The sequence below is a fragment of the Azospirillum tabaci genome, from assembly GCF_014596085.1.
In the GTDB taxonomy this organism is placed as follows: domain Bacteria; phylum Pseudomonadota; class Alphaproteobacteria; order Azospirillales; family Azospirillaceae; genus Azospirillum; species Azospirillum tabaci.
Window position 1 is genome coordinate 1 of sequence record NZ_JACCJY010000033.1, and the last position, 54,876, is coordinate 54,876.

Below are 54,876 nucleotides of genomic sequence, written 5' to 3' on the forward strand. Positions count from 1 at the left end.
TCGGCCTCCAGCCGCTCGCGCTCGGCCTCGTCCATCGCCTTCTTCTGGATGGCGTTGTCCTTGAACACCTGAACCGCCTGCGCCATCTGCCCGATCTCGTCGCCGCGGTCGAGGCCGGGAACGGCGACGTCCAGCTTGTCGGCGGCGAGATCGTGCATGGTCGCGCTCATCGCCCGCACCGCGCCCATCTGGCGGCGGACCAGGAAGAAGCTGACCAGACCGAAGGCCAGCGTGACCAGCGGCGCCACCACCAGGATGGTGCGCTCCACCTCGTCCACCACCCTCATCACGTCGGCCCGCTTCAGCCCGACGAACAGCACGCCGACCACCGAGCCGGAGGCGTCGAGCAGCGGGTCGTAGGAGGTGAAGTAGCGTTCGCCCAGGATGTCGGCTTCGCCGCGGTAGGGCTTGCGCTGCGTGATGACGCTGTCGAAGACCGGCCCGGCGCCCAGCTTCGTGCCGTTGGCCCGGCTGCCGTCGGGGTTCTGCACGGTGGTGGCGACGCGGGTGTCGCCGCGGAACACCGTGGCCGCACCGCCGGTCAGCTCGCGGATCTGGTCGACCATGCGGGTGTCGCCGTCGATCCGCACCGATCCGACATGGAGCGCGCCGTCGCGCAGGCTGTAGTCGGCGCCGTTCTGCTTCAACAGCATGTGGGCCAGCGCCATGCTGCGCTCCCGCTGCTCCTGCGCGGAGGCGGCGCTGCGGTCGCTCAGCACCTGGCTGGAGGCCAGCGTCAGCACGATGGCCAGGATGAACAGCCCCAGCACGTTCAGCAGGGACAGTTTGGCGGTCAGGGAGAGGTTTTTCAGCACGTTCGGCCCTATGCGGCAATCGCTCCGCAGCCCTCGCCGACGGAGATAGACAATAAGTCTAATACGGTTTTATCCGTTCGTCCGCGTGCAATTTTTCAGAGACCGATTCCCGTAAACCGTGTGGAAACCCTCCGGCGGACCGTCATGCAGCCGGCGCACGGCCCGTCTTCCTTGGTTGGCGCCGCAAGTGGCCCTAGTTTAGGGCAGCCGCTTTTCCCAACCGACCCTTCACCGGACCCCCTTCCATGCGCCGCCGCACCAGCAACCCCAGCCCGGCCCCCTCCTATGCAGAGGCCGCGTCCAGCACCGGCGACATGGCGGCGCTGCGCTCCCTCGTCCCCTATCTGTGGCCGCGGGATTCCTTCGAGACGAAGCTGCGCGTGGTGGTGGCGCTGGTCCTGCTGGTCGGCGCCAAGGTGGCGAACGTCTGGGTGCCGATCTTCTACAAGCGGGCGGTCGACGCTCTGTCGCCGGGCGACGCGGGGGCGCTGGTGACCATCCCGCTGGGGCTGATCGTCGCCTATGGTCTGGCGCGGGTGATGTCTCTGGTCTTCGCGGAGCTGCGCGACGCGGTGTTCGCCAACGTCGCCCAGCGCACGATCCGCAAGGTCGCCCTGTCGGTCTTCCAGCACCTGCACGCTTTGTCGCTGCGCTTCCATCTGGAGCGGCAGACCGGCGGCCTGACCCGCTCGCTGGAGCGCGGCACCCGCGCCATCGAGACGCTGCTGCGCTACGCCCTGTTCTCCATCGTGCCGACGCTGGTCGAGATCACGCTGGTCTGCGTGATCCTGTGGCGGATGTTCGACGGCTGGTTCGCGCTGGCGACCTTCGCCACGGTGGGAAGCTACATCGCCTACACCTTCTTCGTGTCGGAATGGCGCATCCAGTTCCGCCGCGCCATGAACGAGACCGACAACAAGGCCAACACCAAGGCGGTGGACAGCCTGCTGAACTACGAGACCGTCAAGTATTTCGGCAACGAGGGGCACGAGGCCCGGCGCTACGACCAAGCGCTGGCCTCCTACGAGCAGGCGGCGGTCAAGAGCCAGCGCAGCCTGTCGCTGCTCAACATCGGCCAGTCGGCGATCATCTCGCTGGGTCTGGCGGTGGTCATGGGCATGGCGGCGCGCGGCATCGTCAACGGCACGATGACGCTGGGCGACTTCGTGCTGGTCAACACCTACCTGCTCCAGCTCTACCAGCCGTTGAACTTCTTCGGCGTGGTGTACCGCGAGATCAAGCAGGCGCTGATCGACGTGGAATCGATGGTGACGCTGCTGTCCGTGGACCGCGAGGTGGCCGACCGGCCGGGCGCTCCCCCGCTGGCCATCACGGGGGGCGAGCTGCGTTTCGACGGGGTGGAGTTCGGCTACGACCCGCGGCGCCCGATCCTCAAGGGGGTGAGCTTCACCGTGCCCGCCGGGCGGACGGTGGCCATCGTCGGCCCGTCCGGGGCGGGCAAATCGACCATCGGGCGGCTGCTGTTCCGCTTCTACGACGTGTCGGGCGGCGGCATCCTGATCGACGGGCAGGACATCCGGGAGGTGACCCAGCAATCGCTGCGCGGCGCCATCGGCATCGTCCCGCAGGACACGGTGCTGTTCAACGACACGGTCTATTACAACATCGCCTACGGCCGCCCCGGCGCCAGCCCGGCGGAGGTCGAGCAGGCGGCGCGGCTGGCCCACATCCACAACTTCATCATGGCGCTGCCCGACGGCTACGAGACCACGGTGGGGGAACGCGGGCTGAAGCTGTCCGGCGGCGAGAAGCAGCGCGTCGCCATTGCCCGCACCATCCTGAAGAACCCGGCGATCCTGCTGTTCGACGAGGCGACCTCGGCGCTCGACACCCACACCGAGCGGGAGATCCAGGCCAACCTGCGCGAGGTCAGCCGGGGCCGCACCACGCTGGTCATCGCGCACCGCCTGTCCACCGTGATCGACGCCGACGAGATCCTGGTGATGGAGGCCGGGCGTGTGATCGAACGGGGACGCCACATGGAACTGCTGTCACGCGGCGGCGCCTATGCTGCATTGTGGGCGCGGCAGCAGGAATCCTCCCAGGGGCCGGAACCGGTTCCGGAAGTCCTTGCCCCCACCTGAGCCCCTTTCCCCCCTGAACCCATCATCACGACGGAGCATCCCTTTGGGACCGGTACGGCAGGCGTTGCGCGAGGCGACCCGCGACATCCATGAACGGCTCGACCGGGCGGCGGTCCTGCGCCCGCTGACCAGCCCGTCGATCACGGCGGACGAGTACCGCGACGCCCTGATCGCCCTGCACGGCTTCAACGCCCCCATCGAGCGGGCGCTGGGCGAGGGGACCGAACGGCTTGACCTGCTGCGCGCCGATCTGGCCGATCTGGGGGTGGACGCGGATTCCCTGCCGGTGGCCGGGTCGCTGCCGGCGCTGGACGGCCTGCCGGAGCGGCTGGCGGCGCGCTACGTGCTGGACGGCTCCGCCCATGGCGGGCGGGCGATGCTGCCCAACGTCACCCGCGCGCTGGGCTTCGACGCCACGCGCGGGGCGCGCTTCCTGGCCTCGGCCGGGATCGACATGGCCGGCCGGTGGAAGGCGCTGCTCGCCCGGCTGGAAAGCGATCTGGACGCGCCCGAGTCGGCGCAGGCCGCCTGTGCCACGGCGGTCGCCCTGTTCGCCGCGCTGGAAGTCTGGCTGGATGGTCTGGTTCCGAAGACGGCGTGACGCTCATCGACGCCGGTGGATCGACGCAGCGGATCGACGCGGGGGCTTCACCGCGCCCGCCGCGCCCGCTAGGTTCCTTGCCATGACGACCGTCCCCGCCCTCAACACCCCCGCCGCGCTCGCCGACGCGGTGCTGCGGGGTGACCGCCGCGCGCTCGCCCGCGCCATCACGCTGATCGAATCGACCCGGCGCGATCACCGCGCCCAGGCCGACGCCCTGCTGGAGACGCTGCTGCCCCACACCGGCAACTCGGTGCGGGTGGGCATTTCCGGCGTGCCGGGGGTGGGCAAGTCGACCTTCATCGAGGCGTTCGGGCAGCACGTCATCGCGCGGGGGCACAAGGTGGCGGTGCTGGCCATCGACCCGTCGTCGCAGCGCACCGGCGGCTCTATCCTGGGCGACAAGACCCGCATGGTGGACCTGTCGCGCGAGCCGAACGCCTTCATTCGCCCGTCGCCCGCCGGCGCCACGCTGGGCGGCGTGGCCCGCCGCACGCGCGAGGCCATGCTGGTCTGCGAGGCGGCGGGCTTCGACGTGATCGTGGTGGAGACGGTGGGCGTCGGCCAGTCGGAGACGGCGGTGGCCGACATGGTTGACCTGTTCATGCTGCTTCTGCTCCCCGCCGGGGGCGACGAGCTTCAGGGCATCAAGAAGGGCATCGTGGAACTGGCCGACCTCGTGGTCGTCAACAAGGCGGACGGCGACCTCGCCGCCACGGCGCGGCATACCGTCGCGGACTACCGCCACGCCCTGACCCTGCTGCGCCACGGCGACTGGCGCGTGCCGGTGCTGAGCTGCTCGGCCATCACCAAGGCCGGCATCGATTCGGTTTGGGACACCATCGGGGAGCACAAGGCGATCACCGAGGCGTCCGGAGTCCGCGCCACGCGCCGCGCCGAGCAGGCGCGCGCCTGGCTGTGGAGCGAGATCCGCGAGACGCTGGTGGACGCCTTCAGGGCGCATCCCGCCGTGCGCGCCGACCTGTCCGTGCTGGAATCCCGCGTGACCGGCGGTGCCATCACCCCCACGGCCGCTGCACGCGTTTTGCTTGAAAAGTTCCTCGGGCGCCCGGTGGAGTAGGTCCTTTCGGGTATGCTGCACCGCAACATTTCTTGTTGCGCCGCGAATCTCTCGTGCATAAGGTGGCATGGGCGGGAAAGGAGCGTCTTCGCGGCGCTTGGGCGAGAGGTTTGCCCGCAGTCTCCTGGGGTATGAGCCGGAGTTGACTTGTCCGACACCGCCTCCGCGTCGAGTCGTCAACGGGAGACCTAAGGACATGGCCGCCAACTTTCTGGACCTTTTTGAACGCTTCAATCCCCTCGCCCTGTCGCCGCTGGGCAAGGCGAACGCCGAGACCTACGCCTCCCGCGGCACGCGCGTCGCCGGCGTGGTGCAGGACGGCTACCGTCGTCTGCTCGACGGCGTGACCGCCGGCATCGGCGAGACGACCCACCTCGCCGGCGAATTCGCCAAGGTGCGCAGCCCGGCGGACCTCGTCGCCGTGCAGCGCGAATGGGCGACCGTCGCCCAGGCCCGGGTCGTCAACCAGGTGCAGACCGTCCTCGACGTCTCCTCGAAGATCGCCGCCGAGTTGGGCGTCAGCCCGGTGACCCTGTCGCCGGCCGCTCCGGCGCCCAAGGCTGCTCCGGTGGTCGCCCCGGTGACCGCCCCGGTCGCGGCGCCGGCTCCCGCCCCGAAGGCTGAAGCCCCCAAGGTCGAGGCCACCAAGGTCGAAGCTCCGAAGGCTGAGGCGGCTCCCGCCCCGGCACCGAAGAAGGCTCCGGCGGCCCGCAAGGCTCCGGCTAAGGCCGCCGCTCCCAAGGCCGCTCCGAAGGCCGAGACGCCCGCTCCGAAGGCGGAGCCGGTGAAGGCGGCGGCGCCGAAGGCCGAAACCCCGAAGGCCGAGGCGGCTCCCGCCCCCACGCCGAAGGTGGAAGCCCCGAAGGTCGACGTGAAGGCCGAGGAAAAGAAGACCGAAGCCCCGAAGGTCGAGGCTCCGAAGGTCGAGGCCCCCAAGGCGGAGGCGCCGAAGCCGGAAGCGCCCAAGGCTGCCCCGAAGGCCGCCGCTCCCGCGGCCGAGTGATTCACCGGATCGCGGTCCCCGCCGGCCCGGGGACCGTCGATCGGCGCGCGCCCGTCTCTTCCTTCCTTGACGGGCGCGCGCTTGTTCGACTATAACGCCGCCTCCTTCGGGCGGTATGCTGCCCGGGACCGGGTTTCATTTGCTAAAATAAAGGATCACTCCGATGGCACGTCGGTGCTCCGTGACCGGCAAGGGCACGCAGTTTGGCAACAACGTCAGCCACGCCAACAACAAGACCCGCCGCCGTTTCCAGCCGAACCTGCAGGAAACCGCGCTGCTGAGCGACGCTCTGGGTCAGATGGTGCGCCTGCGTATCTCCACCAACGCGATCCGTTCGATCGAGCACAAGGGCGGCCTCGACGCCTTCCTGCTCGACGCGAAGGACGACGTCCTCAGCCTGGAAGCGCGCCGCCTGAAGCGCCGCATCGCCAAGGCCCAGGACAAGCAGCAGGCCGCCGCGGCCTGAGGCTGACTGCCTGGAGGCGCCGGAGCGCATCCAGGCGATTCTGGTGACGTCACCGCGGAGCGGCAAACTCCGCGGCAGGCTGCTAAGCCCCACACCAGGACGACTCCGACTCTCGGTTGCACCGAACCCCGGTTGAGAGTGCCGCGCGCATCGCCGAAAGGCGTTGCGCGCGTTTTGTCGTGTCCGGATGCCGGGTTTAGAACGACCGCTGCACGCCCAGCAGCAGGCGGTAGCGCGGCGAATCGGGACCGAACCCGACGCCGACCCCGGCTCCCACCGCAAGGTTCTCGCCGACGAGATGCCGGACGCCGGCCTCCACGAAATTGTCGGCCTTGCCGCGCTCCTGCGACTGCTCGCGCACCACGTCGAAGGCCACGGCGGTGGCCGGGCCGATCGGGGCGTTCATCCCGGCGGCCATGATGAAGCGATTCTCGCGCTCGTCCGAAGCCGGATCGAACAGATGCCGCCAGGACAGGTTGGCGTGCAGGCGCGGCGCGCTGGGGGAGGTGCCGAGCGGCTGGGTCAGGCGCCCGGTGATCCCGGCCTCGGTCGTCTTGCTCCCCGATCCGTAGGGGATGCTGACCAGCGGCTCCACCGACAGGCCCAACCGTCCCTGCGACGGGTCGCGGATGTTGTATTCGGCGGACAGCTTGACGTCGCCCTGCTGCGCGTCGTCGGCGTTGCCCACGCGGTAGCCGGGATTGACCTTCAGCGCCAGACCGTCGGCGACGCCGGCCTGGAGTTCCGGGTCGAAGGACAGGCGGTTGCGCCCGCCATCCCCCTTCAGCCGGTCGAAGAAGGCGCGGACCTTCACGTCGACGCTGCCCTTCTCGATGGCGGCGGCGTCCTCGAGGGTGACCGGCAGCTCCGACGACAGCGCCATGCGCTTGTCGTCCTGCGCGCGGGCGGTCCCGGCGGCAGGCAATCCGGCGGCGAGCAGCCCGGCGGCGAGGGTGAGGCCCGCGAGGGCGGCGTGGCGCATGTCTGTTTCCCCGGAACCGGTGGCGTTCGTCGGTCAACAGCCGAGCCGCCGGGATGGACCGGGGAGGGGACGGGGTTACTCCACCGAGTCGGGGTCTTCGGCGTCCACCACCCGCCGGGCGATGTCGTAGGCGAAGCCGGCGCGGCCCAGCGCCGCCAGATCCTTGTCGCGGAACTCCGCGCGCTTGTCCGGCAGGCGGTAGGGGCCGAGCCGGCGGCGGCGGGCCAGCGCCAGGGCGGCGGTCAGGTTCAGGTCGCCTTCCACCTCCTCGTCCAGCGTCTCCAACGCCCGGTCGGCCTCGTCGCGGCCGATGCCCTTGGCGGACAGCTTCTCGCGGATGGCGCGGGTCGAGGTGCCGCGGCGGTGCAGGCTGGCCGCCCGCATCTCGGCGTAGGCCGCGTCGTTGAGCAGGCCGCTGCGCAGGTAGCGGGCGATCAGGTCCTCGACCCAGCGCGCCCCCTCCGCCGGGTCGGTGCCGTGGGCCTGGGCGGAGCGGTCGACCTTGCGCATCAGAACGCGCCGCAGGCTGGCCGAGGAACTGGCGAAGCGCTGGAGATAGTGCAGGGCCGCGTTCTCCAGATACTGGGCGGTGACGCGGCGCGGCGGCTTGCGGGCCGGCGGCTGGTCGCGGGTCATGGCTGTCTCCCGTCCGGGGGCGGTTGCCGGAACGGGCGCCGCGCCCTAAAGTCCGGTCCATTCCTGTGAATCGTGGTGCGATGACTCATCCTCTCCCTCCCATGCCCCGCCAGGTCGGCGCCGTCAACTGGGTCGGCCTGTGGACCCTCTACGCGCGCGAGGTGCGCCGGTTCCTGAAGGTGCACCAGCAGACCGTCTGGGCGCCCGTGGTCACCACCCTGCTGTTCTACGCCGTCTTCGCACTGGCGCTGGGCGGTGCGGTGCGGATGATCGGGACGGTGCCCTATCTGGAGTTCCTGGCCCCCGGCCTGATCATGATGGCGATGGCCCAGAACGCCTTCGCCAACACCTCCTCCTCCGTGGTGATCGCGAAGGTGCAGGGCAACATCGTCGACATCCTGATGCCGCCGATGGCCCCGCTGGAGCTGGCCTTCGGCTTCGTCATGGGCGGGGTGACGCGCGGCCTGCTGGTCGGGCTGGTCACCGGGCTGGCGATCTGGGCCTTCGTCCCGGTGCGCATCGCCCATCCCGAATTCGTCGTCTTCCACGCCCTGATGGCCTCCATGCTGCTGTCGCTGCTCGGGCTGGTCGGCGGCATCTGGTCGGAGAAGTTCGACAACATCGCGGCGGTCACCAACTTCGTGGTGACGCCGCTGTCCTTCCTGTCCGGCACCTTCTATTCGGTGGAGACGCTGCCGCCGGTCTTCTGGTGGATCGCCCATGTCGACCCGTTCTTCTACATGATCGACGGCTTCCGCTACGGCTTCATCGGGCGGTCGGACGGCACGCTGGGGATCGGGATTCTCGTCATGCTGGCCGTCAACGGCGGCCTGTGGTGGCTGGCTTGGCGCATGCTGAAGACGGGCTACAAGCTGAAGGCGTAAATCCGCGCGAATCCGGCCGAATTCAGCCGGTCGGCGTAGCCAATCCGTTGACAGGCTGAAGTGACATCTTGATATTCGACGGTTCCCGGCGGGCGAGGGTGTCCGCCGGGCTTTCCTCATTCGGAGGTTTTCGCTGTGATTCCGGTCGTCATGCCCACATATGCCCGCGCCGACATCGTGTTCGAGCGCGGCGAAGGTCCGTATCTGTACGCGACCGACGGGCGACGATTCCTGGACTTCGCCGCCGGTGTGGCGGTGAACGTCCTCGGCCACGCGAATCCCTATCTGGTCGAGGCGCTGACCGCCCAGGCCCACAAGCTGTGGCACACCTCCAACCTGTTCCGGGTCGCCGGGCAGGAGAGCCTCGCCAAGCGGCTGACCGAGGCCACCTTCGCCGACACCGTGTTCTTCACGAACTCGGGCGCCGAGGCGTGGGAGTGCGGCGCCAAGCTGATCCGCAAATACCATTACGAGAAGGGCGACAAGGCCCGCACCCGCATCATCACCTTCGAGCAGGCCTTCCACGGCCGCACGCTGGCCGCGGTGTCGGCGGCGCAGCAGGAGAAGCTGATCAAGGGCTTCGGCCCGCTGCTCGACGGCTTCGACCTCGTGCCCTTCGGCGATCTGGAGGCGGTGCGCAACGCCGTGACCGAGCGGACCGCCGGCATCTGCGTGGAGCCGATCCAGGGCGAAGGCGGCATCCGCGCCGGCTCCGTGGAGTTCCTGCGCGGGCTGCGGGAAATCTGCGACGAGCACGGGCTGCTGCTGTTCCTGGACGAGATCCAGTGCGGCATGGGCCGCACCGGCAAGCTGTTCGCCCATGAGTGGGCCGGCATCACGCCCGACGTCATGGCGGTGGCCAAGGGCATCGGCGGCGGCTTCCCGCTGGGCGCCTGCCTCGCGACGGAAAAGGCCGCGTCGGGCATGACCGCCGGCACCCACGGCTCGACCTACGGCGGCAACCCGCTGGCCACCGCCGTCGGCAACGCCGTGCTGGACAAGGTGCTGGAGCCCGGCTTCCTCGACCATGTGCAGCGCATCGGCGGCCTGTTCCAGGACCGGCTGGCCGGGCTGGTGGCCGAGAACCCGTCGGTCTTCAAGGGCGTGCGCGGCAAGGGCCTGATGCTCGGCCTCGTCTGCGGCCCGGCGGTCGGCGACGTGGTGGCGAAACTGCGCGCCAACGGCCTGCTGTCCGTTCCGGCGGGCGACAACGTGGTCCGGCTGCTGCCGCCGCTGAACATCGGCGAGGCCGAGGTGGAGGAGGCCGTGGCCATCCTCGCCAAGACCGCCAAGGAGCTGGTGTGATGTCCGCCGTTCGTCATTTCCTCGACATCGACCGGCTGGACAAGGCGACCCTGCGCCGGATCCTCGCCATGGCCGCGACCATCAAGAAGGACATCCCGGCCTACCGCTCGCTGTTCGCGGGCCGCACGCTGGCGATGATCTTCGAGAAGCCGTCGACCCGCACCCGCGTCTCCTTCGAGGTGGGCATGCGCCAGCTCGGCGGCGACGTGGTGGTGCTGAAGCCCGACGACATGCAGCTCGGCCGCGGCGAGACCATCGGAGACACCGCCCGCGTGCTGTCCCGCTACGTGGACGCGGTGATGGTCCGCACCATGGGCGAGGAGCGCGTGCACGAGCTGGCCGAGTTCGCCTCGGTGCCGATCATCAACGGCCTGACCGACCAGTCGCACCCCTGCCAGATCATGGCCGACGTGATGACCTTCGAGGAGCATCGCGGCCCCATCGAAGGGCGCACGGTGGCCTGGATCGGCGACGTGAACAACGTGGCGGTGAGCTGGGTCCATGTGGCGGTGCGCCTCGGCGTGGAGATCCGCCTCGGCTGCCCGGAGATCTACGGCCCGGCGCCGGAGCTGCTGGACTGGGTGAAGCGCGAGGGCGGGCGGATCACCGTCACCACCTCGCCGGAGGAGGCCGTGCGCGGCGCCGACTGCGTGGTCACCGACGCCTGGGCCTCCATGCACAACACCGACGTGGACGAGCGGGCGGCGATCCTGTCGCCCTATCAGGTCAACGAGGCGCTGATGGCCCTGGCCGCTCCCGACGCCCTGTTCATGCACTGCCTGCCCGCCCACCGCGGGGAGGAAGTGACCGACGGGGTGATCGACGGCCGGCACTCGGTCGTCTGGGACGAGGCGGAAAATCGCCTGCACGCCCAGAAGGCCATACTGGCATGGTGCCTCGGCGCCACTATCTAAGAGCACTTGGGGCCAAGAGCCCTTGAGCAAATCCCCATGGCCCGGCGCCGCCCCCCGTGACGAACGGGATGGCGGCGCCGGGCCATGGCCTGTCGTAACTTCGAGGACATGATGGACGATCCTTCCGTCCAACCGATCGCCGACGATCTCGTTCTGCCTTTCCAGATCGAGGCGTCGCGCCTGCGCGGCCGCATGGTGAAGCTGGGGCCCGCGCTGGACGAAATCCTGACCCGCCACGCCTATCCGGAGCCGGTCGCCCGCTTCCTGGCCGAGACGATGACGCTCGCCATGCTGCTGTCCAGCATGCTGAAGTACGACGGCATCTTCACGCTCCAGACCAAGGGCGACGGTCCGGTACGGCTGATGGTGGCGGACATCACCTCGGTCGGCGACATCCGCGCCTACGCCCAGTTCGATGAAGAGGCGCTGGCCAAGGCCGCCGACGACGTGGCGATCGCCCCGGCGCCGGCCCTGCTCGGCAAGGGCCACATCGCCTTCACCGTGGACCAAGGGCCGAACACCGAGCGCTACCAGGGCATCGTCGAGCTGTACGGCAAGACGCTGGCCGACTGCGTGCAGCACTATTTCCGCCAGTCGGAGCAGATCGACACCGGCCTGACCGTGTCGGTGGACCAGGAAACCCTGCCGGACGGCAGCAAGGGCGCCTGGCGGGCCGGCGGCATCATGATCCAGCGCCTGCCGCAGGACGCCACGGAAAAAGTGCTCGGCTCCGGCGACGAGGACGCGTGGCGCCGCGCCATGGTCCTGCTGTCCAGCACCACCGGCGATGAGCTTCTCGATCCGGAGCTGCCGGCCCGCGACCTGCTGTTCCGCCTGTTCCACGAGGACGGCGTGCGGGTGTGGCAGCCCAAGGCCCTGCGCTTCGGCTGCCGCTGCTCGCGCGAGCGGGTGTCGGACATGCTGTCCCGCCTGCCGCGCGACGAGGTGCAGAGCCTGAAGATCGACGACGGGCGGGTCGAGGTGGTCTGCCAGTTCTGCTCCACCGCCTACCACTTCGACGACGCGGACCTCGACCGGGTCTACGGGACGGCGAAGTAAGGGGCTCCAGGTTCCGGATGCGCTTGGGAAACGGCGCGGCTATAGTGCCGCGCCGTTTTTCCGTCTCACCGGAGCGATCATGCCCACCCGCCGTTTCGTTCTCGCCGCCGCTCTCGCCACCATGGCCCTGACGGCCTGCCAGAGCACGCCGCCGCGTCCGGCGGCCCGGCCCATCGACTATTCCAACTTCGGCCCGATCGTGCTAAGCGCGGGCGGCGTCGACGTGGTGGACGCCCACCGGCCGGCCGGCACCGCCGTCGACCAGCGCATCCCCCTGCCGCCCGCCGAGGCGGTGCGCCGCTGGGCCAACGAGCGTCTCCAGGCCGCCGGCGGGCCGGGCCGCGTGCGCGTCACCATCCGCGACGCCAGCATCGTCGAGGTCCAGCTTTCCAAGACCGGCGGGGTGAAGGGCTACTTCACCAACGATCAGGCCCAGCGCTACGACGGGCGGATCGAGGTCGAGGTCAGCGGCGAGCTGCCCGGCGAGACGACCTTCCGCGGCATGACCAAGGCGACGGTGACCCAGTCCACCACGGTGCCGGAGAACATCTCGCTGGCCGACCGTGAGGCGACCCTGCAGGACCTCGTCCGCCGCATGATGGACGATCTGAACGCCCGGCTGGACGCCGGCATCCGCAAGGATCTGGCGCCGATGGTGCGGCGGTAGGGTTCGGTGGTAGGGGAGGTCTTGCCCCCTCCCTATCCCTCCCCCGCTTCGCAGGGGAGGGAAGAGACCCGCGGCGAAGCCGTGGGAAGGGTGGGGGCACCGCCGTCCCGCCCCAAACACAAAAAGGGCCGCCCCGTGGGGCGGCCCTTTCCGTTCCGATCCGTCCGGACCCGCTGATCAGTAGCGGTAGTGGTCCGGCTTGAACGGGCCTTCGACCTTCACGCCGATGTACTCGGCCTGCTTGGCGGACAGCGTGGTCAGCTTGGCGCCGATCTTGTCCAGATGCAGGCGGGCGACCTTCTCGTCCAGATGCTTCGGCAGGACGTAGACCTTGTTCTCGTAGCTGGCGGCGTTGGTCCACAGCTCGATCTGGGCCAGCACCTGGTTGGTGAAGCTGGCGCTCATCACGAAGCTCGGGTGGCCGGTGGCGCAGCCCAGGTTCACCAGGCGGCCCTGGGCCAGGACGATCAGGCGCTTGCCGTCGGGGAAGACGACCTCGTCAACCTGCGGCTTGACCTCTTCCCACTTGTAGTTGCGAAGAGCCTCGATCTGGATCTCGCTGTCGAAGTGGCCGATGTTGCAGACGATGGCGCGGTCCTTCATCTGGCGCATGTGGTCCAGCGTGATGACGTCGACGTTGCCGGTCGCGGTGACGAAGATGTCGCCCTGCGGAGCGGCCTCGTCCATCGTGACGACCTGATAGCCTTCCATCGCGGCCTGGAGCGCGGTGATCGGGTCGATCTCCGTCACCAGCACGCGCGCACCCTGCGAGCGCAGCGAGGCGGCCGAACCCTTGCCCACATCGCCGTAGCCGGCGACCACGGCGACCTTGCCGGCGACCATCACGTCGGTGGCGCGCTTGATGCCGTCGACCAGCGACTCGCGGCAGCCGTAGAGGTTGTCGAACTTCGACTTGGTGACGCTGTCGTTCACGTTGATGGCCGGAACCTTCAGCGTGCCCTTCTTCATCATCTCATAGAGACGGTGGACGCCGGTGGTGGTCTCCTCCGACAGGCCGCGGACCTCGGCCAGCATCTCCGGATACTTGTCGTGCATGATCTGGGTGACGTCGCCGCCGTCGTCCAGGATCATGTTCGGGGTCCAGCCATCGGGACCGCGCAGGGTCTGCTCGATGCACCACCAGAACTCCTCCTCCGTCTCGCCCTTCCAGGCGAAGACCGGGATGCCGGCGGCGGCGATGGCGGCGGCGGCCTGGTCCTGGGTCGAGAAGATGTTGCAGGACGACCAGCGGACGGTCGCGCCGAGAGCGGTCAGCGTCTCGATCAGCACGGCGGTCTGGATGGTCATGTGCAGGCAGCCGACGATGCGGGCGCCGGCCAGCGGCTTGGACTCGCCGAACTCCGCGCGCAGCGCCATCAGGCCGGGCATCTCGGTCTCGGCGATGGTGATTTCCTTGCGGCCCCACTCGGCGAGGCTGATGTCCTTGACCTTGTAGTCGGTGAAGTTGGCGGGCGCGGCCATCGGGGGGTCTCCTGGGCGGCTGTTTGCGGTACAGCAATGATGAGGGGCGGGCGCACCGGCCCGCTGTGGGGCTGGTGTAGCAGCGCATTTGGAACCCCGCAAGCATAAAGATATCTTTATGTTTGCGGGCTAAGTGGTGGGGCCGGCCGCTTGGCCTCAGCCCTTCCGGCCCGGTGGACCTTTTCCGTGCGGGCCGGCGTTCCCATAACCGGTCTGCGACGGACGGGAGGCATGGGACGGGCGATGGCGCTGGCAGGATTGAGGGCACCCGGCTTCTGGGCGAGGCTCGGCCGGCACCAGTTGCGGCTTCTCGTCGGCATGGCGGTCAGCGCCGGGCTGATCCTGGCCTTCGCCCTGCTGGCCGGCGAGGTGATCGAGGGCGAGACGGCGGCCTTCGACCGCGCGGTGCTGATGGCGCTGCGGGTGGCCGGCGATCCGGCGATGCCGCTGGGGCCGCCTTGGCTTCACAACGCGGCGCGGGACGTCACGGCGCTGGGCAGCATCACCGTGCTGTCGCTGATCACTGCGGTGACGCTGGGTTTCCTGCTGCTTCGGGGAAAGCGCGGGGCGTCGCTTCTGGTGCTGCTGTCGGTCGGCGGCGGCATGGCGATCAGCGGCCTGCTGAAGAACCAGATCGGACGGGAGCGCCCGGACATCGTTCCCCATGGCGACATCGTCTTCACCGCCAGCTTCCCCAGCGGCCATTCGCTGCTGTCGGCGGTCGTCTTCCTGACGCTGGGCGCGATGCTGGCGCGCTTCGTCGAGGGGAAACGGCAGAAGGCCTATGTGCTCGTCGTGGCGATGTCGGTGACGCTGTTGGTCGGGTGCAGCCGGGTCTATCTGGGGGTCCATTGGCCGACCGACGTCCTGGCGGGCTGGTGCGTCGGGGCGGGCTGGGCCGCGCTGTGCTGGCTCGTCGCCCTGTGGCTGCAAAGACGCGGTGCCGTCGAACCGGAGGATGACGCCGGACCGGTGCCGGATCACACTTGACCCCGCCCGGCCTCAGCCGATATTTCGGGTGATCCCGCCGTTCAACCCACAGCATGTCGATGTCCGAAGGCGCACTAGACCGTGAAACCCTGCAAGCCGTCGGCGTGCTGAAGCGCGCTGTGGAGGAGGCGCGGGTGCCGGGTGTGCTGGAGTTCCGGCTGCTCTCCAGCGCGCTGGACCGCACGCTGGAAACGGAAGACCTGCATGAACTGAACGAGGCCAAACGCGTTTACGAAACGCTGGACGGCGAATGCCGGACGCTGGTCGTGGAGCGCGCCACCACCCTGGCCCGTGCCGAGGCTGCCGAACGGCGGGCGCCGTCTGGGGACGTGGAGGCCGAGGAGGAGCGCGAGGCCGTGGTTGTCCCGGCCGCCGCGGTGAAGCCGCAACCGCGGGAACCGCTGCCTCCGGGTCCGCCACCCGGTCTGCGGGGCGGCAGGACGATGCGCCCGGCCACCGGCTTCCTGGCGGCGCTGAACGGCGTGCGCTCCGCCTCGCGGAGCCAGCCGCCGGGCCAGCGGACGGAGGACGGGGCGCCCGACAGTCGCGCCACCGCGAAGTCGCGGCTGATGGCGGCGGTGGAGGAGCGGCGCGAGAGCGACCACGGCGCGCGGTTCCGTTCCGGCGGGCCGGTGTCGGACAGCGACTGACCGAGATGAGGATGATCACAGAATGACAGCGTTCAGGGTCGGGGATCAGGTGACGATCCACAACAGCCAGACCGGCCCGGAGAGGATCGCCACCGTCGATGCCTTCACCGAGGGCAACCGCTGCATGGTGCTGTCCGACGGCACCAAATGGCGGGCGGACGGGCAGCGCCAGTGGCGCGTCGGCAGCGGCTATTACAAGGGGCCGGTGGTCGAGCGGACGCGGCCCGGCGACCTGGACATCGTGACCCGGCGCCGCGCCATCGGCGTGATCCGCAAGTTCGCCCAGGATCTGAACATGGAGAGCCCTCTGGACGCCGCGGCGCTGACCCGCATCGTCGAGCGTATTCAGGCGGAGCAGGCCGCCGCCCCCAAGCCCACGGCGTCCGAGGACTGAGAACCACACGTCTCCGGCCCCGTACGTCGAGTGACGCAGGGCGGACCAGCCGTGTTGCGTTAGCATGCAAATGCGTATCATTATCATGGTATGCAGCCGTGAACCGGCCAGGCAACCGCATTCGGGCTGAATCCACATGATGGGCAAGAGGAAAGACGCGGCGGCGCGTCCAGCGCCGGAACCGGAGGCGTCCGGTCAGGGCAAGGCTGTTCCCCGCGACCAGGAGAACCGGCTGTCGCGCGGGCGTCTGATCGTCGCGCTGGACGCCCTGCTGTCGAAACGGAACGTCACGCTGGCCGCCCGCGACCTCGGTCTCCAGACCTCGGCGCTCAGCCGGCTCCTGGCGCAGATGCGCGAGGAGTTCGGCGATCCCCTGTTCATCCGCTCGGGCCGCGGTCTGGTGCCCACACCCTTCGCCGAAGCGTTGCGCCCGCGCGTCCAGGCGCTGGCCCGCGGGATCGACGCCCTGTTCGAACCGTCGGTGGAGCGCCCGGCGCTCGACGAGACCTTCGATCCCCGCTGGAACGTGCCGACCGGCATCGACGCGCCGCCGCTCCAGGTCCGGCCCGCCGGTTTGCTGGAGGGCCAGCCATCCCCGGCGCAGCTCGACGCGAAGCTGGAGAAGATTGCGCCGGACGCCACCGCGCAGGACCGTCTGGCCCGCCACATCGGCGTGCTGGGCATCGCCGGAGGCGGCCATGGACGCCCCCTGACCGCCGAGGAGGCGGAGGAGGCGATGACCATCATTTTGGCGGGCGAGGCCGATCCGGTGCAGGTCGGCGCGCTTCTCGGCATGATGCGGATGCGCGGTTCCACCGCACCGGAGCTGGCCGGGATGGTGCGGGCGATGCAGGCGCACGTCGCCGCCGGGCTCGGCCGGACGATCCAAGCGGACATCGACTGGCCATGCTTCACCTCGCCCAACTACCACAACCCGCCCTGGTTCTTCCACGCGGCACGGCTGGTCGCGCAAGCTGGCCACCGGGTGCTGCTGCACGGCAGCACGGGCTGCAGCGCGGCCTCCGGACGGTACGAGTTCATCGCGCCCACCGTGGGCATCCCGGTCTGCAGCAGCGCGCGGGAGATTGCGGCGGCGCTGGCGGCGCACCGGATCGCCTACGCGCCGCTCGCCGCCCTGTCCCCGCAGATCTACCGGCTGATCGGGCTGCACCGGCTGACCCAGACCCGCTCCGCCGTGTTCGAGGCCGTGCATCTTCTGAAGCCGTCCAAGGCCAAGACTTCCCTGCTGGGCGCGGCGAAGCCGACCTACCGTGAGCTCCACCGTGATGCCGCCCGCATTCTCGGTTGGAAGCACATGGCCGTGCTGGGCAGCGTGCGCGACGTGGCCCAGTTCACGCCCTTCCGCCCCTCTTCGATCCACCGTCTGGTCAACGGCGACGCGGAGGACCTCATCCTGCCCGCTTGCATGGACGAGCCGCCGCCCACGCCGCGCCCGCGCGGCACCAGCCTGGAATATTGGCAGGGGGTGTGGACCGGGGCGGTGCGCGACGCGCGGGCGGAGCGCATCATCGTCGGCACCGCGGCCTTCGCCCTGTTCGCCCTTCCCGGCGCCACCGGACCGGCCTTCGCCGACGCCCTGCGGCTGGCCGAACAGCTCTGGAAAGCCCGTCTCGGGCAGACCGCTGTGGCGGTCCGGATTCCCGGCTGACGTATAGAAGACGTTCGACCTGCGGCCGCTCAGCATATTGAGAATAATTCTTATTATCGGCGTTGCTGCTTTGCAACAGTCCGGTCGCTCCTCCTCCGCCAGCGCCGCCCAAAGCGCTTGAGCGGGCGCTTTAAGTAGTTGTCCTGATTGGTAAATATGCGATATCGGCGGGACCCTTCCGGGGCTCCGGAGGGGGCGCCACGGGGCTCCGCCAAACGGCATATCCCTGCATGCGCTGGGGCTGAATGACGGTGATTTTGCAATTTAGAATTATTCTGAATGATCGCCGTTGAAGGGGGCGCCTCCCCGATTGGTAGATACCCGCCGCTGATCGGCGCATCCGCCACGACGATTTATCGGGAGAGCTTAATGTTGCAATCGAATGTCCCCGACCGCCTCCGACCCATCATCGCCGGCGCCGCCGCGACGGCGGGCTTGGCGATGTCCTTCTCCACCCTGGCGACGGTGGCTGAGGCTCAGACGGCCGGTTCGGGGACCGGGACCGCGCCCGCGCCGGGCGCCGCGGCCGGCGACGCCACCGTCCTCGACCCGGTGCGGGTCGGCGCCGACCGCCCGGCGGACACCGGGAATGTGAACGCCAAGCCCACCGGCATCTCCCGCCTGCCCGACACGGTCAAGGACACGCCCCGCGTCGTCAACGTCGTTCCGGAAGAGATCATCGAGCAGCAGCGCGCCACGACGCTGGAACAGGTCCTGCGCAACGTCCCCGGCATCACCATTTCCTCCGGCGAAGGCAACGGCGGCCAGAACGGCGACCAGTTCCGCATCCGCGGCCTGACCGCCCGCGGCGACATCTACACCGACGGCCTGAAGGACTTCGGCGTCTACACCCACGACGTCTTCAACACCGAGTCCGTGCAGGTCTTCAAGGGCCCGTCGGGCAACGGCTTCGGCGTCGGCAACTCCGGCGGCGTCATCAACCAGGGCACCAAGAAGGCCGGGCTTGAGAAGCGCTACAACGTCGAGCAGTCGGTCGGTTCCGGCCCGGTCTACCGCACCACGGTGGACGTGAACCAGCCGATCAACGAGACGACCGCGCTGCGCTTCAACGGCCTGTACCATGACCAGGACATCGCCGACCGCGACGAGGTCGAGGCCAAGCGCAAAGGCTTCGCCGCCGACCTGGGCGTGGGGCTGGGCACCCCGACGACCTGGCACCTGAACTACTCCTATCTGAACGGCGAGAAGACGCCGGACATGGGCCAGCCCATGATCCGCGGCCGCGACGGCATCCTGCGTCCGGCGCCGGAGTTCGGGCTCGACCGCTCGACCTCCTACGTCCGCAACCTGGACCGCGACGACACCGACAACCACATCGTCACCTCGACCCTGGCCCATGAGGTCAGCAAGAACCTGTCCTTCTACAACGACAGCCGCTACAGCCATTACGAGCGCGATTTCGTCTCGACGGCCCCGGCGGCGCTGACCGCCGCGGCCAACACCGCCTTCCTGAACGGCGGCAACCCGGTGATCTCCTATGGCGCCGGCGGCGGCATGGCCTTCAAGCAGAAGGGCTGGGGCGTCCAGAACGTCGCCGGCGTGAAGGCGGAGGGCAACTTCCTCGGCCTCTACCACAAGGTGAACGGCGGCCTGGACCTGAATTACCAGAAGGACGAGCGCCGCGGCGGCACCTGGGTCAACCGCACCAACACCCAGACCATCCGCAACCCCAGCCACAGTTACCCGGCCAACGCCTTCCTCACCTACCCGGCGACCGGCCTGCGTGAGGCCAGCGTCGCCAACACGGGCCTGTTCATCACCGACCGCGTGTGGCTGTTCGACCAGCTCTCGGTGCAGGGCGGCCTGCGTTGGGACTACTTCCGCACCACCTTCAAGTCCGCCGACCCGGCGGTGGTGGGCGGCAACGAGACCACCCGCACGCTCAGCCCGTCCGCCAGCCTGATCTACGAGCCGACAAAGGACGTGTCGCTCTACTTCTCCTACGCGCGTTCCAACAAGCCGATCGGTGTGGACATCGCCGCGCAGGTCACCAACGGCACGTCGGAGACGCCGCGGGCCGGGCGTGACTTCGATCCGGAAAAGACCGACCTGTACGAGATCGGCGGCAAGGCCGACTTCTTCGCCGGCCGGCTGGGCGTGAACGGCGCGCTGTTCCAGATCGAGAAGAGCAACACCTACGCGGTCGACCCGGCCACCGGCACGATCACCGACGGCTTCTCCGAAGCCGGCCTCGGCACCCGCATCCGCGGCTTCGAAGCCGGGGTGAGCGGCAAGGTGATCGAGGGCTGGAGCGTCTACGCCAGCTACGCCTACCTCGACGGCGAGGTGAAGGAGTCGCGCACCAACCCGGCGGTCATCGGCAACGAGGCCCCGAACGTGCCGAAGCACAACGCAAGCCTGTGGACGACCTACGAGTTCGGCGCCGGCTTCGTGCCCGGCAAGTTCCTGGTCGGCGGCGGCATCCAGTACGCTTCGGAATACTGGGCCGACAGCGCCAACACCGCCCGCGTGCCGGAGACGGTTTCGCTGGACAGCGTGGTGTCCTACGAGATCAACAACCTGTCCCTGGCGCTCAACGCCTACAACCTGACCGACCACCGCAACTACGCCTCGGCTTTCAACGCCACCCGTGCGGTGCCGGCGTCGGGCCGCACCTTCATGCTGACCGCCGGCGTCACCTTCTGATCCCGGCCAGGCCGGACCGCGTTCCCGGACCATCCTCCGGGGGGCGGTCCGGCCTTCTTCTGTTGCAAAAGGATTCCTCCCCGTGCTTCTGCAAATCCCCGACGTTCTGACCGCCGACGAAGTCGCCCACTGCCGCGCGGTGCTGGAGGCGTCACCCTGGGTCGATGGCCGCGTCACCGCGGGCTCCCAGGCGCTATCGGCCAAGAACAACCTGCAGATCCCGGAGGAGAGCGACACCGCCCGCGACCTGGGCGTGGTCATCCTGAAGGCGCTCGGCCGCAACCCGGCCTTCAACTCCGCGGCCCTGCCGCTGCGTGTCCTGCCGCCCATGTTCAACCGCTACGACCTGGACATGACCTACGGCAACCATGTGGACAACGCCATCCGGGCCATTCCGGGCACCGGCGGCATGCGCATGCGGGCCGATGTCTCCACCACGATCTTCCTCAGCGATCCCGGCGAGTATGACGGCGGCGATCTGGTCGTCGAGGACACCTACGGCACCAAGGGCGTGAAGCTGCCGGCGGGGCACGCTGTGGTCTACCCGTCCAGCAGCCTGCACCGGGTGACCCCGGTGACGCGCGGCTCGCGCTGGGCCTCCTTCTTCTTCACGCAGTCGCTGGTCAAGGACGACGGGCTGCGGGCGATGCTCTACGACCTCGACGTGGCGATCATCGACCTGCGCCGGGAACTGGGCGACCAGCACCCGTCCGTGCTGGCCCTGGTGAACCACTATCACAACCTGCTGCGGCGCTGGGCGGAGGTGTGATGGACGGCGTCGCAGCCGCCTGCCCGACGAACGGGCCGGACATCATCGACGTGCAGCTCGCCCTGGGGCAGCGATGCCTCGACCGGGGCGGAGCGGAGCGGGCGCAGGCGGTGGAGTGGTTCCGCATCGCCGCCCGCAGCGGCGACGCCCGCGCCGTCAACATGCTGGGCCGCTGCCACGAGCACGGCTGGGGCGTGCCCGCCGATCCCGTCCAGGCCGCCGCTTACTACCGGCGCGCCGCCGAGTTGGGCGACGCGTGGGCGCTGTTCAACCTGGCCGACCTGCATTGCCGCGGCGTGGGCGTCGCGGCGGACGACGCCGAAGCCTACCGCCTCTACGCCGCCGCGGCCCGCAAGGGCAACGTGAAGGCGCTGAACATGCTGGGCCTCTTCCACGAGACCGGGCGCGCGGTGGCGGAGGATGGGGCGGGCGCCCGCCAACTCTTCCAGGCGGCCGCGGAGGGCGGAGACTGCTGGGGCCGTTTCAACCACGCCCGCCTGCTGCTTCAGGACGGCCGGACGGAGGAGGCGCTGGCGTGGTTCGCGCGGGCGCTGGAAACCGGCTTCCCCGACTTCCACCGCGGCATGGCTGCCGCCCTGGCCGACCAGCCCGACCCCCGCCTGCGCGCGCTGGCGCGGCGGGCGGGCGAGTTGGCGGAGGGCCGTTCTGAACAGCCCTCTCCCTAGAGGGGAAAGGGAGCAATTCTTGAGGACCCCCGCGATGAGCGTTCCCGCCGACACCGTCTCGCTCTACGACTACGAGCGCCACTTCACCACCCGCGTTGACGCGGCAACCCGCGCCTACATCGCGGGGACCGGGGCGGACGGCATCACCCGGCAGGCCAACCGCGACGCCTACGACCGGATGCGGCTGATGCCGCGGGCGCTGCGCGACCTGTCGCAGGCCAGTGCGGCGACGACCCTGTTCGGGCGGGAGATGCCCTATCCCATTTTGATCGCGCCCATGGCCTTCCACCGGCTGGTCCATCGCGACGGGGAGCGGGCGACCGCGCAGGCGGCGGGCCTCACCGGCACCTGGATGACCGTCAGCACCCAGTCCAGCGTGACGCTGGAGGAGGTCGCGGCGGCGGCCGGCGGGCCGCTGTGGTTCCAGCTCTACACCCAGCCCCGGCCGGAGGACACGCTCACTCTGGTGCGGCGGGCGGAGGCGGCGGGCTACCGCGCGCTGGTGCTGACGGTGGACGCGCCGGTCAGCGGCCTGCGCAACATCGAACAGCGCGCCGGTTTCCGCCTGCCCGACGGCATCGCACCGGTCAATTTGGCGGGGCTGGCTCCGGACAGCGTCACCCCGTCACGCCCGGGCAGTCCGGTCTTCCAGGGCATGCTGCACGCCGCCGCCACCTGGGACACCGTGCGCCTGCTGTGCGCCGAGACGCCTCTGCCGGTGCTGCTGAAGGGGATCATGAACCCCGACGACGTGGATCCCGCCATCGAGGCGGGGGCGGCGGGGATCATCGTGTCGAACCATGGCGGGCGGACGCTGGACACGCTGCCCGCGGTGGCGGAGGTTCTGCCGCTGGTCTCCGCCCGCGCGGCGGGCCGCCTGCCGATCCTGGCGGACGGCGGCATCCGGCGCGGCACCGACATCCTGAAGGCCCTCGCGCTGGGCGCCGACGCGGTGCTGGTGGGCCAGCCGGTGCTGCACGCCCTGGCGGTCGGCGGCATGGCGGGGGTGGCCCACATGCTGACCATCCTGCAGACCGAGCTGGAGGTCGCCATGGCGCTGAGCGGGCGGGCGCGGCTGGCCGACATCGACCGTTCGGTGATCTTCGACCCGCCGCGCCTCTGAGGCGCCTTACTGATAATACAGGGCGATGCGCTGGCCGGCGTTCTCCATCACCTGGGCCTCGACGCCGTAGACGTCGCGGATGACATCGGGCGTGATGATGACCTCCGGCGGCCCCTGGTGCACCACCCGCCCGTCGCGCATCGCGACGATGCGGTCGGAGTAGCAGGAGGCGAAGTTGATGTCGTGCAGCACCAGCACGATGGTCTTGCCGAACTCGTCCGCGGTGCGGCGGAACAGCTTCATCATCGCCACCGCGTGCTTGACGTCGAGGTTGTTCAGCGGCTCGTCGAGCAGGATGTATTCGGTGTCCTGGCACAGCACCATGGCGATGAAGGCGCGCTGGCGCTGGCCGCCCGACAGCTCGTCCAGGAAGCGGCCGGACAGCGGCTCCAGGTCCAGGTAGCGCAGCGCCTTGGCGATGTGCCCGCGGTCGGCTTCGGTCAGGCGGCCCTTGCTGTGCGGGTAGCGGCCGAAGGCGACGAGATCCTCCACCGTTAGGCGGGACATGATCTGGTTGTCCTGGCGCAGGATGGACAGGCGGCGGGCCAGCACCTCGCCGGGGGTCGTGGTCACGTCCAGGCCGTCGACCATCACCGTGCCCGAGGTCATCGGCAGCAGGCGGCTGACGATCGACAGCAGCGTCGACTTCCCCGCCCCGTTCGGCCCGATCAGCGAGATCACCCCGCCCGCCGGCAGGGACAGGGACACGCCGTCGACGACGACGGTGCCGTTGTAGCGTTTCGTGATGTTCTTGACGTCGATCATCGGGCCGAACCCCGCACCAGGATGAACAGGAAGGCGAGACCGCCCACGAACTCGATGACGATGCTGAGCGCGGCGTTGTAGCCGAACACCCGCTCCAGCACGAGCTGGCCGGCGACCAGCGTCAGGACGGCGATCAGCACCGCGGCGGGCAGGATCAGCGCGTGCCGGTGCGAGCGGATCACCAGATAGGCGAGGTTGGCGACCAGCAGCCCGAAGAAGGTCACCGGCCCGACCAGCGCCGTGGACACCGACACCAGGATGGACACCATCACCAGCACCGCCATCACCGCGCGCCGGTGCTCCACGCCGAGGTTGATCGCGGCGTCGCGCCCCAGCGCCAGCACGTCGAAGGTGCGCCGCCAGCGCCAGCCGACCAGCGACACCGCCAGCACGACCAGCGCCGACACGGTCAGCAGCGCGACGTCCACCCGGTTGAAGTTGGCGAACAGCCGGTCCTGGACGGTCAGGAACTCGTTGGGGTCGATGATGCGCTGAAGGAAGCTGGTCACGCTGCGGAACAGCACGCCGAACACGATGCCGACGAGAAGCAGCAGATGCAGGCTGCGCCGGTTGTCGCCCCGTCCCGCCCCGTTGAACAGCCACCAATAGAGCAGGCCGGAGAAGACGACCATCGACGCCACCTCCACGCCGAAGCGCAGACGCGGATCAAGCGTGGCGACGAGGCCGCTGCCGAACTGGAAGACCAACACCGTCTGGATCAGGCGGTACAGATAGTCGAACCCCATCACCGAAGGGGTGAGGATGCGGTTGTTGGTGATCGTCTGGAACAGCACGGTCGACACGGCGACGGCGTAGCCGACCAGCACCATCGCGGCGATCTTGGTGCCGCGGAAGGCCAGGATGAAGTCCCACTTGCCCCGCGCGCCCAGCGTCATGAACAGCGCGATCGAGAGCAGGGTCAGCGCCGACAGGCCGCCCAGGACGACCATCGGCGACAGGATGCGGCGGTCAGCCGGCATGGCCGTTCCTCCGCAGCAGGAGATAGAGGAACAGGGCGCTGCCGATGACCCCCATCATCGTCCCGATCGGGATCTCGTAGGGATGGATCACCAGCCGCCCGGCGATGTCGCAGGCCAGCACCAGCCCGGCCCCCATCAGCGCGACCCAGGGCAGGGACCCGCGCATGTTGTCGCCGCGGACGAGGCTGACGACGTTGGGAACGATCAGCCCCAGGAAGGGGATCATGCCGCAGGTCGCGATCACCGCCGCGGTGGTCATCGACACGATGACCAGCCCCAGCGCCATCACCTTGCGGTGGTCGATGCCCAGGTTGGTGGCGACGTCCCGCCCCATCCCGGCGACGGTGAAGCGGTCCGCCGCCAGATAGGCGACGCCGGTCAGGGCGGCGCTCAGCCACAGCAGCTCGTAGCGGCCGAGCAGGATGGCGGAGAAGTCCCCCGTCTCCCAACCGCGCACCGACTGGATCAGGTCCTGCCGGAAGGCGATGAACTCGGTCATCGCCGTGATGACCCCGCCCAGCATGATGCCGACCAGCGGCACCACCAGCGGCGAGCGCAGCGGCACCTGCCGCAGGATCGCCAGGAACAGCCCCGTCCCGGCCAGCGCGCACAGGCTGGCGACGGCCATGCGCCCGAACACCGGCATCTCCGGCGCCAGAAGCGAGACCATCATCATGCCGAAGATGGCCGATTCCGCGGTCCCGGCGGTGGACGGTTCCACGAAGCGGTTTCGGACCAGCATCTGGAGGAGCAGGCCCGACACCGCCATGGCGGCGCCGGCCAGGATCAGGGCCAGCGTCCGGGGCAACCGGCTGACCAGCAGGACCTGCGTGGCCTGGTCCGGAGCGCCGCCGAACAGCGCCGCGAGGCTGACGTCGCTGACGCCGACGAACAGGCTCCAGACGGCCAGCAGGCCGATGCCCAATGTGGCCAGCGGGAGTGTGGCGATTGGGAGGGGCTTCACGGATCAGGACTTCTTGGACAGCGCCGCCAGGAGGTCGTCCACATCCTGCTGGAGCGCCGACAGCCCGCCGCCGACGATGTACCAGTTGCCGCCGTTCAGATAGACGACCTGGTTCTTCTGCCAGGCGGTGGTGCGGCGGACGATGTCGTTGTCGAGGAACTGCCGGGCCGGCTTGCCGTCCTGCCCGATGGCGGCGTCGCGGTCGATCACGAACAGCCAGTCCGGGTTGGTCTCCAGGATGAACTCGAAGGAGATGGCCTGCCCGTGGTTGGCGACCTTCAGGCCGGGGGCGGCCGGCTGGATGCCGAACTCCGAGTGCAGGATGCCGAAGCGCGACCCCGGCCCGTAGGCGCTCATCTTGCCGCCGGTGGTCAGGACCAGCAGGCCCTTGCCGGCGTTGCCCGCCACCGCCTTCAGCTCGGCGATGGAGGCGCGCAGCCGGTCCAGCTTCTGCTTGACCTCGGCGGTCTTGCCGAAGATGCGGCCCAGCGTCTCGGCGTTGGCGATGGAGCTGGCCAGGAAGTCGGTCTGGTCGGTCGTCATGTCGAGCGTCGGCGCGATGCGCGACAGCTCGGCGTATTTCGGAGCCGACCGGCCGCCGGCGATGATCAGGCCAGGCTCGGCGGCGTTCACCGCCTCGTAGTCGGGCTCGAACATGGTGCCGATCTTCGCGTAGGACGGCCCGTCATACTTGGCGAGGTGCGGCGGCTTCAGCCCCGTGGGCACCCCGGCGATCGCGACGCCCAGAGCGTCCAGCGTGTCGAGCGAGGTCATGTCGAAGACCAGGACGGGGTCGAGCTTCGGGGGAAGCCGGGTCTCGCCCTGCGCGTGCCGCACCGTCATGCCCTGGGCGTGGCCGGGAACGGGCGCCAGGGCGGCGAGGCCGACCACGGCGGCGGTCATGGCGAGGGCGTGGCGTCGGGTCAGCTTCATCCTTGACTCTCCTTCAACTTTGCCGGGACGGCCTATGCCGGAAGGGCGGGCGCACTGTGGTCCGGATTGCTGCGGATCGTCAATGCGAATTGCTCGCATTCGCAGTATGCTTGGCGGGCGTAGCTCAGGATTTCCGCTTTCCCTCTCCCGTCCCGGGAGAGGGAGGGACCCGCCGCGAAGCGGTGGGAGGGTGAGGGTACCGGCAAGGATCAGCGATTTGATTCTCGCGCAACCCTCACCCGGCGCCTCCGGCGCCACCCTCTCCCGGGGCGGGAGAGGGAAAACCGCCAGGGCAGGGCTTGTGTCTCGACATGTCACGATATATCTTTGACCTATCGAAACACAGAGGAGCCTCTGTCATGAGGTTTTTCCCGCATCCATTCTGCGGCCGGATGCGCCGCCATCATCCCGGCCCCCATGGTGGCCCCCATGGCGGCGGCCGTCACGCCGCGGAGGGCGGCTGTGGCCATGAGCGTCACGAGCGGCGCGGGGGCCGCGGCGGCCGGCGCGGCGTCTTCGAATCGTCGGAACTGCGGCTGGTCCTGCTGCGGCTGATCGCCGACGAGCCGCGGCACGGCTACGACCTGATCCGCGCCGTCGAGGAACTGACCGGCGGCGGCTATGTGCCCAGCCCCGGCGTGATCTACCCGACCCTGTCGCTGCTGGAGGAGATGGGCCACATCGCCAAGGCGGACGCCGAAGGCGCGCGCAAGCCCTTCGTCGTGACACCGGACGGCGCCGGCCAGCTCGTCCAGGACAAAGACACCGTCGACGCCCTGTTCGCCCGTCTCGCCACCCTGGCGACCCGGCGGGAGCACACCGACGGCGCCCCGATCCGCCGCGCCATGGAGAATCTGCGCGCCGTGCTGATGCACCGGCTGGGGCGCGAGGGCGTCGATGCGGACACGGTGCACGCCGCCGTCTCGATCATCGACGAGGCGGCCCAGCGCATCGAACGTCTTCCCTGAAAAGCACCATCACCGCACAGAAGGATGATCATGAGACACGCCAGCAGCGTCCGCGTCCCGACCCCGAACGGCAGCCGCTACCTTCAGCAGCTCTGCAAGCACTGGGCGCACAATCTGACGGTGGAGTACACGCCGGAGGCGGGGAGCGTCGTCTTCCCGCACAACGCCCGCGGCGCCGATTGGCCGGGCGACGCCATCCTGACGCTCCAGGCCCGACCGGACGCGCTGGACTGCCGGCTGGACACCAGTTCCGCCGAGCATCTCGCCGCCCTGAAGGGGGCGCTGGAACGCCACCTCGACCGCTTCGCCTTCCGTGAGGTTCCGCTGGCCTACCCCTGGCAGGACGAGGCGGCGGTCTGAGGCGATCCTCCCGCCCATTCTTCCGCGAGAAGGGTGGTTTTGTCACCGGAATGTTCCCCGGCATGCATGGATATGCCTTGAACTCCCCCGCCCGAATACGGGAAGAACCATCCTGAAGGAACAGGGATGGCAGGAGGGGGTACCCATGCCGAAGCGCGGCAATGGTGGGATGGGGCGTTTTTCCGGCTGGCGTGCCGTCGTGGCCGCCTGCGCCGTCGCGGCGCTCGGCGCTTTCGCGCCGGCCGCGTCGGCGGCGGAACTGTCGATCGTCTTCACCTCGACGATGGCCGACATTGAGCCGGTGGAGGGCGAGGGTGGCCTCGCCAACCTCGCCACGCTGCTGCGCACCAAACGGGCGGAGGGAAACACGCTGTTCCTGCACGGCGGCGCGTCGCTGACCGCGGGCGTCCTGTCCACCTTCGACCGCGGCGCCCACATGATCGACCTGCTGAACGAGCTTCAGCCCGACATGATGGCGGTGACCAAGCGCGACCTCGGCTTCGGCAAGGACGAGCTGACGCTGCGCAGCTACGAGGCGCGCTTTCCCTTCGTCAGCGCCACCACCATCGACCGCAACACCGGCAAGGTGATGGAGGGGCTGGAACCGTCGGTGCTGCTCGACACGCCGGTGGGCAAGATCGGCGTGGTCTCGGCGATCTCGCCGGAATTGACCGTCCAGTACATCGTGCCGGACATCGAGGTGCGCCCTCCCGCCACGATCGCGGCGGAGGCCCGCGCCCTGCGCGCCCAGGGGGCGGAGTATGTGGTCGCCATCCTGGACAACGCCCCGGAGGCCGTGGAGGCGCTGCGCGGCGAGCCCGCCATCGACGCGCTTCTCCAGCTCTCCGCCACCGGCAAGGACGTGCTTGAGACCGATAAGGGCAAGCTCTTCGGCGTCCATGTCAACGTGAAGGGGTCGGCCTTCGTCGTGCGTCTGGACGGCGACGGCAAGGCGCCGCCCGCGCTGGCCGGCGCCGACATCGTGCCGCTCGCCGGGCTGCCGCCGGACCCGGCGATGGAAAAGCGGGTCGGCGTCTATCTGGCCCGGCTGTCGGAGCTGCTGGACATCAACATCGGGACGACGGCGACCCCGCTCGACACCCGCCGCGCCGCGGTGCGCACCGGCGAGAACGCCTTCGCCTCGCTGATCGCCGACGCCATGCGCGGCCATTTCAACACCGACGCGGCCTTCATCAACGGCGGCAACATCCGCGGCAACCGCCAGTACGAGGCGGGGACGGTGCTGACCCGCCGCGACATCCAACGCGAACTGCCCTTCCGCGACACCATCATCGCCGTGACGCTGCCCGGCAAGGCCCTGCGCGAGGCGCTGGAGGTCAGCGCCGCCGGGGTGGATAACCAGAAGGGCAGCTTCCTCCACCCGTCCAACATGGCGGTGGTCTACGACCTGAAGCAGCCGGCGGGCAGCCGCGTCGTCTCCGTCACGGTGGGCGGCAAGCCGCTCGACCCGAACGCCAGCTATTCGGTGGCCCTGCCCAACTACCTGGCCCAGGGTGGCGACGGCTACGGCATGCTCAAGTCGCCAAGCGCCTCCTCAGGAGCCAGCGGCAAGCTGCTGTGGGAGATCATGGCGCAGCACCTGACCGACCGGGGGACGGTGTCGCCCCGCATCGACGGCCGCATCACCGAGCGTTGATGACGACGGAGCCAGCCTCGACCGCTCCGGTCCCGCGCGCCCCCTTCCGGGGCGGCGTCGGGCGGCGCGTCGGGCTGGGCCTGCTGGTGATGGTTGGGGTGCTGCTGGGCGTGTCGGGCGCGGCGCTCTACGATCTGGCGCAATTCCGCCACGCTCTGTCGGACCTGTCCAACGGGGCGCTGCCGCGCATCACCACCGGGGCGATGCTGAACGGCGGCCTGCAACAGGTGCTGTCGCAGGCGACCCGGTTGGGCGGCGCGGCCAGCCACCCCGAACGGCGGGTCACGCTGGCCGAGCTGACCGCCAACCTGACGGCGGTCACCCGGTCGGCCCAAGCCCTGTCGGACATCGAGGGCGGCGCCACGCTGGCCGGTGTCCTGGGGACGCTCGTCCCGACGGTGGCGGATCTCGACCGGCTGGTGGCCGAGCGCATCGACGCGGCGGCGCGCACCGACGACGCGCTGGACGAGACCCGCCGCCTGTCGGCCGAGGCCGGCGCTCTGGTCGCCGCCGTGCTGCCGACCCTGCCGCCGGACCGGCTGGGGCCGCTGACCGCCTGGACCAACACGGTCAACCGCGTGCTGAACGAGAGCACCCACGCCGGCAACAGCCGTTTCCAGCGCGAGATCGCGCGCGCCCAACGGGACGCCGCGGCGGCGCTGTCGGCCCTGCCGGCGCTCCACGCCGGGCTTCCGCCGGAGCAGGCGGAGCGCTTCGCCGCCCTGCACCGGCGGCTGGAGGTGGCGCTGCTCGGCCCCACCGGCCTGCTGCCCAGCCTGATGGAGCGGCAGGCGGCCATCGCCCGCAGCAAGGCGTTGACCAACCAAGTGCTGGTGATGGTCGAGGAGGTCGTGAAGATCTCTCATGCGCTGTTCGAACGGATCAACGCGGCGGCGGCGGGCGAGGCGGACGGCCTGTCCGAACTGGCCGCCTCGCAGAACCGCATCCTGATCGGGCTGGGCGCTCTGGGCTTCCTGGTGGCGCTCGGTGTGTATCTGTACTTGCGCCGTTTCCTCACCCTGCGTCTGGTCCGGCTGAACGACGCGGTGCTCGACCGGGTGGAGGGGCGGGAGACGCCGCTGCCCGACGGCGGCACCGACGAGATCGCCACCATCTCCCGCTCGATCCGCCACTTCCTCGACGAGATCGCGCGCCGCCAGCAGCAGGTGGAGGAGGCTCGCCGCCGCGCCGAGGAGGCGTCGCGCGCCAAGGGCGATTTCCTGGCCAACATGAGCCACGAGATCCGCACGCCGATGAACGCCATCCTCGGCCTCAGCCACCTCGCCCTGCGCGCCGGGCCGCCGCCGCGCCAGCGCGGCTACCTGACGCGGATCCGCGCGTCGGCCACCGCGCTGCTGGGGATCATCAACGACATCCTCGACGTCTCGAAGATTGAGGCGGGCATGCTGACGCTGGAGCGCGTGCCCTTCGACCTGTCGGCCGTGCTGGACATGGTGGCCGGCACCGCCGCCCTGTCCGCCGAGGAGAAGGGGCTGGCCCTGCGGCTGGAGGTCGCCCCGGATGTGCCCAACGCCCTGCTGGGCGACCCGCTGCGGCTGGGGCAGGTGCTCCTCAACCTCGTCAACAACGCGGTGAAGTTCACCGAGAGCGGCAGCGTGGTCCTCGGCGTGACCGCCGCGCCGCGGGCGGCAGAAAAGGCGGAGATGGAGACGGAGGCCGAGTTGCGCTTCGCTGTGCGCGACACCGGCATCGGCATGACGGCGGAGCAGGTGGCCCGCCTGTTCCAGCCCTTCGCCCAGGCCGACAGCTCGACCACCCGACGCTACGGTGGGACCGGGCTGGGGCTGGCGATCAGCCGGCGGCTGGCCGTCATGATGGGCGGCGGCATCGCCGTGGACAGCGCGCCCGGCCTGGGCAGCACCTTCCGCTTCACGGTCACGGTCGGCGTGCAGGACGATGCTGCGACGGCGCTGCCGGCTGCGGCCGATCCAGGGCTTGCGGGCTTGCAGGTGGACGAGGCGCTGCGCGGCCTGCGCGTGCTGGTCGCCGACGACAACGCCGTGAACCGGCTGGTCGCGCGGGAGCTGCTGGAGGACGCCGGGCTGGCCGTTACCGCGGTCGGCAGCGGCGGGGAAGCGGTGCGGCTGGCGCTGGAGCCGGGGGCGGGCTACGCCGCGCTGCTCACCGACGTCCAGATGCCGGACATGGACGGCTTCGCGGTGGCGCGGGCGATCCGCCGCCAGTGCGGTCCCGACCGCCTGCCGATCATCGCCATGACCGCCCACGCCCTGGAGGAGGAGCGGCGGCGCTGTCTGGACGCGGGCATGGACGACCACATCGCCAAGCCGGTGGAGCCGCACCGCCTCGTCGCCGTGCTGAACCGCTGGCTGAAGCCGTTCGGGCGGCGGGAGGCTCTGCCGGCTGGCAAGGCCGCGGCGACGGATTCCGGGCTTCCCGACTCGCTGGAGGGGTTCGACCTCGCCCCGGCGCTGGCGCGGATGAACGGGCGGGCGCGCACGCTGCGTCGGGCGATCCTGGATTTTCTCGACCGCTACGGCGACGCGCCGGTCCGGCTGGAGCATGTGCGCAGCGCGGGAGATGGGCCGGCGCTGGAACGTTACGCCCATGGACTGCGCGGCAGCGCCGGAACGGTCGGGGCGATGGCCGCCAGTGCTGCCGCCGCGGCGCTGGAACTGGCGGCGCGCGAGGAGCGGTGGGACGCGATACCGGACCTTGTGGCCGAGCTGTCCGCCGCCCTCGGTCCCGCGCTGGCTTCGGCGGAAACGTTGCGCGCCGTGGAGGTTGCCGTGGAGGGGATGCCGGACGCCCCGGTGGTTCCTCTTGACCATCCGGACGGGCTGGAGGAGGCGTTGCGCGCGCTGGAGGAGGCGTTGCGCAGCGGCAGCCTGTCGGCGGCGGCCCGCTTCGCCGCTCTGCGCGGCCTGCTGGCCGGGCGCGGCCATGACGAAGCGGTGGACAAGGTGGGGCGGGCTGTGGAGGAGTTGGACTTCGCCGCCGCCCGCGCGGCGCTGGAACGGCTCGCCGCCGCATGGACTAGGGAACGGGACCGGGAGACGACGCCGTGAGCGGTGGTCACATTCTGATCGTCGATGACGACACGGCCAACATCCGCGCGCTCGCCAGCGTGCTGGAGGATCGGCACGAGGTGCGTTTCGCGACCTCCGGCCGCCGCGCGCTGGAGCTGGCCTCCGCCGACGCGCCGGAGCTGGTACTGCTCGACGTGATGATGCCGGGCTTGGACGGCTACGCGGTGTGCCGGCTGCTGAAGACCGATCCCGCCACCGCCGACGTTCCGGTGATCTTCATCACCTCCCTGTCCAGCCCGGAGGAGGAAGCTTTCGGCTTGGAGACCGGGGCCGTCGATTATGTGACCAAGCCGTTCAGCCCGGCCATCGTGCGCGCCCGCGTCGCCACCCACCTGTCGCTGCGCCGGGCCAACCGCAGCCTGAAGGACGAGAACGAGCATCTGGAGGCGCTGGTCCGCGAGCGCACGCGCAAGCTGGCCCAGGCCCAGCGCGAGAAGATGGCGGCGCTGCGCCAGATGGTTGCCGGCGTGGCGCACGAGATCAACACGCCCATCGGCGTGGCGCTGGGCAGCGCCTCCCACCTCGGCGACCGGGTCGCCGCGATGACGGAGCGGCTGGCCGCCAACCAACTCCGCCGCGCCGAGCTGGAGCGCTTCCTGGCGAGCGCCGGGGAACTGGCCGCCCTGCTGTCCGGCACCATCGCCCGCGCCGGGGAGATCGTGCGCTGCTTCAAGGGGGTTGCGGCGGACCATGGCGGGCTGCGCCAGACCATCGCGCTGAAGCCCTTCCTGGAGCAGGTGACGGAGAGCCTGCGCCCGCAGTGGGAGCCGCTGGGGCACCGCATGGCGGTGGACTGCCCCGCCGACCTGCGCATGGTCAGCAACCCGGCGATCCTGTCCGCGATCCTGGAGCAGCTCGTCCGCAACGCGCTGGAGCACGCCTTTCCGGCGGGGCGGCACGGGCTGGTGACGGTCGGGGCCGCGGCGTCGGGGCCGGAGATGGTCCTGCTGTCCGTCGCCGACGACGGCGCCGGCATCGCGGAAGGGGCCGCCGGGCGCATCCTGGAGCCCTTCTTCACCACCCGCCGCGGCACCGGCTCGGTCGGGCTCGGCCTGAACATCGTGGACAATCTGGCGTCGGATCGGCTGGGCGGGTCCTTCACCATCGCCTCGCGCTCCGGTGGCGGCACCCTGGCGACGCTTCATCTGCCGGCCCGCACCCCGCCGGATTTGTAGGCGAGCGCGGCCCCCCTTCACTCCGGCACCAGCACCACTCCGCCCGGATTGTCGGTGACCGCGAAGGTCTCGAAATACTCGATCTCCGGGTCGGTGCCGTAGCGCCGCCGGATGCCGTCCAGCCATGGCCCCTGGTAGAAGCGCTGGGCATCCTCCCGCGTCTCCCACTGGTAGACGCCCCCGGCCGTGCCGGTCCCGCTCCAGATGAACTGCTTGCGGATCAGGCCCGCCACGTCGCCAAAACCCGGCGCTATCGACAGGAAATGCGCCCGGCACTCCTCGCGCCCGATCGCGGTGGGCAGGCGGTAGCGGACGATGGCGGTGATCATGGGGCTCCCCGTGCGTTATTTCTCTACTTCATAGATTGACATTATAACGCGATGCCGTTGAATATAGTCCATGAAAATCATGTATTCACACTTACAAAAAGTGAATACGCCCTGATCGAAGGACGACGACGACCATGAGCACGCATCGGAACGGTTCGGGAATTTCGACGGCGGCGCCCTCGCGGCGCGGGCTGCTGAAAGTGGCGGCGGCGGGCGCGGTGGCGCTGCCCTTCGCGGGCGTGGCGTCCCGGCTGGTCGCCGCCCCGACGCCCGCCGCGCTGAAGCCGCTGAAGCTCGCCTGGAACACCGGCGCGGTGTGCGGCGCTCCGGTGGCGGTTGCCAAGCACAACGGCTTCTTCGAGAAGCACGGGCTTGACGTGGAGTTCGTCAACTTCGCCGGCACGACGGAGCAGCTCCTGGAGGCGCTCGCCACCGGCAAGGCGGACATCGGCCATGGCATGGCGCTGCGCTGGCTGAAGCCGCTGGAGCAGGGGTTCGACGTGCGCATCATCGCGGGTGTCCACGGCGGCTGCATGCGCCTGCTGGCCGCGAAGAACGGCGGCATCACCAGCCTTGCCGGGCTGAAGGGCAAGACCGTGGCGATCAGCGATCTGTCCAGCCCGGCCAAGCATTTGTTCTCCATCCAGCTCGCCAAGCAGGGGATCGACCCGAACAAGGACGTGGAATGGCGCGTCTTCCCCGGCGACCTGCTGGCCATCGCGGTCGACAAGGGCGAGGCGCAGGCCGTCGCCCACTGGGACCCGGTGACCTACAATTTCCTGAAGTCCGGCAATCTGGTGGAGATCTCCACCAACCTGTCGGGGGAGTTCGCCAACCGCGTCTGCTGCGTGCTCGGCGCGCGCGGCAGCCTGCTGCGCGAGGACAAGGCCGCCGCCGCCGCGGTGACCCGCGCCGTGTTCGAGGCGCAGCACTATTCCGCCGCCAATCCGGTGGAGGCCGCCAAGGTCTACCAGCAATATTCGCCCAAGAGCAGCATCGAGGACCTCGCCGCCCAGCTCAGCAGCCAGACGCACGATCACAACCCGGTGGGCGCCGACATCAAGCGCGAGATCGCGCTCTACGCGGAGGAACTGAAGAGCGTGCAGGTCTTCAAGCCGGGCACCGACACGGCGAAGTTCGCCGACCGCGTCTACGCCGACGTGCTGGGCTGAGATGAGCAGCGTCGATGACGCCGCGGCGCTGGCGGCGGGCGGGGGGGCGGCGGCGGACCGCGGCCGTTCCCCCGCGGCCCCGCGCCTGTGGCTGGGCGGGTTGGCGGCCAGCGCGGTCTGGCTGGCCGCCGCCGCCCTGACCGCCTTGTGGCCGGAAACGGAGGAGTGGGTGCGCACCGGCGAGTTCGCCAGCCTGCTGGCGGTCGTCGGCGGCGCGCTGGCCTTCGCCGTGCCGCTGCTGCGCCTGCTCGGCGCCGTGGGGGAGCGGCTGCGGGCTGCGGCGCCCTGGCTGGTGGTGCTGGCGCTCGGCGTGATCGGCTGGGAGCTGGTCACCGCCAAGCTCGACCTGCTGCCGCGCCCTTTCTTCGCGCCGCCGCAGGCGCTGCTGGAGGTCTATCTGGACGAGTGGCCCCGGTTGCTGGAATGCACCGTGGCGTCGCTGCAACTGCTGCTGCTCGGCTACGGGATCGGCGCCTTCGTCGGCTTCGTCACGGGGGTGTCCATCGGCTGGTCGCGGGCGGTGGGCTATTGGGTGCATCCGGTGCTGCGGCTGATCGGGCCGCTGCCGGCCACGGCGTGGCTGCCCATCGCCTTCTTCGCCTTCCCGTCGAGCTGGAGCGCCAGCGTCTTCCTGATCGCGCTGGCGACCGGCGTGCCGGTGACCATCCTGACATGGTCGGGCGTGGCCGGCGTCAACCCGGCCTATTACGACATCGCACGCACGCTGGGCGCGTCCTCGCGCTTCCTGGTGCTTAAGGTGGCGGTGCCGGCGGCGATGCCGCACGTCTTCGTCGGCCTGTTCATGGGACTCGGCGCCTCCTTCGCGGTGCTGGTGGTGGCGGAGATGATGGGGGTCAAGGCCGGGCTCGGCTGGTACCTGCAATGGGCGCAGGGCTGGGCGGCCTACGCCAACATGTACGCGGCGCTGCTGGTGATGGCGCTGGTGTGCTCCAGCCTCGTCACGCTGCTGTTCAAGGCGCGCGACCGGCTGCTCGCCTGGCAGAAGGGATTGCTGAAATGGTAGCGCTGGAACAGGAGTTGCCGGCCGGTCTGGAACTGGAGGTTCAGGGCGTCAGCCACGCCTTCGACCTGCACGGCGCGCCGTTGCCCGTTCTGAACTCGGTTGGCCTGCACGCCAAGCCGGGCGAGTTCGTGGCGCTGCTCGGCCCGTCGGGCTGCGGCAAGTCCACCCTGCTGCGGCTGGTCGCCGGGCTGGAGCCGCCGCGCGCGGGCCGGATTCTGGCCGACGGGCTGCCGATCACCGGGCCGCACCCGTCGCGGGTGGTGGTCTTCCAGGACCCGACGCTCTACCCCTGGCGGACCGTCTGGGACAATGTGGCGTTGGGGCTGGAGGCGCAGGGCGTGCTGCGCCAGCGGCGCAACCGGGTGGACGAGGCGTTGCGGCTGGTCGGGCTGGACGGCTTCGCCAAGGCCTACCCGCACCAGCTCTCCGGGGGCATGGCGCAGCGCGCGGCGCTGGCCCGCGCGCTGGTGAACGACCCGCGCCTGCTGGTGCTGGACGAGCCGCTGGGCAAGCTCGACAGCCTGACCCGCATCCAGATGCAGGGCGAGATCGTCGCGCTGTGGCGGCGCGCCGGCTTCACCACCCTGCTGGTGACCCACGACGTGGAGGAGGCTCTGCTGATGGCCACCCGCGTCATCGTGTTCAGCGAGCGCCCGGCCCGCATCAAGGCGGAGATCGCCGTCGACCGCCCCTATCCCCGCCACCGCGACGACCCGGTGCTGGTGGATCTGCGCCACAAGGCGCTGGAACTGCTGGGCCTTGCGGGGAGCTGGTAGGGTGAGGGGTGCGTTGCCCCCTCCCTGACCCTTCCACGGTAACGCGGGGGAGGGGATGGACGCCGCTTTGCAATCATCTCCCTCCCCCGCCCAGCGGGGGAGGGCCGGGGTGGGGGGAACGTCAGATTGGCTTAGCGTTCAACGAGCGCGCGTTCGACGGCGTTCGCCCCCCAGACCGACAGCGGAATCATCACCGCCGCCACCACCAGCAGGCCGATGGTCAGGTTGCCGCCGAGAACCCAGCTGGCGGCGCGGTGGAAGGTCTGCCAGGACGGGTCGGCGCGGCAGGCCTCCACCCAGGCCAGATCGAGGCCCAGACGTTCCAGCCCGTAGCCGACGTTGAACCAGGCCAGCGGCTCGCCATGACGGGTCCAATGCGGCCACTGCGCCATGACGCTCCACAGCAGCAGCGTCGACACCGTGCCGATGGACAGGGTGGTCAGACCGAAGCTCACGGCCGGGGCTAGGCGGGACATCGGGGCGCTCATATCAAGTCTACTGCACAAGTATAGTTTACAGGGCGGTAGAGCTGTTTGGAATTGTTTTTTGAAATCCACATGGTCGGGAGTTGGGCCGATCTACCGGCGTCCGGCTTTCAGGAGAATGCGAGTCATTCTCATTTTGATGGACGCTTCGCGTCGTTTCCACGATTATGACCACCGAGCGTGACGCGGGGACCGGATTGGACACCCCGTTCGCCGCCGGAGCAACCCCGGGGCCACGCGACGGACCGTCCTGAACGCTTGGGTGACCCCTTTGATGACGACTCTTCCCTCCCGGCTGAGGTTCGGGCCGGACGGGCGGCGGTGCCTGGACGTGGCGTCCCGCAGCCTTGCCGGCATCGGCGGCGGCTACGCGCTGGCGGCGGTGGCGGCGATGTTCCTGGCTCTCGCTCTGCCGATGCCGCGGGCGGAGGCGGTCTACACCGCCACCATGCTGTCCTTTGTCATCCACGCCGGGGCGGTGGTCTGGGCCTTCGCCGTCCGGTCGCGGTGGGTGTGGCCCGGCCTTCTGGCGCCGACGCTGCTGCTGGGCGGCGGTACCTGGTTGCTGCACGGTCTGCAACAGGGGGCGCCGTCATGAAGGACGGGTTCCGCCAGTCCATGGCGTGGCTGCACACCTGGTCGGGGCTTCTGCTCGGCTGGCTGCTGTTCGCCGTCTTCCTGACCGGCACCATCGCCTATTTCCGGCAGGAGGTGACGGTCTGGATGCAGCCGGAGCTTCACGGCTCCGTCCCCGACGCCGGGACCGCCGAACGGGCGGTGGAGCGTATGGGCCAGCTCGCCCCCGACGCGTCGCAGTGGACCATTGCGCTGCCCGGTGAGCGGACCCCGGCGGTGTCGGTGTCCTGGCGCCCGGCGGACGCCAAGCCGAACGACCGCGCCGCGTTGAAGCGCGCCACGCTCGACGCCGGGACCGGCGCGGTGCTGGAGCCGCGCGAGACGGCCGGTGGCAACTTCCTCTACCGCTTCCATTTCGAGCTGTACGGGATGCCGCGCGAGACCGCGCGCTGGATCGTCGGCATCGCCACCATGGCGATGCTGGTCGCCATCGTCAGCGGCATCATCACCCACCGCCGCATCTTCAAGGATGTCTTCACCTTCCGGCCGGAGAAGTCGGCGCTGCGCTCCTGGATGGACGGGCATGTGGCGGCGGCGGTGCTGGCGCTGCCCTTCCACCTGATGATCACCTATTCCGGCCTGCTGCTGTTCATGACGATGCTCATGCCCTGGGCGGTCGATCTCGCCTACGACGGCGACCGGCAGGCCTACTTCGCCGAAAGCGGCTTCCGCCGAGCCGCCTCGACGCCCCGGCCGGCACCGCAGACCGCGGCGCTGACCCCGGTGGCGCCGCTGCTGGCCGAGGCGGACCGGCGCTGGGCCGACCGCGGCGGTGTGGGAAGCCTGACCGTCACCAACCCCGGCCGCGCCAACGCCACCATCGAGTTGCGGCCGGCGGAGTCCGACTCCATCGGGCGCGGTGCCGCGACCGAGCGGTTGCTGTTCGACGGGGTGACCGGTCAGGCGCTGGAGGCCCCACCGGCGGACCCGCAGCCGGCGGCCATGGCGACCGGCAATTACCTGATGGGGCTGCATCTGGCGCGCTTCGCCGGGCCGGGCATGCGCTGGCTGTTCTTCGTCTCGGGCGTCGCCGGGACGGTGATGGTGGGCAGCGGCCTGATCCTCTGGGTGGTCAAACGGCGGTCGCAGCGCGGCCGGGCGGAGAACTGGGCGGCCGGTCCCGAGCCGTTCGGGCACCGGTTGGCCGACCGGCTGAACATCGGCGTGGTGGCGGGCCTGCCCCTGGCCGTCGCCGCCTATTTCTGGGCCAACCGCCTGCTGCCGGTAGGGCTGGAGGAGCGCGCGGGCTGGGAGATCGGCGTGTTCTTCCTGACCTGGGCCGCCGCCCTGCTGCATGCCCCCCTGCGCCCGTCGCGGCGCGGCTGGGCGGAACAGCTTTGGATCGGGGCGGCGCTGTTCACTCTGCTGCCGGTGCTGAACCTCGCCACCGCCGCCGGGCATCTGGGCAACAGCCTGCCGGCGGGGAACTGGCTCCTGGCCGGCTTCGACCTGACGGCGCTGGCGGTCGGGCTGCTGCTGGGCTTCGCGGCGCGCAAGGTCGGACGGAACGCCTTCGCCCGCAAGTCGGCGCCCGCCCCCGTCCTGCCCGCCGGGGCGGTCGTGGAGGAGCCGACATGATCCTGTCGTCGCTGTGCATCGCCTATGCGGGCTTGCTCGCCCTGGCGCTCGCCATGGACCGCCATCACGAGCAGGTCTTCGCCCGCCGCCCCTCCGCCCGGACCAGCCGCCTGCTGGGATGGGCGGGATGGTTGGCGCTCGCGCTGTCGCTGCCGCCCGCGGTGATGGCGTGGGGATGGGCGATCGGGATCCCAGCCTGGCTGGGGCTGCTGACGGTCGCCGCGGCGGCGCTGGTCCTGCTGCTGTCCCACGCGCCGCGGGCGGCCCTGAGGCTCGGTCCCGTGGCGCTGGTCTGCGCTCCGTTCCCTACACTTCTTGGATGAGGGCGCGGCTTTTCCGCAACGCCGCCTTGCGTCCGGCGCCTGCGCGCAAGGTCGAGGAACTGTTTCACCCTTGTGAAATTATGGATATCCTGCGCAACCATGGAAGGTCCCGGGCCGCGTGAGCGGATCGCGGCTGACGCAGGAGAACGGGCAATGACCGGACGGATCTCTCCCATCGCATCGGCGGTGCCCGGGCGCATCCGCGTGCGCCACCCTTTGCTGCGCCGGACGGACCGGTTTCAGGAGGCGCTGGGCCGCCTGGAGGCTTCGGACGCTGTCCGCGTGAGCGAGAGCAACCCGGCGGTGGGCAGTTTTCTGCTGAGCTACGACCCCGCTGCGGTGACGCCGGAGGACGCCCGATCCCAGGTGGAGGCGCTGCTGTCGGCGGCGCTGCACCCCGCGGAGGCCCCGCCGCCGTCGGATGCTCCGGCGCCCGTCGCGGAGGGCAAGCCGGCCGCTCCCGAGCTGAAATGGCGGATCAACCGCGCGGCCAAGATCGGGATGATGGGCAGCATGGCGGCGACCCTGGCGGCGCTGGGGGTGGGCAAGCGCGTCCACGCCGGCTTTGGCACGCTGTTCGTCGCCTTCATGCTCGTCCACATGACCGTGCAGCGCAAACGCCTCTTCCAATGACCGACCACGGCCCGAGCATGCCCGACGATTTCCTGAGCCGGCTGGCCGCCGCCCTGACCATCGCGCACCACATTCCCGGCCGGGTGCGGCTGAAGCTCGACGGCGCCGCGGAGCGCAGTCTGGCGGCGCTGGTGGACGACGCCAGGGCGCTGCACCGCGCGCTCTCCGGGGCGGAGGGCATCCGCTCCGTCGCGCTGAACCCGCTCGCCCGGTCTTGCACCATCGAATACGACCCCACGGTGATCCCGCCCTCGGCGTGGCCGGATCTGCTGAGCGGGGAAGCCAGCGCGGCGGCGGGGACGCTGCTGCGCATCGCCACCGCCGGGTTAGCGGGCGGTGCGCCGGAAAGGAGACCATGATGCTGCCGCTTCTGACATTTGCGTCCGGCGTGATCGCCGGGGCCCTCGGCGTCCGGATGGTGAAAAACGCCAAGGCCGATCCCAGGATCGCCGACCTCAAGGCTGTCGATGTGAAGGCCGCCGCCCGCGAGGGCGCTGGCAAGGCGCAGACCGCGGTGCGCGAGGCCGCCGTCACCGGCCTGCTGGCCATCGAGCGGACCTCCGCCGGTCTGCGCTCCTGCCTCGCCACGCCGGTGGAGGAAGCCCCCGTCGCGGCGGCGCCCGCCGAGGCGGAGCCGGTAAAGGACGATGTGGCGGAGCCGGTGAAGACCGAGCCGACGCCGCCCGCCAGCCCGTCGGGGGCCGCGTGAAACGCGGGAAGCGGCGCGGCAAGGTGCGGGGCTCCGGCACGCTCGCCGCCGACTTCACGCGCGGCATGGTGGCGACCGGCCTGCTGACCGCCGTCCAGGACCGCTGGGTGACGGGCGCCGAGCCCCCCGCGCCGCGCACCATCCTGCGCCACGGCCTGCAGGGCGGTGCGGCGCTGGCCGCCGCCAGCGTCGCCGCCGACGCCCTGCGCACCCGCGACTACGCGCGCCTCGCCCTGGCGGTCGCCGCCGGGGCGGCGGGCGTGGTGATGATCGAACATCTGCTGAATCCGGCGGAAGAGCCGCCGCAAGAACGGCCGAAAAACGAGGACCCCCATGGCTAAGAAGATCAAGAAGGCGTTGAAGAAGCTGAAGAAGCAGCAGCGCCAGTACGAAGCCGCCATGGCCGCCGGCGGCGCCCCCATTGGAGGTGGCATGGGGGCCAATGCGGCGCGGGGGCAGGGGCTTCTCGGCGGGCTGACCGGCCTGCTGCCGTCGCGCCGGTCCGAGCAGTTCCTGGTCGGGCTCCTGGTCGGGGCGGCGGCGGCCTATGTGCTGTCCGACGAGGAGCTGCGCGGCAAGATCGTGAAGTCCGGCCTGAAGCTCTACGGCAACCTCGCCGGCGGCCTTGCCGAGATGAAGGAGCAGATGGCCGACCTCCAGGCCGAGCTGGAGGCGGAACAGGCCGGAGCGTTATGAGCGGCCTGCCCTGGTTCCTGCGGCTGGAGCCGGTCCATCGGGTTCCGGGGCGCATCCGGCTGCGCTACGCCTGCCGTCCCGGAACCCCCGCCGACGAGGCGACCCTGCACCGGGTGGTGGAGGCGGTCGTCGGGGTAACGTCGGTCCGGGCGAGCCGCGCTGCGCGGTCGCTGGCCGTCCGCTACGATCCGGCGGTGACCGACGCCACGGCGCTGTGTCTCGCGCTGGCCGCCTTGCCGATTCCTGAGGCGGCGCCGCCCGCCCCGGCGGCGGAGGGCGGGGAGAATCACGGCGCGACGCTGGTCCGCAGCCTCGCCACGCTGGCCGGCGGCTTCCTGCTGCCCATGCCGCTGCGTCTGCCGCTGTCGCTGGCCGTCGCCATGCCGATGCTGCGCGAGGGCATGGCCATCTACGGACGGGAGGGCGTCAACTCCCATGTGCTGGAAGCGGCGGCGGTGTCGATCTCCCTGGCGCGGCGGGATTTCACGGCGGCCAACACCACCGTCTTCATGCTGGCGCTCGGCGAATACATGGAGGAGTCCATCGCCCGCCGGTCGGACGCGCTGCTGAAGCGGCTGCTGCGCCCGTCGAGCGATCAGGTGTGGCTGCTGCGCGACGGGGTGGAGATCCAGGTGCCCGCCGACACCGTCATGGTCGGCGACAGCGTGGTCATCGGCGCCGGGACAGTGATCCCCGTGGACGGCACGGTGCTGAGCGGGGAGGCGACCGTCAACGAGGCCGCCATGACCGGCGAGAGCGCTCCGGTGGTCAAGCAGCGCGGCTCCGCCGTCCTGTCCGGCACGCTGATGGAGGAGGGGCGGCTGGTCGTCTACGCCGAGCATGTCGGAAGCCACACCGCCGCCGCCCGCATCGCCGATTACGTCGAGCAGTCGCTGACCGCCAAGAGCGAGGCGCAGCTCGACGCGGCGCGGCTGGCCGACCGGCTGGTTCCCACGGTGCTGAAGCTGGCCGGCGGGTCCTTCCTGATGACCGGCGACTGGCGCAGCGCGGCGTCGGTGCTCCAGGCCGACTATTCCTGCGCGCTGAAGCTGGCGACCCCGGTGGCCTTCAAATCGGCCATGTACGGGGCGGGGCAGGCCGGCATCCTGATCAAGGGCGCCAACGCGCTGGAGCGGCTGGCCCAGGCCGACACGGTCATCTTCGACAAGACCGGCACACTGACCACGGGCGATCTGCAGGTGACCGATTCCATCGCCTTCGACCCGACCTTCAGCCCCGACGACCTGATCTGCCTCGCCGCCTCGGTGGAGGAGCATTACTTCCACCCGCTGGCGATGGCCGTGGTCAACGCCGCCAAGGAAACGCACAACCGCCACTTCGACCATCAGGAGGTGAAGTTCATCGTCGCCCACGGGGTGGCCAGCGTCATCGACGGCAAGCGCATCGTCGTCGGCTCCCGCCACTTCATCGAGGACGACGAGGGCATCGACACCGCGGCCCACCGCGAGGCCATCGACGCGCTGCACCGCGACGGCAAGACGCTGCTGTTCATCGGCTTCGGCGGGGTGCTGGCCGGCGTGCTGGCGCTGAAGGACAGCGTGCGCGCGGCCAGTGCGGCGACCATCGCGCGGCTCCGGAGGGCGGGGGTGAAGCGGGTGCTGATGCTGACCGGCGACCACCGCGACCGCGCCGCCGAGTTGGCCGCGGAGCTGCGCCTCGACGGCTTCCACGCCGACCTGCTGCCCACCGACAAGGCCCGCATCATCGAGGATCTGAGTCGCGCGGGCGCGCGCATCGCCTTCGTCGGCGACGGCATCAACGACGCCCCGGCGCTGGCCGGCGCCCATGTCGGCATCGCCATGCAGAAGGGGGCCGACATCGCGCGGCTGACCGCCGACGTGGCGCTTCTGGAGGACCGGATCGAGCGGGTCGCCGACGCCAAGGAGACGGCGGACGCCGCCATGGCACTGATCGCCCGCAATTACCGCCTGACGGTCGGGCTGAACAGCGCGATCCTCGGCGCCGCCGCGCTGGGCCTGCTGTCCCCGGTGGGCACCGCGGTGCTGCACAACGGGACCACGATCGGGATCCTGTTGAACGCGCTGCGCCGCGCGCCGGCGGCGGCATTGCCCCACCCTAACCCTCCCCCGCTACCGCAGGGGAGGGGACTGCCGCCGCTTCGCAGGATCCTCCCTCCCCTGCGGTAGCGGGGGAGGGCCGGGGTGGGGGCAACGTCAGCGCCCCAACCCCTCCCACGCGGCGAAGGACTCCACGGGTGGCGACAGGTACAGGCTGGGCACCCAGCCGTCCGGGATCGGTACGGTCGCCGCGTGGGTCCGGCCATGGGCCAGCAGCTTCGGCAGGACGTGGGTGTGCGGACCCTCCGGGCTGCGGCCGTCGGGCGGCGGGATCGGCTGGCTGACCTCGATCCGGCCGAAGGGGCCGATGAAGACGCGGTCGGGGCTGAGCGCCGGCAGGTCGGGCGGCAAGGGGTTGCCCGGCGCCAGAAGCTCCGTCCCGACGGCCGCGCGCAGGCGGGCGATGGTGGCCGGGTCGGCGCTGCGCACGCAGACGTCGGTCTGGAAGACGCCCAGCCCGAGGTCGAACAGCCGGGCGTCGCGGTCCGCCCCGGCGATGGCCTCGTGGTCGGGACCCAACTCGGTCACGACGCGGCGCCGGTTCATCGCACCGACATGGCGGGGCAGGCAGAGGGCCACGGCGAGGCCGCCGCTGCGCGTCCGGTAGGGCACCGGGCGGATCGCCGGACCGGGGCGGAGGCGCAGCCCGCCGCGGGCGGTCCGCGCCTCCAGGTCCGGACCGTCGTCGTGCAGGGCGACGGGTTCGTCCGGGTCGCGGATGAACTCCGCGATGGCGCCGAACGCGCCGAGGCTCCAGCCGGTGGCCGGGTCGTTCAGCGCGCCGCGCAGCAGGGAAGTGAGGTCGCTCATCAAGGCGTCTCCGGTAGGCAAGTCGGGGATGGCAGGGCGTGCCAGGGAAGCAGAAAGGGTTCGCCGCCGGCCTCGCCCCGGTGGATGGCGATGCCGTAGGCGGCGCACAGATTCTCGTCGGTCAGCACCCGGCTGGGCGGCCCCTCGGCCAGCAGGCTGCCGTTGGCCAGCAGGATCAGCCGGTCGCAGAAGCGGGCGGCCAGGGTCAGGTCGTGCAGCACCGCCACCACGCCGCTCCCCCGGCGCGCGGCGTCGCGCAGCAGCGCCATGCAGGCCAGTTGATGACCGGGGTCGAGGGCGGCGACCGGCTCGTCGGCCAGCAGCACGGGCGCCTCGGTCGCCAGGGCGCGGGCGAGCAGGACTCGCATCCGCTCGCCCCCCGACAGGGTGCCGACGGTCCGCCCGCGCAGGTGGGCGGTGTCGGCGGTGGACAGCGCCCGTTCCACCGCCGCGCGGTCCGCCGCGGCGATCCCGCCCAGCGGACCGCGGTGGGGCAGGCGGCCCAGCATGACCAGCGCCTCGGCGCGCAGCGGCCAATGCACCGGACCGCTCTGCGGCAGATAGGCGATGCCGCGGGCGAGCGCCCGGCGCCCGACCTGCGCTGCGGACCGCCCGTCGTAGGTGACGCGGCCCGCCGCCGGCTCGGCGAGACCGGCGAGGAGGCGCAGCAGGCTGGTCTTGCCAGCGCCGTTGGGGCCGATCAGCCCGGTGAAGGCGCCGGGCTCGATGGCCAGAGTCACGTCCGCCAGGATGGTGCGCCCGCCGGCGGTGGCGGACAGGCCGTGGGTTTCGATGCGCATCACGCCTCCTCCCGCCGCAGCCGGGCGATCAGGGCAATCAGGAAGGGCGCCCCGATCAGGGCGGTGACCACGCCCAGCTTCAGTTCGGGCCGCGTCGGCAGCAGCCGGACCGCAATGTCGGCGGCCAGGGTCAGACATGCCCCGGCCAGCCCGGCCAGAAGCAGCAGCCGTCCGGGCCGTGCCCCGGCCAGCGGGCGCATCAGGTGCGGCGCCACCAGCCCGACGAAGCCCACGGCGCCGGTGACCGACACCGCGCTGCCCACCGCCAGCGCCGCCCCGGCGATCAGCCGGACGCGCAGCCCGGCGAGGTCGAAGCCCAGGCTGCGCGCCGCGTCCTCCCCCAAGGTCAGCGCGTCGAGCGCGCGGGCGCCGGACAGGCAGAGCGCCCAGCCCGCCAGCATCGGCGGCAGGACGAGCCAGAGCTGGTCGGTGCCCCGGTCGGCCAGAGACCCCATCAGCCAGAACACGATCTCCAGCGCCGCGTAGGGGTTGGGGGCGAGGTTGAGGGCCAGCGCGGTCAGCGACCCGGCGAGGCTGTTGATGGCGATGCCGCCGATGACCAGCGCCGTCGTTCCGGCCCCCCGCGCCGCCATCAGGTTCAGCAGCACCGCCGCCGCCGCGGCCCCGGCCATGCCGCCGAGCGGCAGGGCCAGCGACAGCGCGGCGGACAGGCCGCTGTAGAAGACGATCACCGCCCCCAGTGCCGCGGCACTCGACACGCCGACCAGCCCCGGCTCGGCGAGTGGGTTGCGCAGCCAGCCCTGCATCGCCGCCCCGGTCAGCCCCAGGCTGAAGCCGACCAGCAGCCCCAGCAGGGCGCGCGGCAGGCGCAATTCGGCCAGCACCAGCGCGCCCAGGGTGGGGCGCCCGGCGAGCCAGTCGGACAGGGCGGCGCCCAGGTCGAACGGCACATAGCCAACCGCCGCCGACACCGCGCAGAGCGCCAGCGCCAGAAGGGTCAGCCCGGCGATCAGGGCGGGGTAGGGGATGCGGGACTCCCAAGTCGCGGCGGCCGTCATGGCACGGCCTCCCGCGCGGCGGCCAGCCGTTCCGCGGCCTCGGCGATCTGCGGGCCGGGGCAGGTCCATAGGCGGGAGGGCAGCGACAGCGTGCGGACCTGACGCTTCATAGCTTTCAGGGCCGGGTGGTGCAGCAGGGCGCCGACCAGCGACGGCGGCGCGTCGGGTGCGGCGTCGACGATCAGCGCATCCGCGCCGCCCAGAATGATGGCCTCCAGCGGCAGGGCGCCTTGGCTGCCCAGCGGCAGGCGGTCGGCCATGTTCTCCAGCCCGGCGCGGGTCAGGAGTTCGTCGGCCAGCGACCCGGACCCGGCGACGAGGCCGTTGGGCCGCAGCACCACCGCGGTCGGGCGGGGTCCCGGCGCCGCGGGGGGCAGGGCGTCGAGGCGGGAGAGCAGGCCGTCGACCAGCGCCTCCCCCCGTTCCGGCTCGCCCACGGCGCGGGCGAGGCCGCGGATCTGCTCCGCCACCCCCGCCACGCTCTGCGGGACGTTCAGCTCCAGCAGCGGCGCGTCCAGCCGCGTCAGCAGCCCGACCGCGACGCGCGTGGTGTAGCGCCCGGCGACGATCAGGTCTGGGTTGAGCGGCAGGATTTCCTCCGCCGTCCCGTGGTTGACCGGCACGCGCGACGCCAGCGCCGCCACGGTGGAGGCGCGGGGATCGCGTGCCAGCCACGTCACCGCGGCGAGGCGCTCCGGCCCGACGAGCCGCAACAGCAGTTCGTCGGCGCAGAGATTCAGGGAAACGATGCGCTGCGGTTTGCCGGGCGGTTTGCCGGGCGGCGCCTCCCACGCCGCCGCCGGGCCTCCCGCGATCAGCAGGAGGGCGGCGGCCAGCCCGAGACGGACGGGCCTCACAGCGACAGCCGCAGCCCGAGATACCCGGCCCGTCCCGGCGCGCCGTAGGTCCAGACCTCCTGGTACCGGCGGTCGAACAGGTTCTCCACGCGCCCGAAGAGTTCGACTCCCTCGGACAGCGCATAGGACCCGGCCATGTTGACCAGCGTGTAGGGCGCGAGCGTCACGACCTGACGGTTGTAGAAGGGATCGTAGGCCCAGTCGCTGGACCGTCCGTTGTAGACGACGCCGAGGTTGGCGTTCGCCCGGTCCTCCAGGAAGCGGTAATTGACGTTCAGGCTGGCGAGCTGCTTGGGCCGGCGCACCAGCTCCGCGCCTGCGGAGTCCTCGCCGTCGGTCCAGGTGTAGGAGCCGCGGACGGTCAGCCAGTCCAGCGGCTCCACCGACAGGCCAAGCTCGAAGCCGCGGATGCGGGACTCGCCCGGCATGTTGACGGAGGTCCGCCCGGTGCCGGTGATCAGGTCGCGGATGCGCTGGTCGAACCATGTGCCGTCCACGGAGGCCCGCGCGCCCCAGAGCGCCTGATCGAAACCGACGTCCCAGCCGCGCGCCCGCTCCGGCTTCAGGTTCGGGTTGCCGGCGTAGGTGGCGGTGTAGCCGTACAGCTCGAACAGGGTCGGATTCTTGACGCCGGTGCCGTAGGAGGCGCGCAGCGTCGTCCCGCTCTCCTCGACCCGATAGGCCGCCGTGGTGCGCCAAGTCGTGGCATCGCGGAACAGGTCGTTCTCGTCGTGGCGGACGCTGCCGGTCAGGGTCAGCCGGTCGAACAGGCCCAGCTTGTACTGCCCCACCAGCCCGGTGGAGCCGATGGAGCGGTCGAAGCTGGAGAAGGCGCTGCGGCTGATCGCCTTGTCCTCCTCACGCTCCACGGCGGCGGTCAGCACATGGTCGGCGGGGCCGCTGTTCAGATTCAGGTTGGTCTGGTAGTCGGCCTTGGTCTTGCGCCCGTCGTAGCGGCTGGTCACCGTCTTGGCGTCGTCGCGGTAGTCGCGCTGTTGGCGGCCATGGGTCAGGCCGACGATGTGCTCCCACTTCCCGTCGAGAAGGGCGATCCTGCCCTGGAGGCGCCCGAAAACCTGCTCTCCGGCGGTGCTGGTCCCGTCGTCGACGGCGCCGCGCCCGCCGACGAAGCCGTCGGTGTCGGCGCGGAAGCGGGTGTAGCGGCCGGTCACGGCGATCTCGCTGCGCTCGGTCGGGCGGACGGCGGCGTTTCCGGTCAGCGTGCCGTTGCGGTAGCCGTCCTTTTCCGGGTTGCCGAGCCGCGTGTCGGCGACCGACACGCCGTCGCTGGTGACGCCCTGGCCGCTGAGGAACAGGTCGTAGCGGTCGGTCCCGGTGCCGAAGGAGGCCCGCCCGGCGGCCGTGCCGAAGGACCCGCCCTCGACGGCGGCGCGGAACCGGGGGGCGCCGGCGCCGCGGCGGGTCACGATGTTGACGACGCCGCCGACCGCGTCGGAGCCATAAAGCGCGCTTTGCGGGCCGCGCAGCACCTCGACGCGCTCGACGTCGCCGGCCAGCAGGTTGGCGAAATCGTATTCGGAGCCGGCGGCGGGATCGTTCACCTCGATCCCGTCGATCAGGACGAGCGTCTGGTTGCCCTCCGACCCGCGGATGCGGAGCTGGGTCAGGGTGCCCATCGGGCCGCTGCGGTTGACGGCGACGCCGGGCACCGCACGCAGCGCGTCGGACAGCAGCTGGGTCTGGCGCTGCTCCAATTCCTGATGGGTGATGACGGTCAGGGCGCTGCCGGTTTCCTCGGCGGCGGTGGGGACGCGGTTGGCGGTCACCGAGACCGGCGGAAGCGTCGGGACGGTGGTGGAATCGGCGAAGGCCGATCTGGGGAAGGCCGATAGGGGAAGCGCAAGGCTTCCCAGAAGGGCGGCGAAGGACGCCGTCCGGTGAAGACGGTGAACGCGGACACGCATTGAGACCTCGGGCGGGACGCCGGTGGCACGTCACCGCGAACGAAGTCCCACCGGACGCTCCGCGAACGGACTCCCGGTTCGACGACCTTCGGTGCACCCCGCCCGAACGTGTTCGCGTGTGACCACGACTGACGGCAGGTCTCCTGGCTCGCGGGTTATCGTCGGCCCATCGCCTTCCCAGGATCGCGATCCCAGTGGCATTCCGATGGACGACTCGCCGCTTACAGTTGCGGGGGCAGCCCCGGCGTTGGACCCTCGCGCGGCGTTTGGCCGCGGGTTCCGCACCGTGTTCCCATTTTCAGCCCTTTCGGGCAACCGTCGGGTGCGAAGCTACGCGGGCGGAACGGCTCCGGTCAAGCCGCATTCGGCCGTCACGCCGATCACGGTTCGCAAAGGCCGTTCCCCCCTCTTGTCGCCGGGCCGGGGCCTGACTACATCACCGTTGAGGTCCGGGCCCCTCTGGCAGCGTCGCCCGGCGCTGTGATGTCGGACTTCCCATAGAGCCGTCGCCTTGGCGCGGCCTTGCGGAAGCTGGCCCTATCCCTCCCCCTGGGTCGCGCTCCCCACAAGGTCCACCGCCGGACGACGGCACCCGACGGGCCTTTGGGAGACATCGACATGGACCGCACCGAACCAACATCCTGACCGACCGCCACGTCTCCACAGCGAACGATGGAGACGGGTGTCCTGACGCGCTGCGGCCAAGCCGCTGCGCGCGTCTTCTCATTGGCCGCAGACCCGCGGCCGCGATTCCAGTCCGGGCCCCTCTGGCCGATGCGTCCCGCCGTGGCGCATCGGTGATGTCGGACTGCTCATGTGACGATCGAAGTCTCCGCTTGCGGGAGCGGAGTGCATGAAGCAAGGGACAGTTCCATGGACCAGATCGTTTTAATGTGGGCCGGCTTTGCCGTCTTCATTGGCGTGCTTTTGGCCTTTGATCTTGGCGTATTTTCCAAGAAATCCCATGTGATTTCCGGCCGCGAGGCGCTGATGCGCTGCGCGGCCTATTCCACGCTGGCGATGATTTTCGCGGCCGGCGTCTTTCATTTTCAGGGCTCCGAGAAGGGATTGGAATTCCTGACCGGTTACCTGATCGAGTACAGCCTGAGCGTCGACAACATCTTCGTGATCGCGCTGATCTTCACGCATTTCGCGGTGCCGCCGCAATACCAGCACCGGGTGCTGTTCTGGGGCATCCTGGGCGCGCTGGTGATGCGCGGCGTGCTGATCGTGGCGGGCACCGCGCTGATCCAGGAATTCCACTGGATCATCTACATCTTCGGCGCCTTCCTGATCTTCAGCGGCATCAAGATGCTGATGTCGGTGGACGACGAGCCGGACATGGAGAACAACCGGATCGTCAAGTTCGTCCGCTCCCGCTTCCGCATGACCGAAGGCTACGAGGGGCAGAAGTTCTTCGTGATGCGCGACGGCGTGCGGATGATGACGCCGCTGTTCCTCGTGCTGATCCTGATCGAGTTCACCGATCTGGTCTTCGCCGTCGACTCCATCCCGGCGGTCTTCTCGGTGACCACCGACCCGTTCATCGTCTGGACCTCCAACGTCTTCGCGATCCTCGGCCTGCGCGCCCTGTACTTCGCGCTGGCTTCGATCATCCACCGCTTCCATTACCTGAAGTACGGCCTGTCGCTGGTTCTGGTGGTGGTCGGCGCCAAGATGCTGATGGTGGACATCTACAAGATGCCGACGGCGCTGGCGCTGGGCATCACGGCTTTCCTGGTCGGCGGCTCCATCGTCTTCTCGATGCTGAAGACCCGCGCCGAATCGGCGCCGGGTGCCGCGGACGGCGAGGCCCGCCGCTGGTGGGTGCCCGGCAGCCCGGCGAAGGGTGCCGGCGGTTCCACCCCGGTTTCCTCCAGCGAGGCGGCGGCGGTGTCCTCGGACGGCAAGGGCCAGTAAGACGCCCGCTCCAGGGGCGGAAAGGAAAAGGCGGGGCGTCCGGTCCGGTGGATCGGGCGCCCCGCGCGTATCCGGGCAACCGCATTCGTAAAAGTAGCAATACCGGTTTCGTGGCGACGATGATGTGGGTGTGCGAGGCGGATGGCGCCTCGCTTGGTGGTTGCCGCCATTCCTTTCCAGCCCAAGAAAGAGACGTCCATGTTTACCGGAACGCAATTTGCCGGCACGCGACCGGCCTCCATCGCCCTGTCCGCTCTCCCCATTCCGTCGGGACCCCTCTCCGGCTTGCTTCAGGCCGCCCGCGACGAACTCGTCGGTCTGGCGGCCGACCGGGGCGTCGCGCTCTCCGTTGTGTTCGACATGCAGGCCCTGGTGCGCGTCAACGAGGCCGCGGTGGCGGCGGGCTCCTGGGAGCCGATGCTTCCGGCGGCCCATCCGGCTTGCCGCTCCCTGACTCCGGCGAACGCCTTCTGGATCTGCGGGACGGCCGCCTCCGGTGACGTGGTCACCGCCCAGGCCGGGCTGCTCTACGATTGCACCGCGCAATCCATCGGCGACCGCTTCACCGCCATGACGGTGTTCTACGACGAACCTGCTTTGCAGGCGCCGGACGGCGAATGGTGCCGTTGCACGTCCGACACCGCCAACAGCACGCGCGGGCAGGTGGTGTGGACGAACGCGGGATGGACGCGCCCCGACTTCCAGGGCCGCGGGCTGTTCCCGATTTGCCAGCGGGTGAACAAGCTGGCGGCGTGGCTGCTGTGGTCGCCAACCTGGTTCATCTCGGTCGTCGATCCGGACATCGTCCCGGTCTGGGCGGAGCGGAAAATGGGGCCGCGCCACATCGACGACGTGCCGGCCATCACCTACAACCAAGTCGGCCTGAAGACGCTGCCGATGCACCTCGTGCGCTTCAGCCGCGCGCAGTTCCTGGGTGATCTGGCGCAGATCGCCGCGGACCTCGCCCAGGCGGCGTGAACAACAGACCCGTCCGACTCAGGAATCGATCAGCGCCAGCAGGGCCTGCCGGCGGTGGCCCAGTGACCAGCCGAACAGGAGGTGCCGGTAATTGACGGGCGGCCGGGGAAGTCCGGTGATCACCAGATGGTTGTACACCGGCTCCCCGCCCTCCACCGCCTCCCGGTACTGCGCGTCGATGGCCTGGGCGTAGGCGCTGTGCACATCCTCGAGATGGGGCCTGCCGATGTTCTGGTCGGCCCAGCGGTCGCCGAAGACCCGGCGGGTCGGCTCCCCGATGTAGCGGAAGCACAGCGGCCCGCCGTCCCGCGCCGTCAGGATGACGCAGCGCGGCAGCAGTCCCTTGCTCTTCAGATCCTCGTGCAGGCCCGGGCCGAAGGTGGGGTGCCGCTTCCACAAGGCGATCATGTCCTGGTGCCAGTCCGGCGCCGTGCGCAACGGCTGGCGGTGGATGTCGACGCGGGTCTCGGCCGGCTCGGGCGGCGGTTCGCCGCGGCGGCCGCGCAGGATGCTCACCAGGCTACGGGCAAGCGGCCGAGCCGCGCGGTCCTTGGCGCCATGATCCTTGGCGCCATGATCCTTGAAGGACCCGCCCGGTGGCGGTGTGACGGGCAGGGCGACCGTCACTCCCCGACCCCTTTCCTCGGTGACAGGAACTCCGACGCCATGGCCTGATAGATCCGCCGCGCCGCGTCCAGGGCCACGCTCCCCGCCTTGGCGCCGGCGGCAAGCATCCGGTCGGTCGGCTTGGTCGGCAGGACCTTCGGCATCGCGGCCTCGAAGGCGTCCGCCGTGCGGTCGAAGCGGGTGATGGCCTCCCGCAGCGCCATGCGCTCCAGGGCCGACACGGCATCGTCCAGAAGAGGGGCCAGCCGCTCGGCGCCGTTCCCTTGGACCGCCATCGCGGTGCGGCACGCCCGCAATTTGGTGAGAACCCCCTCCAAGCCCTGCGCGGGGGTCGTCGCCATGATCTCCAGCGCCGGATGGAGGTCCGCATCCTGCGCGCCGTGTCGGGCCTGCGCCATCGTCTGCAAATGCTGCTCCAGGCGGATCAGCTCGTGATCGCGGTCGGACCCGGGTGGCGCGGCCGGACCGATTCCCGCATGATCGGCGGCGGCTTGAAGCCGGTCGAGGAACAAAGCCACGCCCTCTCCAAGGGCCAAGGCCTTCGAATCCTCGACGATCCCCTCCTGGCAGAGGGCGTGCGCAAGGCGTGCCTCGCGCGCCGTCGTCAAGGGCAATTGCCGGATCATCAGGCTCGACAATTCGCGGAGGCCGCCGTTCAGCAGGTCGAAGGCGTGGGGGCCGCCCGGCGGGTTGGCGACGATGTCGGACATATGTTCCGCGGCTCTGGTGAACAGCGTGTCGCGCCGATCGAAGGCCGTGTTCAGATCGAGGGCGGCATCCGGCACGCGGCCACCGTTCTGCTGTCCAGAGCGCATCCTGCCCGCCTTTCCGTGTTCCTGAAGACCCGTGTTCCTGAAGACCCATGTTCCTGAAGATGAAGGACCGCCAAATCTGGTCTGTCCGCCGGAAGCCGCGCCTCAACGGATGGCTGCGTCAGTATTTCACAATGCGGAGTTGTCAACAACCCACGCCATCATTCGATTCGGGTGGGGCCTCGTCCGGAATGCGCATCAGGGCTGCGGCCGGGCTTTTCAGGGGCAGTGCGTCGGCCAGTTGCGCTTGTCGCTCAGCATGTCGACGAAGGCCTTGACCTTCAGCGGGCGGAAACGGGTGGCCGGATACACGGCATGGATGCCGCCGGACGGCAGGCTCCAGTCCGGCAGAAGCGGAATCAGCCGGCCCGCCGCGATCTCCTCCGCAACCAGGAATTCCGGCAGGACGGCGAAGCCGCCGCCGGCATGCACGGCGGCCAGCGCCGCCGGCGTGGCGTTGACGCTCATGGCCGGCTGGACCCGCAAGGTCCGTTCCTCCGCGCCGCGCCGGAACGTCCACAGGCCGGGGTCTTTGAGCGACAGGTTGGCGATGAACGGCCAGACCAGGAGGTCGTCGGGACCCGCGGCCGGGTGCCGTTCCGCAAGAGCGGGATTCGCGACGGCGAGCTGCCGGAACGTGTCGATGCGGCGGGCCAGCGCGCTGGAATCGTCGAGCCAGCCGACGCGGATGGCCAGATCGAACTGCTGCCCGATCAGGTCGAGCTTCGCGTCGGTGATCACCAGCTCGACGCGGCATTTCGGATGCCGACGGGTGAAGGCGGCGACCACCGGCGCCACGATGAAGGAACCGAAATCGTTCGGCGCGGTGATGCGCAGGGTCCCGCGCGGT

Annotated in this window: 55 protein-coding genes and 1 riboswitch (1 of these 56 only partly in view); of the genes, 37 read left to right on the forward strand and 18 right to left on the reverse strand. The window is 70.2% G+C overall.

The genetic code is table 11. From position 1 onward, the window contains the following. A partial coding sequence (locus H0B54_RS24110; RefSeq protein WP_188262424.1) for a cache domain-containing protein occupies positions 1-815 on the reverse strand: 815 nt, incomplete at its 3' end. A 245-nt stretch (positions 816-1,060) separates the two neighbouring features. Here H0B54_RS24110 and H0B54_RS24115 point away from each other — a divergent pair. The 5 genes from H0B54_RS24115 (at position 1,061) to rpmB (ending at position 6,071) form a co-directional block, all read left to right on the forward strand. Continuing rightward, positions 1,061-2,920 (forward strand): ABCB family ABC transporter ATP-binding protein/permease, encoded by a 1,860-nt coding sequence (locus H0B54_RS24115; RefSeq protein ID WP_094306498.1) that lies wholly within the window; start codon positions 1,061-1,063, stop codon positions 2,918-2,920. Positions 2,921-2,963: 43 nt separating this feature from the next. Then, on the forward strand, positions 2,964-3,521 hold the full coding sequence (locus H0B54_RS24120; RefSeq protein WP_188262425.1) for a biliverdin-producing heme oxygenase: 558 nt from the start codon (positions 2,964-2,966) through the stop codon (positions 3,519-3,521). A gap of 82 nt (positions 3,522-3,603) precedes the next feature. After that, on the forward strand, positions 3,604-4,602 hold the full coding sequence (gene meaB / locus H0B54_RS24125) for a methylmalonyl Co-A mutase-associated GTPase MeaB (protein ID WP_188262426.1): 999 nt from the start codon (positions 3,604-3,606) through the stop codon (positions 4,600-4,602). A 196-nt stretch (positions 4,603-4,798) separates the two neighbouring features. Further along, positions 4,799-5,605, forward strand: coding sequence for a phasin family protein (locus tag H0B54_RS24130; RefSeq protein WP_188262427.1), 807 nt, complete (start codon positions 4,799-4,801; stop codon positions 5,603-5,605). A 163-nt stretch (positions 5,606-5,768) separates the two neighbouring features. Next, positions 5,769-6,071, forward strand: a complete 303-nt coding sequence (gene rpmB / locus H0B54_RS24135) for a 50S ribosomal protein L28 (protein WP_094306502.1) — start codon at positions 5,769-5,771, stop codon at positions 6,069-6,071. 196 nt (positions 6,072-6,267) lie between these two features. On the opposite strand, the gene H0B54_RS24140 is transcribed toward rpmB, so the two are convergent. Next, positions 6,268-7,053 (reverse strand): hypothetical protein, encoded by a 786-nt coding sequence (locus tag H0B54_RS24140; protein ID WP_246472740.1) that lies wholly within the window; start codon positions 7,051-7,053, stop codon positions 6,268-6,270. Between the two features lie 75 nt (positions 7,054-7,128). Further along, a complete protein-coding gene (locus tag H0B54_RS24145) occupies positions 7,129-7,689 on the reverse strand; it encodes a regulatory protein RecX (protein ID WP_094306503.1) in 561 nt (186 codons plus the stop codon). Between the two features lie 80 nt (positions 7,690-7,769). On the opposite strand from H0B54_RS24145, the gene H0B54_RS24150 reads away from it, so the two are divergent. The 5 genes from H0B54_RS24150 to H0B54_RS24170 all read left to right on the forward strand — a co-directional run bounded on the left by H0B54_RS24150 (position 7,770) and on the right by H0B54_RS24170 (position 12,518). Continuing rightward, complete coding sequence (locus H0B54_RS24150) at positions 7,770-8,573, forward strand: ABC transporter permease (RefSeq protein WP_188262428.1); 804 nt, start codon at positions 7,770-7,772, stop codon at positions 8,571-8,573. Positions 8,574-8,723: 150 nt separating this feature from the next. Continuing rightward, the gene (locus H0B54_RS24155; RefSeq protein ID WP_188262429.1) at positions 8,724-9,878 is read left to right on the forward strand and encodes an aspartate aminotransferase family protein; all 1,155 of its coding nucleotides are present in this window, start codon (positions 8,724-8,726) and stop codon (positions 9,876-9,878) included. After that, positions 9,878-10,792, forward strand: a complete 915-nt coding sequence (gene argF / locus H0B54_RS24160) for an ornithine carbamoyltransferase (protein ID WP_188262430.1) — start codon at positions 9,878-9,880, stop codon at positions 10,790-10,792. Before H0B54_RS24155 ends, argF begins: the two co-directional genes overlap by 1 nt. 84 nt (positions 10,793-10,876) lie before the next feature. After that, the gene (locus tag H0B54_RS24165) at positions 10,877-11,851 is read left to right on the forward strand and encodes an Hsp33 family molecular chaperone (protein ID WP_188262431.1); all 975 of its coding nucleotides are present in this window, start codon (positions 10,877-10,879) and stop codon (positions 11,849-11,851) included. Positions 11,852-11,930: 79 nt separating this feature from the next. After that, positions 11,931-12,518 (forward strand): hypothetical protein, encoded by a 588-nt coding sequence (locus H0B54_RS24170; protein ID WP_188262432.1) that lies wholly within the window; start codon positions 11,931-11,933, stop codon positions 12,516-12,518. A 177-nt stretch (positions 12,519-12,695) separates the two neighbouring features. On the opposite strand, the gene ahcY is transcribed toward H0B54_RS24170, so the two are convergent. Beyond that, positions 12,696-14,000 carry an adenosylhomocysteinase gene (gene ahcY / locus H0B54_RS24175; protein WP_094306508.1) on the reverse strand — a complete coding sequence of 435 codons (1,305 nt, stop codon included), beginning with the start codon at positions 13,998-14,000 and terminating at the stop codon, positions 12,696-12,698. A 231-nt stretch (positions 14,001-14,231) separates the two neighbouring features. Here ahcY and H0B54_RS24180 point away from each other — a divergent pair, with 231 nt between their 5' ends. The 8 genes from H0B54_RS24180 (at position 14,232) to H0B54_RS24215 (ending at position 22,948) form a co-directional block, all read left to right on the forward strand. Further along, entirely contained in the window at positions 14,232-14,990 is a 759-nt protein-coding gene (locus tag H0B54_RS24180) for a phosphatase PAP2 family protein (RefSeq protein WP_188262433.1), read from the forward strand. A 53-nt stretch (positions 14,991-15,043) separates the two neighbouring features. Continuing rightward, positions 15,044-15,640, forward strand: a complete 597-nt coding sequence (locus H0B54_RS24185) for a hypothetical protein (RefSeq protein ID WP_246472741.1) — start codon at positions 15,044-15,046, stop codon at positions 15,638-15,640. A gap of 22 nt (positions 15,641-15,662) precedes the next feature. Further along, positions 15,663-16,034, forward strand: a complete 372-nt coding sequence (locus H0B54_RS24190; RefSeq protein WP_188262434.1) for a hypothetical protein — start codon at positions 15,663-15,665, stop codon at positions 16,032-16,034. Positions 16,035-16,170: 136 nt separating this feature from the next. After that, complete coding sequence (locus tag H0B54_RS24195; protein WP_188262435.1) at positions 16,171-17,703, forward strand: glycosyl transferase family protein; 1,533 nt, start codon at positions 16,171-16,173, stop codon at positions 17,701-17,703. Positions 17,704-18,072: 369 nt separating this feature from the next. Continuing rightward, positions 18,073-20,370: a TonB-dependent receptor gene (locus H0B54_RS24200; protein ID WP_188262436.1), complete on the forward strand. Its 2,298-nt coding sequence runs from the start codon at positions 18,073-18,075 to the stop codon at positions 20,368-20,370. A gap of 82 nt (positions 20,371-20,452) precedes the next feature. Beyond that, positions 20,453-21,139: a Fe2+-dependent dioxygenase gene (locus H0B54_RS24205; RefSeq protein WP_188262437.1), complete on the forward strand. Its 687-nt coding sequence runs from the start codon at positions 20,453-20,455 to the stop codon at positions 21,137-21,139. Continuing rightward, on the forward strand, positions 21,139-21,825 hold the full coding sequence (locus H0B54_RS24210; RefSeq protein ID WP_188262438.1) for a tetratricopeptide repeat protein: 687 nt from the start codon (positions 21,139-21,141) through the stop codon (positions 21,823-21,825). Before H0B54_RS24205 ends, H0B54_RS24210 begins: the two co-directional genes overlap by 1 nt. 34 nt (positions 21,826-21,859) lie before the next feature. After that, on the forward strand, positions 21,860-22,948 hold the full coding sequence (locus H0B54_RS24215; RefSeq protein WP_188262439.1) for an alpha-hydroxy acid oxidase: 1,089 nt from the start codon (positions 21,860-21,862) through the stop codon (positions 22,946-22,948). A 6-nt stretch (positions 22,949-22,954) separates the two neighbouring features. On the opposite strand, the gene H0B54_RS24220 is transcribed toward H0B54_RS24215, so the two are convergent. Genes H0B54_RS24220 through H0B54_RS24235 form a run of 4 tightly spaced genes read right to left on the reverse strand, consistent with a single transcriptional unit; the run spans position 22,955 to position 26,590 of the window. Next, on the reverse strand, positions 22,955-23,713 hold the full coding sequence (locus H0B54_RS24220) for an iron ABC transporter ATP-binding protein (RefSeq protein WP_188262440.1): 759 nt from the start codon (positions 23,711-23,713) through the stop codon (positions 22,955-22,957). After that, on the reverse strand, positions 23,710-24,693 hold the full coding sequence (locus H0B54_RS24225; RefSeq protein ID WP_188262441.1) for an iron chelate uptake ABC transporter family permease subunit: 984 nt from the start codon (positions 24,691-24,693) through the stop codon (positions 23,710-23,712). The genes H0B54_RS24220 and H0B54_RS24225 overlap by 4 nt, the downstream gene beginning before the upstream one ends. Next, a complete protein-coding gene (locus H0B54_RS24230; protein WP_343069024.1) occupies positions 24,683-25,657 on the reverse strand; it encodes an ABC transporter permease in 975 nt (324 codons plus the stop codon). The genes H0B54_RS24225 and H0B54_RS24230 overlap by 11 nt, the downstream gene beginning before the upstream one ends. Positions 25,658-25,660: 3 nt before the next feature. Beyond that, complete coding sequence (locus H0B54_RS24235) at positions 25,661-26,590, reverse strand: siderophore ABC transporter substrate-binding protein (RefSeq protein ID WP_188262442.1); 930 nt, start codon at positions 26,588-26,590, stop codon at positions 25,661-25,663. 359 nt (positions 26,591-26,949) lie between these two features. Between H0B54_RS24235 and H0B54_RS24240 the strand changes: the two genes are divergently transcribed. The 5 genes from H0B54_RS24240 to H0B54_RS24260 all read left to right on the forward strand — a co-directional run bounded on the left by H0B54_RS24240 (position 26,950) and on the right by H0B54_RS24260 (position 33,818). After that, positions 26,950-27,558: a PadR family transcriptional regulator gene (locus H0B54_RS24240; RefSeq protein WP_246472742.1), complete on the forward strand. Its 609-nt coding sequence runs from the start codon at positions 26,950-26,952 to the stop codon at positions 27,556-27,558. A 30-nt stretch (positions 27,559-27,588) separates the two neighbouring features. After that, positions 27,589-27,918 (forward strand): DUF2218 domain-containing protein, encoded by a 330-nt coding sequence (locus tag H0B54_RS24245; RefSeq protein WP_094306560.1) that lies wholly within the window; start codon positions 27,589-27,591, stop codon positions 27,916-27,918. Between the two features lie 145 nt (positions 27,919-28,063). Further along, positions 28,064-29,575: a bifunctional metallophosphatase/5'-nucleotidase gene (locus H0B54_RS24250; RefSeq protein ID WP_188262443.1), complete on the forward strand. Its 1,512-nt coding sequence runs from the start codon at positions 28,064-28,066 to the stop codon at positions 29,573-29,575. Next, the gene (locus H0B54_RS24255) at positions 29,575-32,622 is read left to right on the forward strand and encodes a hybrid sensor histidine kinase/response regulator (protein WP_246472743.1); all 3,048 of its coding nucleotides are present in this window, start codon (positions 29,575-29,577) and stop codon (positions 32,620-32,622) included. Before H0B54_RS24250 ends, H0B54_RS24255 begins: the two co-directional genes overlap by 1 nt. Continuing rightward, on the forward strand, positions 32,619-33,818 hold the full coding sequence (locus H0B54_RS24260; RefSeq protein WP_188262445.1) for a response regulator: 1,200 nt from the start codon (positions 32,619-32,621) through the stop codon (positions 33,816-33,818). Before H0B54_RS24255 ends, H0B54_RS24260 begins: the two co-directional genes overlap by 4 nt. A gap of 17 nt (positions 33,819-33,835) precedes the next feature. Here H0B54_RS24260 and H0B54_RS24265 read toward each other — a convergent pair whose 3' ends face one another. Beyond that, positions 33,836-34,147 carry a hypothetical protein gene (locus H0B54_RS24265; RefSeq protein WP_188262446.1) on the reverse strand — a complete coding sequence of 104 codons (312 nt, stop codon included), beginning with the start codon at positions 34,145-34,147 and terminating at the stop codon, positions 33,836-33,838. 134 nt (positions 34,148-34,281) lie between these two features. Here H0B54_RS24265 and H0B54_RS24270 point away from each other — a divergent pair, with 134 nt between their 5' ends. The 3 genes from H0B54_RS24270 to H0B54_RS24280 are packed head-to-tail and all read left to right on the forward strand — an operon-like array spanning position 34,282 to position 37,119. Continuing rightward, a complete protein-coding gene (locus tag H0B54_RS24270; protein WP_188262447.1) occupies positions 34,282-35,319 on the forward strand; it encodes an ABC transporter substrate-binding protein in 1,038 nt (345 codons plus the stop codon). 1 nt (position 35,320) lies between these two features. After that, complete coding sequence (locus H0B54_RS24275) at positions 35,321-36,343, forward strand: ABC transporter permease (protein ID WP_188262448.1); 1,023 nt, start codon at positions 35,321-35,323, stop codon at positions 36,341-36,343. Then, complete coding sequence (locus H0B54_RS24280; RefSeq protein WP_188262449.1) at positions 36,337-37,119, forward strand: ABC transporter ATP-binding protein; 783 nt, start codon at positions 36,337-36,339, stop codon at positions 37,117-37,119. Before H0B54_RS24275 ends, H0B54_RS24280 begins: the two co-directional genes overlap by 7 nt. 131 nt (positions 37,120-37,250) lie before the next feature. On the opposite strand, the gene H0B54_RS24285 is transcribed toward H0B54_RS24280, so the two are convergent. Continuing rightward, a complete protein-coding gene (locus H0B54_RS24285) occupies positions 37,251-37,595 on the reverse strand; it encodes a hypothetical protein (protein WP_246472744.1) in 345 nt (114 codons plus the stop codon). Between the two features lie 283 nt (positions 37,596-37,878). Here H0B54_RS24285 and H0B54_RS24290 point away from each other — a divergent pair, with 283 nt between their 5' ends. The 9 genes from H0B54_RS24290 to H0B54_RS24330 all read left to right on the forward strand — a co-directional run bounded on the left by H0B54_RS24290 (position 37,879) and on the right by H0B54_RS24330 (position 44,347). Continuing rightward, positions 37,879-38,202 carry a DUF3649 domain-containing protein gene (locus H0B54_RS24290; protein ID WP_188262451.1) on the forward strand — a complete coding sequence of 108 codons (324 nt, stop codon included), beginning with the start codon at positions 37,879-37,881 and terminating at the stop codon, positions 38,200-38,202. Next, positions 38,199-39,818, forward strand: coding sequence for a PepSY-associated TM helix domain-containing protein (locus H0B54_RS24295; protein ID WP_188262452.1), 1,620 nt, complete (start codon positions 38,199-38,201; stop codon positions 39,816-39,818). Before H0B54_RS24290 ends, H0B54_RS24295 begins: the two co-directional genes overlap by 4 nt. After that, a complete protein-coding gene (locus tag H0B54_RS24300; RefSeq protein WP_188262453.1) occupies positions 39,815-40,141 on the forward strand; it encodes a DUF3325 domain-containing protein in 327 nt (108 codons plus the stop codon). The genes H0B54_RS24295 and H0B54_RS24300 overlap by 4 nt, the downstream gene beginning before the upstream one ends. Positions 40,142-40,294: 153 nt before the next feature. After that, complete coding sequence (locus H0B54_RS24305) at positions 40,295-40,774, forward strand: hypothetical protein (RefSeq protein ID WP_188262454.1); 480 nt, start codon at positions 40,295-40,297, stop codon at positions 40,772-40,774. A 17-nt stretch (positions 40,775-40,791) separates the two neighbouring features. Beyond that, on the forward strand, positions 40,792-41,133 hold the full coding sequence (locus tag H0B54_RS24310; protein ID WP_188262482.1) for a cation transporter: 342 nt from the start codon (positions 40,792-40,794) through the stop codon (positions 41,131-41,133). Further along, the gene (locus H0B54_RS24315) at positions 41,130-41,483 is read left to right on the forward strand and encodes a hypothetical protein (protein ID WP_188262455.1); all 354 of its coding nucleotides are present in this window, start codon (positions 41,130-41,132) and stop codon (positions 41,481-41,483) included. The genes H0B54_RS24310 and H0B54_RS24315 overlap by 4 nt, the downstream gene beginning before the upstream one ends. Further along, a complete protein-coding gene (locus H0B54_RS24320) occupies positions 41,480-41,824 on the forward strand; it encodes a hypothetical protein (protein WP_188262456.1) in 345 nt (114 codons plus the stop codon). Before H0B54_RS24315 ends, H0B54_RS24320 begins: the two co-directional genes overlap by 4 nt. Next, complete coding sequence (locus H0B54_RS24325) at positions 41,817-42,179, forward strand: YtxH domain-containing protein (RefSeq protein WP_188262457.1); 363 nt, start codon at positions 41,817-41,819, stop codon at positions 42,177-42,179. Before H0B54_RS24320 ends, H0B54_RS24325 begins: the two co-directional genes overlap by 8 nt. Next, positions 42,176-44,347 carry a heavy metal translocating P-type ATPase gene (locus tag H0B54_RS24330; RefSeq protein WP_188262458.1) on the forward strand — a complete coding sequence of 724 codons (2,172 nt, stop codon included), beginning with the start codon at positions 42,176-42,178 and terminating at the stop codon, positions 44,345-44,347. Before H0B54_RS24325 ends, H0B54_RS24330 begins: the two co-directional genes overlap by 4 nt. 27 nt (positions 44,348-44,374) lie before the next feature. Here H0B54_RS24330 and H0B54_RS24335 read toward each other — a convergent pair whose 3' ends face one another. Genes H0B54_RS24335 through H0B54_RS24355 form a run of 5 tightly spaced genes read right to left on the reverse strand, consistent with a single transcriptional unit; the run spans position 44,375 to position 49,689 of the window. Further along, entirely contained in the window at positions 44,375-45,088 is a 714-nt protein-coding gene (locus tag H0B54_RS24335) for a DUF6925 family protein (protein WP_188262459.1), read from the reverse strand. After that, on the reverse strand, positions 45,088-45,888 hold the full coding sequence (locus tag H0B54_RS24340) for an ABC transporter ATP-binding protein (protein ID WP_188262460.1): 801 nt from the start codon (positions 45,886-45,888) through the stop codon (positions 45,088-45,090). The genes H0B54_RS24335 and H0B54_RS24340 overlap by 1 nt, the downstream gene beginning before the upstream one ends. After that, complete coding sequence (locus H0B54_RS24345) at positions 45,888-46,907, reverse strand: FecCD family ABC transporter permease (protein WP_188262461.1); 1,020 nt, start codon at positions 46,905-46,907, stop codon at positions 45,888-45,890. The genes H0B54_RS24340 and H0B54_RS24345 overlap by 1 nt, the downstream gene beginning before the upstream one ends. Beyond that, entirely contained in the window at positions 46,904-47,764 is an 861-nt protein-coding gene (locus tag H0B54_RS24350) for an ABC transporter substrate-binding protein (RefSeq protein ID WP_188262462.1), read from the reverse strand. Before H0B54_RS24350 ends, H0B54_RS24345 begins: the two co-directional genes overlap by 4 nt. Next, on the reverse strand, positions 47,761-49,689 hold the full coding sequence (locus tag H0B54_RS24355) for a TonB-dependent receptor plug domain-containing protein (RefSeq protein ID WP_188262463.1): 1,929 nt from the start codon (positions 49,687-49,689) through the stop codon (positions 47,761-47,763). Before H0B54_RS24355 ends, H0B54_RS24350 begins: the two co-directional genes overlap by 4 nt. Before the next feature lie 116 nt (positions 49,690-49,805). Continuing rightward, a riboswitch (cobalamin riboswitch) is annotated at positions 49,806-50,024 on the reverse strand. Between the two features lie 556 nt (positions 50,025-50,580). Here H0B54_RS24355 and H0B54_RS24360 point away from each other — a divergent pair. Next, positions 50,581-51,609: a TerC family protein gene (locus H0B54_RS24360; RefSeq protein ID WP_343069026.1), complete on the forward strand. Its 1,029-nt coding sequence runs from the start codon at positions 50,581-50,583 to the stop codon at positions 51,607-51,609. 198 nt (positions 51,610-51,807) lie between these two features. Further along, positions 51,808-52,587, forward strand: a complete 780-nt coding sequence (locus H0B54_RS24365) for a hypothetical protein (protein ID WP_188262465.1) — start codon at positions 51,808-51,810, stop codon at positions 52,585-52,587. A gap of 18 nt (positions 52,588-52,605) precedes the next feature. Here the strand turns inward: H0B54_RS24365 and H0B54_RS24370 are convergent, their stop codons facing one another. The 3 genes from H0B54_RS24370 to H0B54_RS24380 all read right to left on the reverse strand — a co-directional run. Next, on the reverse strand, positions 52,606-53,214 hold the full coding sequence (locus H0B54_RS24370; protein WP_188262466.1) for a hypothetical protein: 609 nt from the start codon (positions 53,212-53,214) through the stop codon (positions 52,606-52,608). Beyond that, a complete protein-coding gene (locus H0B54_RS24375) occupies positions 53,211-54,029 on the reverse strand; it encodes a hypothetical protein (RefSeq protein WP_188262467.1) in 819 nt (272 codons plus the stop codon). The genes H0B54_RS24370 and H0B54_RS24375 overlap by 4 nt, the downstream gene beginning before the upstream one ends. 216 nt (positions 54,030-54,245) lie before the next feature. After that, a protein-coding gene (locus H0B54_RS24380; protein ID WP_188262468.1) for a LysR family transcriptional regulator crosses the window boundary here: on the reverse strand, positions 54,246-54,876 show its 3' portion. 275 nt of this gene lie beyond the right edge of the window; only the last 631 of its 906 coding nucleotides appear in the window; the start codon falls outside the window, past its right edge — the gene reads right to left on this strand; the stop codon is at positions 54,246-54,248.

Bases quoted from the DNA above. Each gene is read 5' to 3' on its own strand.
- H0B54_RS24150 (WP_188262428.1), top strand. From the start codon at position 7,770: ATGACTCATCCTCTCCCTCCCATGCCCCGCCAGGTCGGCGCCGTCAAC.
- H0B54_RS24140 (WP_246472740.1), bottom strand. From the start codon at position 7,053: ATGCGCCACGCCGCCCTCGCGGGCCTCACCCTCGCCGCCGGGCTGCTC.
- ahcY (WP_094306508.1), bottom strand. From the start codon at position 14,000: ATGGCCGCGCCCGCCAACTTCACCGACTACAAGGTCAAGGACATCAGC.
- H0B54_RS24310 (WP_188262482.1), top strand. From the start codon at position 40,792: ATGCCCGACGATTTCCTGAGCCGGCTGGCCGCCGCCCTGACCATCGCG.
- H0B54_RS24300 (WP_188262453.1), top strand. From the start codon at position 39,815: ATGATCCTGTCGTCGCTGTGCATCGCCTATGCGGGCTTGCTCGCCCTG.
- H0B54_RS24225 (WP_188262441.1), bottom strand. From the start codon at position 24,693: ATGCCGGCTGACCGCCGCATCCTGTCGCCGATGGTCGTCCTGGGCGGC.
- H0B54_RS24355 (WP_188262463.1), bottom strand. From the start codon at position 49,689: ATGCGTGTCCGCGTTCACCGTCTTCACCGGACGGCGTCCTTCGCCGCC.
- meaB (WP_188262426.1), top strand. From the start codon at position 3,604: ATGACGACCGTCCCCGCCCTCAACACCCCCGCCGCGCTCGCCGACGCG.
- H0B54_RS24360 (WP_343069026.1), top strand. From the start codon at position 50,581: ATGTGGGCCGGCTTTGCCGTCTTCATTGGCGTGCTTTTGGCCTTTGAT.
- H0B54_RS24280 (WP_188262449.1), top strand. From the start codon at position 36,337: ATGGTAGCGCTGGAACAGGAGTTGCCGGCCGGTCTGGAACTGGAGGTT.
- H0B54_RS24195 (WP_188262435.1), top strand. From the start codon at position 16,171: ATGATGGGCAAGAGGAAAGACGCGGCGGCGCGTCCAGCGCCGGAACCG.
- H0B54_RS24330 (WP_188262458.1), top strand. From the start codon at position 42,176: ATGAGCGGCCTGCCCTGGTTCCTGCGGCTGGAGCCGGTCCATCGGGTT.
- argF (WP_188262430.1), top strand. From the start codon at position 9,878: ATGTCCGCCGTTCGTCATTTCCTCGACATCGACCGGCTGGACAAGGCG.
- H0B54_RS24340 (WP_188262460.1), bottom strand. From the start codon at position 45,888: ATGCGCATCGAAACCCACGGCCTGTCCGCCACCGCCGGCGGGCGCACC.
- H0B54_RS24165 (WP_188262431.1), top strand. From the start codon at position 10,877: ATGGCCTGTCGTAACTTCGAGGACATGATGGACGATCCTTCCGTCCAA.
- H0B54_RS24305 (WP_188262454.1), top strand. From the start codon at position 40,295: ATGACCGGACGGATCTCTCCCATCGCATCGGCGGTGCCCGGGCGCATC.
- H0B54_RS24255 (WP_246472743.1), top strand. From the start codon at position 29,575: ATGACGACGGAGCCAGCCTCGACCGCTCCGGTCCCGCGCGCCCCCTTC.
- H0B54_RS24335 (WP_188262459.1), bottom strand. From the start codon at position 45,088: ATGAGCGACCTCACTTCCCTGCTGCGCGGCGCGCTGAACGACCCGGCC.
- H0B54_RS24290 (WP_188262451.1), top strand. From the start codon at position 37,879: ATGACGACTCTTCCCTCCCGGCTGAGGTTCGGGCCGGACGGGCGGCGG.
- H0B54_RS24325 (WP_188262457.1), top strand. From the start codon at position 41,817: ATGGCTAAGAAGATCAAGAAGGCGTTGAAGAAGCTGAAGAAGCAGCAG.
- H0B54_RS24155 (WP_188262429.1), top strand. From the start codon at position 8,724: ATGCCCACATATGCCCGCGCCGACATCGTGTTCGAGCGCGGCGAAGGT.
- H0B54_RS24210 (WP_188262438.1), top strand. From the start codon at position 21,139: ATGGACGGCGTCGCAGCCGCCTGCCCGACGAACGGGCCGGACATCATC.
- H0B54_RS24270 (WP_188262447.1), top strand. From the start codon at position 34,282: ATGAGCACGCATCGGAACGGTTCGGGAATTTCGACGGCGGCGCCCTCG.
- H0B54_RS24245 (WP_094306560.1), top strand. From the start codon at position 27,589: ATGAGACACGCCAGCAGCGTCCGCGTCCCGACCCCGAACGGCAGCCGC.
- H0B54_RS24315 (WP_188262455.1), top strand. From the start codon at position 41,130: ATGATGCTGCCGCTTCTGACATTTGCGTCCGGCGTGATCGCCGGGGCC.
- H0B54_RS24215 (WP_188262439.1), top strand. From the start codon at position 21,860: ATGAGCGTTCCCGCCGACACCGTCTCGCTCTACGACTACGAGCGCCAC.
- H0B54_RS24265 (WP_188262446.1), bottom strand. From the start codon at position 34,147: ATGATCACCGCCATCGTCCGCTACCGCCTGCCCACCGCGATCGGGCGC.
- H0B54_RS24365 (WP_188262465.1), top strand. From the start codon at position 51,808: ATGTTTACCGGAACGCAATTTGCCGGCACGCGACCGGCCTCCATCGCC.
- H0B54_RS24185 (WP_246472741.1), top strand. From the start codon at position 15,044: ATGTCGATGTCCGAAGGCGCACTAGACCGTGAAACCCTGCAAGCCGTC.
- H0B54_RS24240 (WP_246472742.1), top strand. From the start codon at position 26,950: ATGAGGTTTTTCCCGCATCCATTCTGCGGCCGGATGCGCCGCCATCAT.
- H0B54_RS24220 (WP_188262440.1), bottom strand. From the start codon at position 23,713: ATGATCGACGTCAAGAACATCACGAAACGCTACAACGGCACCGTCGTC.
- H0B54_RS24375 (WP_188262467.1), bottom strand. From the start codon at position 54,029: ATGCGCTCTGGACAGCAGAACGGTGGCCGCGTGCCGGATGCCGCCCTC.
- H0B54_RS24235 (WP_188262442.1), bottom strand. From the start codon at position 26,590: ATGAAGCTGACCCGACGCCACGCCCTCGCCATGACCGCCGCCGTGGTC.
- H0B54_RS24145 (WP_094306503.1), bottom strand. From the start codon at position 7,689: ATGACCCGCGACCAGCCGCCGGCCCGCAAGCCGCCGCGCCGCGTCACC.
- rpmB (WP_094306502.1), top strand. From the start codon at position 5,769: ATGGCACGTCGGTGCTCCGTGACCGGCAAGGGCACGCAGTTTGGCAAC.
- H0B54_RS24130 (WP_188262427.1), top strand. From the start codon at position 4,799: ATGGCCGCCAACTTTCTGGACCTTTTTGAACGCTTCAATCCCCTCGCC.
- H0B54_RS24170 (WP_188262432.1), top strand. From the start codon at position 11,931: ATGCCCACCCGCCGTTTCGTTCTCGCCGCCGCTCTCGCCACCATGGCC.
- H0B54_RS24180 (WP_188262433.1), top strand. From the start codon at position 14,232: ATGGGACGGGCGATGGCGCTGGCAGGATTGAGGGCACCCGGCTTCTGG.
- H0B54_RS24200 (WP_188262436.1), top strand. From the start codon at position 18,073: ATGTTGCAATCGAATGTCCCCGACCGCCTCCGACCCATCATCGCCGGC.
- H0B54_RS24250 (WP_188262443.1), top strand. From the start codon at position 28,064: ATGCCGAAGCGCGGCAATGGTGGGATGGGGCGTTTTTCCGGCTGGCGT.
- H0B54_RS24345 (WP_188262461.1), bottom strand. From the start codon at position 46,907: ATGACGGCCGCCGCGACTTGGGAGTCCCGCATCCCCTACCCCGCCCTG.
- H0B54_RS24295 (WP_188262452.1), top strand. From the start codon at position 38,199: ATGAAGGACGGGTTCCGCCAGTCCATGGCGTGGCTGCACACCTGGTCG.
- H0B54_RS24115 (WP_094306498.1), top strand. From the start codon at position 1,061: ATGCGCCGCCGCACCAGCAACCCCAGCCCGGCCCCCTCCTATGCAGAG.
- H0B54_RS24190 (WP_188262434.1), top strand. From the start codon at position 15,663: ATGACAGCGTTCAGGGTCGGGGATCAGGTGACGATCCACAACAGCCAG.
- H0B54_RS24275 (WP_188262448.1), top strand. From the start codon at position 35,321: ATGAGCAGCGTCGATGACGCCGCGGCGCTGGCGGCGGGCGGGGGGGCG.
- H0B54_RS24285 (WP_246472744.1), bottom strand. From the start codon at position 37,595: ATGTCCCGCCTAGCCCCGGCCGTGAGCTTCGGTCTGACCACCCTGTCC.